Origin of the sequence: Pseudonocardia broussonetiae (assembly GCF_013155125.1) — a bacterium.
GTDB classification, from domain to species: domain Bacteria; phylum Actinomycetota; class Actinomycetes; order Mycobacteriales; family Pseudonocardiaceae; genus Pseudonocardia; species Pseudonocardia broussonetiae.
Genome location: NZ_CP053564.1, coordinates 2,087,222 through 2,142,603, shown reverse-complemented (window position 1 = coordinate 2,142,603; position 55,382 = coordinate 2,087,222). Strand labels below are relative to the sequence as shown.

Below are 55,382 nucleotides of genomic sequence, written 5' to 3'. Positions count from 1 at the left end.
TCGACGCGGTCACGTAGTCGCTGACCCGCACCGGCTCCCCGAACGCGAGCACCCGCCCGCCGATGCCCTGCCCGATCGGCACGGCGAGGTCCTGCAGGGAGTCGGTGCGGTTGCCGGCGATCCAGCGGATCACCGCGCGGCTGGGGCCGTCGAGGTCGGCGACGAAGCCGGCGTCGGCACCGGCGGCGTCACGGATCAGGCGGGCCGTGCCCTGCAGGGCGAGGACGCGGTCGAGCACGGAGAGGAGGCCGTCGCGCTCGGCGAGGAGCGCGTTGAGGGCGTGCTCCTGCTCGCGGGCCCGCTCCGCGTCACGGTCGCTGGAGGGCATGAGCGGACGATCGCACACCGGACGCCCCGGGCGACACACCCGGATGCCGACCTCCCGGCGCGGCCCCGGAGGTGGTCATCCCCGGCCCCGCACCTCGCGGTCGCGGGCCGCGGGGTGCGCGTCCGGCAGCGGGCCGGGCTCCGACTCCGGAGCGCGGCGCGGCGAGGGGACCGTGACGACGGGCCGCTGCGGGGGCCGGGGCACCTGGCGGTCCCGGAAGCGGATGACGCGGCAGATCGTGACGGCCGCGCCCACGGCTGCGGCGCACCACACCCCGAGCACCAGCGCGACCCATGTGATCACCGGAACGTTCACCCCTCGCCACATCCTGTGCACAGAGTGTCGCTCGTGGGACGGTCGCGCGCACGCCAGGGCACCCGGATGTGCGTACTCGATCGTGCAACCGCCGTACCTCACGGCGACCGAACGGCGGTACCGCCGCTGTGGTTCAGCCCACGTCCGGCAGCGCCGGACCGAGCAGGTCGTCGGCGTCGACGATCCGGTAGGCGTAGCCCTGCTCGGCGAGGAAGCGCTGGCGGTGGGCCGCGTAGTCGGTGTCGAGGGTGTCGCGCGAGACCACGGAGTAGAAGTGCGCCTGCCGCCCGTCGGCCTTCGGGCGGAGCAGCCGGCCGAGGCGCTGGGCCTCCTCCTGCCGGGACCCGAACGTGCCCGACACCTGGATCGCGACGCTGGCCTCGGGCAGGTCGATGGAGAAGTTCGCGACCTTGCTGACGACCAGCACCGGGAGCGCGCCCTCGCGGAACTGCTGGAACAGCGACTCGCGCTCCTTGTTGCGGGTGGAGCCCTGGATGACCGGCGCGTCGAGGGCCTCGCCGAGCTCGTCGAGCTGGTCGAGGTAGGCGCCGATGACGAGCGTCGGCTCGCCCGGGTGCTTCGCGATGATCGACTTCACGACCGCGAGCTTGGTGTGCGCCGTGGACGCCATCCGGTAGCGCTCCTCGGCCTCCGCGACGGCGTAGGACATGCGCTCGGCGTCGGTCAGCGTGACGCGGACCTCGACGCAGTCGGCCGGGGCGATCCAGCCCTGCTGCTCGATGTCGCGCCACGGCGCGTCGTAGCGCTTGGGCCCGATGAGGGAGAAGACGTCGCCCTCGCGCCCGTCCTCGCGCACGAGCGTGGCGGTGAGGCCGAGCCGGCGGCGGGACTGCAGGTCGGCCGTCATCCGGAAGACCGGTGCGGGCAGCAGGTGCACCTCGTCGTAGATGACCAGGCCCCAGTCGCGGGAGTCGAACAGCTCGAGGTGGCGGTACTCGCCCTTCGTCTTGCGCGTGACCACCTGGTAGGTCGCGATCGTGACCGGCCGGATCTCCTTGCGCTCCCCGGAGTACTCGCCGATCTCGTCCTCCGTGAGGCTGGTGCGCGCCACGAGCTCGCGCTTCCACTGCCGCCCCGAGACCGTGTTGGTGACCAGGATCAGCGTCGTGGCCTGCGCCTGCGCCATCGCCGCCGCGCCGACGAGCGTCTTGCCCGCCCCGCACGGCAGCACGACGACGCCGGACCCGCCCGCCCAGAAGCCCTCGACGGCCTGGCGCTGGTAGTCGCGCAGCGTCCAGCCGTCCTCGGCCAGGGAGATGGGGTGCGCCTCGCCGTCGACGTAGCCCGCGAGGTCCTCGGCCGGCCAGCCGATCTTGAGCAGTGCCTGCTTGAGGTGGCCGCGCTCGGACGGGTGGACGATCACGGTGTCGTCGTCGACGCGCGCGCCGAGCAGCGGCGCGATCTTCTTCTGCCGCAGGACCTCCTCCAGCACCGCCCGGTCCAGCGCGACGAGCACCAGCCCGTGGGCGGGGTGGTTGGTCAGCTGCAGGCGCCCGTAGCGGCCCATCGTGTCGACGACGTCGACGAGCAGCGGCTGCGGCACGGCGTAGCGGGAGTAGCGGACGAGCGCGTCGACGACCTGCTCCGCGTCGTGCCCGGCCGCGCGGGCGTTCCACAGCGCGAGCGGCGTGACGCGGTAGGTGTGGACGTGCTCGGGCGCACGCTCCAGCTCGGCGAACGGCGCGATGGCGACGCGGGCGGCCGGGGCGTCGGCGTGGTCGATCTCGAGCAGCAGCGTCTTGTCGGACTGGACGATGAGTGGTCCATCGGTCACGGTGGGTGCGCCTCCGGGCGAACGGGGATGTGATCGGCGTCTCGGTGAACGGCGCCCGCTGGTCGTCCGGCGGGCCCCGCGACGAGGGGGGCGGCGCCGGCGTTGGGCTATGCTCCATGCGCACCATCTGCGAGAACGCACGAGTCCCACGACGATCATACCCGGCCCGAGCGGTCGCCGCCCTTCCCCAGCAGGGCGTGTCGCCGCGACATCGGTCGCACGGAACGACGCGGACGCCGACCGAGCCGTCGGCCCCGCCCACGACAGAAGGCGCGCATGCCCGACCCGAAGCCAGGACCGCTGCTCCCCGGACGCGACAGGCGGCCACCCACCGCCGCTGGAGAGCGTTTCGGCTCCCTCGGTCTCGCGGTCGGGCACCCCGCCGTGTCAAGGTTCCCCGGATCGTCGCCGGCAATCCTCAGGGGGACGTTGACGTGACCACCACCGAGCTCGGGGCCTCGTGGTCCGAGCGGCTCAACCCGCGCAACTGGTCGCTGGCGTGGAAGCTCATCGCCATCGGCCTGGTGCCGGCGCTGCTGGCGCTCGCGCTGGGCGTCCTGCGCATCGCCGACCAGGCCGGGGACGCCGCCGCGCTGGGCACGAGCAACCGCCTGCTGGACGTCCGCGGGCAGGTGGCGGAGGCCTCCGACGCGCTGCGCCAGGAGCGCGACGAGGCCACCCTCTTCGTCGCCGCCGGCCGCACCGAGGACCGCGGTGTCCTCGACATCGGCATCGGCCAGACCGACGCCGACGTGCAGGAGGCGGTCGACGCCGTCGCGGGCGCCGAGGGCTTCGACAACACCACCAGCACCGCCTTCGCCGAGACGCAGGCCGCGCTCGGGCAGCTCGCCGCGCTGCGCGGCGACGTCGCCACCGGCACGGCCCCCGCCGCCGCGGTCCAGCAGTCCTACACCGACGTCATCTCCCGCGTCGACGGCCTCGAGCGCGCCCTGCTGCGCCAGCTCCGCACCCCCGACGTCGCCGGCCTCGCCGACGCCCTGACGGCCACCACCAGCGCGAGCGAGCAGCTCGCCGTGCAGCACACCGCCCTCGGCGCGGCCATCCGCGCGGGCCAGCTCCTCCCCGAGGACGCGGCCACCGCCACGGCCGCCGACAACCGGCTGGCCTCGGCCTACACCGCCTACGAGGTGGCGCTCACCCCCGAGCAGCTCGCCCGCTTCGGCACGCTCGACAGCGGCACCGCCGAGCTGCAGGCGGTCAAGAGCGAGATCCTGCTGACGCCGCCGAACCGGCCCGTGGTCGTCGACCCGGCCCGCTGGGACGCCGCCTACGCCACCGCGCTGACCGCGGTGCAGACCCCGGCCACCGTGATCCGCGACGACATGGTCGCGCAGAGCACGGCCGCCGAGGAGCGCGCCAGCAACCTGGCCGGCATCAACTCCGTCATCCTCATGCTCGGCCTGCTCCTGGGCATCACGATCGCGATCCTGGTCGCCCGGGCGCTGGTCCGGTCGCTGCGGGTGCTGCGCACGGCCGCGCTGGACGTCGCCGAGCGGCGCCTGCCGCAGGCCGTCGAGAGCATGCGCGCGGGCGACGCGCCCGACGTCACGGTCGACCCGGTCCCGCTCGACACCCGTGACGAGGTGGGCCAGGTGGCTCGCGCGTTCGACGCGGTGCACGGGCAGGCCATCCGCCTCGCGGCCGACCAGGCCGCGCTGCAGACCAACGTCAGCTCGATGTTCGTCAACCTCTCCCGCCGCAGCCAGGCCCTCGTCGAGCGCCAGCTGCAGCTCATCGAGCAGCTGGAGAGCAACGAGCAGGACCCCGACCAGCTGTCGAACCTGTTCCAGCTCGACCACCTCGCCACCCGCATGCGGCGCAACTCCGAGAACCTGCTGGTCCTCGCGGGCACCGACCTCGCCAAGCGCAACATCGCGCCGGTCCCGATGGTCGACGTCCTCCGCGCCGCGGTGTCGGAGATCGAGCAGTACCAGCGCATCGTCGTGCAGGCCCCGCCGACCACCTCGATCGTCGGCCGCGCCGCGAGCGACCTCGTCCACCTCCTGGCCGAGCTGCTCGACAACGCCACCAACTTCTCCCCGCCCGACTCGCAGGTGGTCATGAGCACCACCCGCACCGCCGAGGGCGACATCCTCGTCGAGATCGCCGACCGCGGCGTCGGCATGATCGACTACGAGCTCGCCGACGCCAACCAGCGCCTCGGCGGCCCGTCGTCGGTCGACGTCTCGGCCTCGCGCCGCATGGGCCTGTTCGTGGTCGGTCGCCTCGGCGCCCGCCACGGCGTCCAGGTGCAGCTGTCCACGTCGTCCGCCGGCGGCGCGGGCACCGGCCTCACGGCCTCGGTCACCGTGCCCGCGCACCTCGTCCCCACCACCGAGCGCGAGCTCGCCCGCCCCGTCCCCGCCATCGCGCAGGGCGGCGGCAGCAGCACCGCGTTCGACGTGCCGCCGCAGCGCGCGGCCAACGGCAGCGGCCGCACCGGCTCGCTGTCGGCGCTCGTCACGGGCTCCGACGGCCCGGCCACCCCCGCCACGGCCTTCGACCCCGGCCCCGGCGGGTACCCCCAGGTCAACGGTTCCTCGAGCGCGCCGCCGGCGCTGCCGACCCGCCGCCCCGGCTCGTCGCTGGGCCCCGACGGCCCGCCCTCCCCCGCCGAGCAGGCCCGCCGCGACCAGGTCGCCGCGGCCGAGCGGAGCGCCGCCGAGCGCGTCTCGCTCGACAAGTCCGGCGGGCAGGGTCCCGAGGACCCGTCCCGCACCGGTCCCGACGAGGGCCGGGAGGGCACCGGCGGCCCGGCCGACGCCGACCGCGCCGACGCGGCCGCCGGCCACGACGGCGACCACGACGACACCGAGACCACGGCCTACGCGATCGTGCCCCCGCGCGGCGAGCAGCCCGCCGGGCCCGAGCGGTCCCGCCACGCCTTCGTCGGCGACACCGACGACGAGCCCGCGGACGCCGCCCCCGCGCACGCCCTGATCGAGCCGGCCGACGCGCCCGCCGAGGACCGCAGCGGGGACGGCGACACCGAGGGCACCGACATCGACCGCTCCGACGCCGACGGCGCGGACGACGGCGACCGCGACGGCTCCGGCCGGGGCCGCGCCCTCGGCCTGGCCGCCGGTGCCGCCGCCCTGGGTGCCGCGGCGCTCGGTGCCGCGGCCGCGGCACGCAGCAAGGACGACGAGCAGGCCCCGGCCCGCGGCGCCATGCCGCGCAACCCGTGGCCGCAGGGCGGCCCGCCGCACCTCCCGGCACCCTCGACCAACGGCAACGGCGTCGCCCACACCGGCAACGGCGCCGCGCCCGCGGCCCCGCCCGCGCTGCCGCAGCGCCGTCCGTCGCCCGGGCGACCCGCCGCCGCGGTGCCGCAGCCGGCAGGGCCGGAGACCGACACCTCCGTGTTCGCCACCTCCGGGCCCTCCGGCGATGACCAGGCCGGGGCCACCACGCCCGAGCACGGCCTGTTCGGGCAGGCCGGCCCCCGGCAGGACGCGGCCCCTCAGGACCCGGCCCCGCAGGACTCGGCCCCGCAGGAGCTGTCGCAGCAGGAGCCGTCCCAGGAGTCGGCCCAGCAGGAGACGTCGCAGCAGGAGACGGTCCAGCAGGACGCGCAGGACGCCGGTCGGGACGAGCACGACGAGCAGGCCTCGCCGAGCACGGCGCCGATCCCGGCGGTCGCGCAGGCGCCCGCCGAGCCGGCCGCGAGCGGCCCGGACGAGCTGTTCGCGCCCAGCGTTCCGGCCGACCGCACCGCGGTGCCGGCTCCCGTCGACCTGCCGCAGGCTCCCGCCGCGGAGACGCCGGCGGCGGTCTTCGCCGCGCCGGGGGCGAACGGGCGGCCCGAGGGCACCGGGTTCGAGCTCGGCGAGACGACCCCGATCTTCGAGGAGATCGCGTCCGCCTGGTTCCGGTCGAACCGGCCGCTGCCGGTCGACTGGGAGGCCGAGGCCCGCTCCGCGGGTCCCGCGGCCGAGAGCCGTCCGCGCCCGGCCTCGGCGCTGCCGCCGGCCGCGCCGCAGCGGCCCCAGCCGCTCGCCCGGCCCGCCGGCGGTCCGCCGGCTCCGCCGTCGCTCCCGCCGGCCGCGCCGCAGCAGTCCCCGGCCCCGCAGCAGCACGCCCCGCAGGCCCCGGCGCAGCAGTCCCCGGCCCCGCAGGTGTCGGCACAGCAGCCGCCGGCCCCGCAGCCGCAGGTCGCCGCGCAGCCGACGGTCCCGCCGGTGACGCCGCCGCGCCCCGCCCCGGTGGCGCCGCCCGCCGCGGCCCCGCTGCCGCCGGCACCGGCCGAGCCCGCGCCGGCCCCGCTGATGGCCACCGCGGCCGAGTCGAGCGGCTTCTCCAGCGCCGCCGACGAGGGCTGGCGGGCGGCGAACAGCGCGGCCCCGGCCACCGACCGGCCCGACGAGATCACCGCGGCGGGGCTGCCCAAGCGCCGGCCGCGGGCGCGGCTCGTGCCGGGCAGTGCAGGATCCGCGGTGCTGGCCCCGCCCGTCTCCCCCGCGCGCAGCGCGGAGAGCGTGCGCGGCCGGCTCGCCAGCTACCAGCAGGGTGTCCGTCAGGGGCGCGAGAGCAGGTTCCGCGCCGACGGCGACAACGGTGCCACCGAGTCCGCCAACGCGGGCGGCCATCACGACGAGGAGAGACCGTGACAGCGTCACAGACCCAGCCCAGCCGGTTCGGATGGCTGGTCACCAACTTCGCGGAGCGGGTTCCCGGGGTCGCGCACGCCATCGTCGTGTCCGCCGACGGTCTCCTGCTCACCAGCTCCGACCGGCTCCCGCGCGACCGCGCCGACCAGCTCGCCGCCGTGGCGTCCGGGCTGATCAGCCTGACGCAGGGCGCCGCCCGCTGCTTCGACGCCGGTGGCGTCGTGCAGACGGTGGTCGAGATGGACCGCGGCATCGTCCTGCTCATGTCGATCAGCGACGGGTCCTGCCTGGCCGTGCTGGCGTCACCGAGCTGTGACATCGGCCTGATCGGATACGAGATGACCCTGCTGGTCGACCGCGTCGGGCAGCTCCTGACCCCCGAGCTGCGCGCCGAGCTGCAGGGCTCCTTCCCGGGCTGAGCCCGGTACGCAACGTCCCCACGATCGGTAGGAGAAGGCAGGTGGTGATCCGATGACCTCCGGTCCCGACGACGAGCGCCGGCAACCCTCGGAGCCGACTTTCGCCGACGTGATGAACGGTTTCAGCTTCGACAGCGCGCGCCCGTCGCGCCGTCGCCGCTGGGGCCGCAAGCGCGACGACGAGGCCGAGCAGGCTCCCCCCGCCGCCGCTCCGGCCCCCGCCCCTCCCGCGCGCCCGGCCGCCCCGCCGGTCGCGCCCGGCCCGCTGACCGGGCCGATCGACATGCGGGTCCCCGAGGTCGAGCAGTTCGGCACCGGGGGCACGGCGTCTGCCGTCCGGCCCTACGCCTGGACCCGCGGACGCACGAAGTCCGGCTTCGACCTGGCCATCGAGACGCTCGTCTCGACCAGCCAGCGCGGCCGCGACCAGATGGGACTGCTGCAGGTCGAACACCGCGCCGTCGCCGAGCTCTGCGAGGCCACGCGCTCGGTCGCCGAGGTGGCCGCGCTCCTCTCCCTGCCCCTGGGCGTCGCCCGGGTGCTGCTGGGGGACATGGCGGGCCTCGGCGTCGTCACCGTGCACCAGACCGCGAGCAGCGCCGGCAACGTGCCGGACCTCGCCCTGATGGAAAGGGTTCTGAGTGGACTCCGTCGGCTCTAGGCCACAGGCGATCGCCACCTCGGCGACGATCTCGGCCAAGATCGTGGTGGCCGGGGGATTCGGCGTGGGCAAGACCACGTTCGTCGGCTCGGTCTCCGAGATCGTCCCGCTGACCACCGAGGCGGTGATGACCGAGGCCAGCGCCGGTCACGACGACCTCACCGCCACCCCGAACAAGACCACCACCACGGTGGCGATGGACTTCGGACGCGTCTCGCTGGACTCGGAGCTGATCCTCTACCTGTTCGGCACGCCCGGGCAGCACCGCTTCTGGTTCATGTGGGACGACCTGGTGCGCGGCGCGATCGGCGCCGTCGTCCTCGTCGACACCCGCCGCCTGGCCGACTCGTTCGCCGCCATCGACTTCTTCGAGGACCGCGGGCTGCCCTACGTCGTCGGCCTGAACTGCTTCGACGGGCTGCAGCAGCACCGCGTCGAGGACGTCCGGGAGGCGATGTCGATCGACCCCTCGATCCCGATCGTCACGTGCGACGCGCGCAACCGCGAGTCCACGAAGGGCGCGCTGATCGCGCTGGTCGAGCACGCCATGGCGGCGAGGATGGCCGCGCGCCGCTGACGCCCGCTCACTCCTCCACGAGCGCGATGGAGGTGATGCGGTGCAGCGGCACGCGGTGCAGGCCGCCGTCGGCGCGGTCGCGGCCCTCGACGACGCCGCCACCGACCGACAGCGGCTCCAGCACGCGCTCCCCCGCCACGCCGTGCCCGTCGACGAAGCCGAGCCAGACCGTCAGCCGCTCGTCGGCCGCGCGGCGCAGCGTGTCGAGCGTGCTGCCGCGGCCGTTCGCGGTACCGCGCCGCACGCCGGTGAGCGCGTCGCCCGCGCGCATCCGCGCCACCAGCTTGGCCAGCTGCTCCGGGTCGGGCTGGGGCGGGACGCGCCGCTCGGCCGAGCGGCGGGCCGGGGCGATGCGCCGGCCGCGGTCGGCCAGGTCGAGCACGACTCCCCCGGTGTCCTCGGCGGCGGGGCTGAAGCCCGCCGAGCGCAGGGCGTCGAGCAGCTCCACCAGGGGCAGCGGGCTCACGGCGACGGTCGGCGCGATCCGCCGCAGCTCCAGCGCCACCGCGTCGGGGTGGGCCATCACCTCGGAGATCAGCACCTCGTCGTCGGAGCGCAGGAACGAGGCCGCCGCGCCGCCCCGCAGCCGGCCGTGGCGGCGCGCGACGTCGTCGACGAGGTAGGTCAGGCCCTGCGGCACCGGGGTGGCCGAGCGGCGCTTCAGGAGCTCGTGCAGGTCGGTCGCGCTGCGGCCGGCGTCGAGCGCCCGGCGCACGGTGGCCTCGGTGAAGTGGTAGACGGTGGCCCCGCCCGCCGACTCGACCTCGGCCATCAGGTCGAGCTCGCGGGCGAGCTCGGGCACGAGCGGGCCGGGCGCGACGGCGGTGAGGTCGGCCTGCAGCAGCACGTGGTCGACCGGCTCGGGCAGCGCCGCGCGCAGGGCGGCGACGATGCCCTCGGGGTCGGTCAGCAGGGCCCGGCCCGGGCGGGACAGGGCGTCCAGGGCGACGACGCCGAGCACGGTGCCCTCGGTGACCGTCCAGCCGACGACCTCGTCGCGCAGCCGACCGCCGCGGCGCGGGGCGCGCCAGGACAGCAGGTCGGCCAGCGCGGCCGGTGAGCCCGGCGCGGTGCCCGGGGGCAGCTCGGCGAGCCCGGCGAGGACGCGGCGGCGGTCGCGGGGGGCGAGCGGGCGGCGCGCGCCGTCGGACAGGGCGTTGATCGGGCGCCCGGCGTCGTCCTTGCGCCCGACGAGCCCGGGCAGGCGCGGGAGCGCGAGCCAGGTGCGGGCCAGCAGCGACCACCGCACCTCCGGGCCACCGGCGAGCCACACGTCGGTGCCGGTGGTCGGCGTCCACTCCGGCGCCACCCCGTCGCTCGCGGCAGCGAGGTCGGCGGCCACCACGACCTCCACGAGCAGGGCGGCCGTCGCCTCGTCGACGTCCATCTCCTTGGCCGCGCGGCGCAGGTCCCGCACACCCAGGCCGCCCGAGCGCAGGACGGGCGGCGGCGTCCGGCCCCAGAGGGCGAGGAGCGCCTCGACCTGGCGCAGCACGCCGAGCGCCGCGCCGGCGGCGGTGCCGTCGACGACGTCGGCGCCGCGGTCGCGCGGGGCGATGTCGGGCGGGTCGACGGCGACGGTGCCGAGCGGGTGGTCGCCGCGCAGGGCGAGCCCGACCTGGCGGGGCAGCTCGACGGTCTCGGGGTCGATGCGCAGCAGGAGCCCGCGGGCGAGCAGGCGCCCGACCGGGGAGTCGCCCGCGCCGCGGCTGCGGCCCACCGGCGGCCCGGCGGCGAGGGTCTCCAGGACGCGCCGCTCCTCCTCGTCGACGCCCGCGAGCAGCTCCGGCAGCGCCGACGACCCGGCCGGGCCCGACGACCGGCGGCCCAGCCCGCCGGGGTGGCGCGGCACGACGTCGCGGACGGCGGCGACGACCGAGATCTCCGCGTCGGGTCCCCAGGCGACCGCGCGGGCGCGCAGGGCGTCCAGGGCGCCGCTCAGGGCGTCGGCGGGGACGTCCGGGCCCAGGAGGCGGGCGATCTCGTCGCGGGACACCGGGGCGGTGTCGGCGTCGGCCACGGCGAGGGCCTCGAGGACGGCGAGGGCGACGGTGTCGAGCTCGTCGCAGGTGCGGTGCACGGAGGCCCGGACGGCGGCCCGGGTGGCCAGGACGGTGGTGTCCGCGGGCGGGGGCACGCCGAGGTCCGGCCGCAGGGCCACGAGCCGCGCGAGCGTGTCGTCGTCCTGGGTGCGCAACCAGTCGACCAGCGGCGTGGGCACCGGTCCACGGTAGTCGGTGCCATGGGCGATACTGGTGGTCGGACACCGACACCGGGAGGAACCGTGGCGAAGGCCGCCCCTGCAGGACGCATCGACCCCTCCTGGCCGGACCTGCCCGAAGGGGAGCACCCGGTCAGCGAGCTCGCCAGCCCCGTGCAGGGCTCGCTCTCGCCCTTCGGCGACGTGGAGTTCCCGCTCGACGAGGTCAACTACGTCCACCCCGTCACCGAGATCAACCGCTGACCGAGCGGGGGGTCACCGGGCTGCTCCTCGCGGGCGGCGCCGGGCGTCGGATGGGCCGCCCGAAGGCGCTCGTGGAGATCGACGGCGAGCCGCTCGTCCGACGTGCGCTGCGCGTGTTGGCCGACGGCGGCTGCGCGCCGCTCGTGGTCGTGCTGGGCGCCGCGGCCGACGACGTGCGTGCCGTGCTGCCCGCCGGCGTGCGCGCCGTGGAGGCGCCCGACTGGGAGTCGGGCATGGGCGCGTCCCTGCGCGCCGGGCTCTCCGCGCTCGGGGGCGCCGGTCCCGACGCCGGTTCCGACGCCGCCCTCGTGCACCTCGTGGACCTGCCGGGCGTCACCGCCGAGGCGGTGGCGCGGCTGGTGGCGGGCGACGTCGGCCCGGCCGCGCTGCGACGGGCGGCCTACGCCGGGCGCCTCGCCCACCCCGTGCTGCTCGGCCGGGACCACTGGCCCGCCGTGGCCGGCTCGGCCACCGGCGACGCCGGGGCCCGCGCCTACCTGCGCGACAACCCCGACGTCGAGCCGGTGGAGTGCGGCGACGTCGCCGTGCCCGACGACGTCGACACCCCCGAGGCCCTCGCCCGCTTCACCGCTCAGTCGAGCAGGTAGTCGAACTCCCCGGCCTTCACGCCGTCGATGAACGCCCGGATCTCGGCCTGCGTGTAGGTCTGCTCAGCGGACGGGGAGCGCGAGTTCCGCACAGCGATCTCGCCCCCCACCCGCCTCACTTCGACGCACGCGCCTATGCCCCCACTGAAGCTCGACTTCGTCCACTGCTCTTCCGACATGATTCCCCCGCCCGGCTGTAAGCGTTCAAGGGTGCCATCCAGCGCAGCGTGATCACCATGTGATGCGCCAAGGGAGCTCAGCGCAGGAAGGAGTCGAAATCGCCGTTCTTGGCTCCGAGGATGAACGCCTCGATCTCCTGGTACGTGTAGTGCAGGTGGACGGTCGGATCCTTCGAGTCGCGTAGGGCGAACGCTTCGCCGTCCGTAGCCAACTCCACGCACGCGCCACCGCCCATGCTGAAGCTCGACTTGATCCAAGTCAGCGACGCCCGCTCGGACTCCACCGGTCGTACTCCTGCCTCATCACCTGCGCCGCAGGGCGACAGATGGAGGGAAGGCCGGGCGGAACGGGCACGAGGCACGCCGGGGTCCGCTCGGCGTGCGCAGGTGCGACAGGATCGTCGCGCGCCCCTCGGTCAGCAGCCACTACGACGCAGGTCTGCGTCGCCAATAGGTCAGAGCAGACTAGTAGCCCCACGATCTCGCGCTTCAGCGGGTGTCGGCAGCACAGCACAGGTCGAGGTAGTGCTGGATCCGAAGCCTGGACGCCTGCGGATCGAGCGCGAGCGCACTCAGGAGTTGCCATATTCGAGTGTGCTCAGCGACGGCAGTGGGATCGTCGGTGTCCGACGGCGCGGGTCCGTCCGCATACAGCACGTCGGATACGTCGTCCCCCATCTTCAAGAGGATGAACTGGGATGAGGTTGTCCCGAGGTACGGCCCCGCCTCGAACCCCACGACCTGGATCGTCGTGCGCGGGAGAGATGCAGCTTCGAGGACACGGGCTAGTTGCCGCGCCATGACTGCTGGACCACCGGCAGTACGTGCGAGCGCCGACTCGTCAATGATCACCCAAACGTACGGCCGTGGAGATCTTCGCTCAAGGTCCCGCTGCCGGTGCACCCGCACCTCGACAGCGCGCGACACCTCCTCTTCGGAGAAGTCCAGCACTCCACTTGCTGCGGCCGCAGCGGCGTACTCGGGGATCTGGAGGAGGCCGCTGATCACGCCGCTGCAGTACTCATTGATGGATTCGGCCGCCGCCTCTAAGCCGATCAGAGTGCGATAGGAATCAGGAAGGTCGATCTGCTGCCACCACGCCCGCTTCCGGCTCTCGATCACCAGCTCGGCGAGCAGGGCGCGTTCGGCCTTCGGCAGCCGGTACCACTGAGCGAGCTCCTCCACCTGCGCCAACTGGAAACCGCGGGCCCCTGTGTCCAATCTGGACGCCTGCGCGAGGGACACGTTGAGGTGCGCCGCGAGGTCGGAGAGTGACCGGTCGTCGCGCTCCCGAAGGGCCCGCAACCGCACCGCCAACCGCCGGCGCGCGAAGGTCGGGTTGGGTTCCGCTGTCACCGCCCACCCCCGTCCACCTGCGTGAGAGCTCTTGATAACTGGTAAGTACCAGGTCATGCTAGTACCGCGGCAGCGTGTCGACGTGCAGTCATCCTGTCGGGTGCCGCGGACAACCGGCAACTGCCGGAAAGCGCGAGGAGGAATTTCCGGCTCCGGGGCTTGGGTTCGAACCCGCCGGAGGACCTAGGAAGCGAGGGAGGGCGCCAGCCCGAAGGCCGACGCCCTCCCGCTCGACGGCGACGCACAGTGGGTCGCCATCCGCATCACCGGTGCGCCAACACCGGTGGTGCGTGCTCGTCATCCATCCCGTGGGCCACACAGGACAAGGCAGGTCAGAGCAATGACGGACATTACCCCTACCGGACCGGCGCGTCGATGGTTACGACGCCTCCTCGACGCCATAGACCATTCGGCGTTCCGTGACCCGGATCTCGACGCCGTCACACGCGGCTGGGAGGTGCGGCGCGAGCGGCGGTTCGTCCGCACCTACCGGGACCCGCGCTGGGACTCCGTCACGGCCTGCGCGGTCTGCGCCTGTCGCCGGACGATCGGCGACGCGTGCGAGTCCTGCGGGGCCGAGCCGGCGGAGCGCACCGCTCCGGCCGGCTCGGTCGGAGCGTCGTGAGCGCCGACGGCGGGCTGCGCCGCCTCCTGCCGCCGCCGCGACGCCGACCGAACCTGCTGACGGTGCTGCTCCGGTGGCGGGCCGAGCTGCTCGTGGCGGGGGTCCTCGCGAGCCTGTGGCACTACGCGGGCGCCGGAGCGGTGGGCGCGCTCTGCGCGGTGGTCGCCGTGCTGGCCCTCCTTGTCCCCCCGGTCCGCAACGTGCTCGGCGGCGCGGCGCAGGCCGTCGTCACGATGCACCGGATCCGCTCGGGCCTCGTGCAGGCCGGGGTCGCCGACCGCGCGGGGCGCATCCCGTGGGTCGTCACCGCGACGGCCCGTAACGACGTCGTCCTCGTCGGCCTGTGGCTGCATGCCGGCACGATCCGGGCCGACGTCGACGCGGCGGCCGAGGTGCTGGCCGCCGCGTGCGGCGCCGCCACTGTGGAGGTGCATCCGCGGACGCTGCGCCGCGACCGGGTCGTCGTCGCGGTGGTTCGCCCCAGGTGGGGCTGGCCGACGCGGTGACGGGGCAGGGGCGTCAGAGGGTGAGGCGCTGCCCCACGCTGATCAGGTCCGGGTTGGCCGACAGGGCCGGGTTCCTGGCCACGAGGGCCTGCCAGCCGCCGGAGACGCCCTGGGCGCGCGCGATGCTGCCGAGGGTGTCGCCGCGCCGCACGACGTAGGAGCCGTCGGTGGCGGCGGGGGCGGCCGGGGCGCTGAGGCGGACCCGCTCCTGCGGGGCCGAGCGCTGGGTCGAGGACTCGCCGCGCACGCCGGTCTGGCGCGAGCAGCTCGGCCACGCGTTCCAGCCCTGCACCGCGAGCACCCGCTCCGCGACGACGATCTGCTCCTCGCGGCTGGCCTGGTACGCGACCGGGGCGAACTCGGCGCCGCCGAAGCCGCGCCAGGTGGTCGGGGAGAACTGCAGTCCGCCGTGGTAGCCGTTGCCGGTGTTGATGTCCCACCGGCCGCCGCTCTCGCACTGGGCCAGCCGGTCCCACGCGGAGTCCGACGCGGCGCTCGCGGCCGGGGCCGCGACGACCAGGGGGACGCCGGCGACGGCGCCGGCGAGCGCGGTGCGGGCGATCGCCCGCCCGGCACCGTCGAACCTGGCGGGGGCACGGTGACGGCCGCGGTATCGAGCCATGGGTCTCTCCGGCGCTGCACCCGGACGCGGCCACCGGGGAGCGGGCCGGTCCGTCCTGTCCCACGCGGGGTCTCGTGAGGCGGTCGGGTCTCCGGGTCGCCGGACAGGGGAGCGCTGCGACACCGGGGGCCGGCCGGATCGGGGGGTCCGGGGCGGCCGTCGAGCACGCTACGTGCGGCTGGGGCGGACTCCAAGACGGCGTGTCCGCGCGGCTCGCCGGAGACGCAGCGGCCGTTCGGCCCAGTGGGGTGACGTCGGCGCAGGTCACCGTGACCGTGAGTCACGACGTGCGTCACCGGAAAGGGTTGTCTCGACGTGACGCACGTCACTCTGGATGGTCCTCCGGCGGCCGCGGCACGGCCCGGTGGGCGGCGCCGTAGGGTCTGTGGCGTGGAACTCACGCACGTGGACGCCGCAGGCGCGGCCCGGATGGTCGACGTCACCGACAAGCAGCCGAGCGCCCGCACCGCGGTGGCCACCGGGGTGCTGCGGACGACCGCCGAGGTGGTGGAGCTGCTCCGCCGCGACGGGCTGCCCAAGGGCGACGCGCTGGCCACCGCGCGCATCGCCGGGATCATGGGCGCCAAGCGCACCCCGGACCTCGTGCCGCTGTGCCACCCGATCGCCCTGAGCGGTGTGGTCGTCGACCTCACCCCGGAGGGCGCCGAGATCGGCATCCGCGCGACGGTGCGCACCACCGACCGCACGGGCGTCGAGATGGAGGCGCTCACCGCCGTGGCGGTGGCCGGGCTCGCCCTGCACGACATGATCAAGGCGGTCGACCCCGCCGCCGTGCTCGACCACGTGCGGGTCGAGCGCAAGGACGGCGGGAAGACCGGCACCTGGGAGCGCCCCGAGGACCGGTCGTGAGCCCCCGCAGCGCCCGGGTCGTCACCGCGTCCAACCGCGCCGCCGCCGGCGTCTACGCCGACCGCGGCGGGCCGCTCATCGTCGAGTGGCTCCGCGGCCGCGGGTACGACACGCCGGACCCGGCCGTGGTGCCCGACGGCGACCCCGTCGGCGACGCGCTGCGCGCCGCCGTGGCCGACGGCGCCGACGTCGTGATCACGACCGGCGGCACCGGCATCTCCCCCACCGACGCGACGCCGGAGGTGACGCGCGCGGTGCTCGACTACGAGGTGCCGGGGCTCGCCGACGCGATCCGCTCGGCGGGGGCCCCCACCGTGCCGACCGCGGTGCTCTCGCGCGGCCTCGCGGGTGTCGCGGGCCGCACGCTCGTCGTCAACCTCCCCGGATCGACAGGGGGAGTCCGCGACGGACTGGGCGTGCTCGAGAACGTGCTCGACCACGCCGTCGACCAGCTGAGAGGAGGCGACCACGCATGACGGTCGTCCTACGTGCCGCCGTGGGCGAGGAGCCCCTCGACGTGGCGGAGCACGCCGCACTCGTGGACCACGCCGCCGCGGGCGCCGTGGTGACCTTCGCCGGGGTCGTGCGCGACCACGACGGCGGCCGTGCGGTGCGCGGGCTGGAGTACAGCGCGCACCCCACGGCCGCGTCCGTGGTCGAGCAGGTGGCCGCCGACGTGGCGGCCCGGTCCACCGGCGTCCGCGCCGTCGCGGTGAGCCACCGGGTGGGCCGCCTGGAGATCGGCGAGGTCGCGCTCGCGTGCGCGGTCGCCGCCGATCACCGGCGGGAGGCCTTCGAGACCTGTGCCGAGCTCGTCGAGGAGGTGAAGCGCCTGCTGCCGGTCTGGAAGCACCAGGCGTTCACCGACGGGACCGACGAGTGGGTCAACTCGACCTGAGCGGCCGAGCGGGCCCTCAGACGTCCAGCGACTGCCCGACGCGCAGCACGTTCGGGTTGCTGATGACGTCGCGGTTGGCGCTGAAGAGCGCCTGCCACGAGGTGCCGTGCGCCGCAGCGATCTTCGACAGCGTGTCGCCCGAGCGGACGGTGTAGTTCCCGCCACCGCCCGAGGACGAGGGAGCGGCCGCCGGGGCGGGCGCGGAGGCGCGCACGCGCTGAGGCTCGGCCGAGCCGTTGAGTCCGAGCTTGCGCGAGCAGGCGGGCCACGCGCCCCAGCCCTGCGCGGCGAGCGTGCGCTCCGCGACGGCGATCTGCTGGGAGCGGCTCGCCTGGTGCGGCATGCCCGAGCCGCCGAAGGCGCGCCAGGTGGTGGGGTTGAACTGCAGGCCACCGTAGTAGCCGTTGCCCGTGTTGATGCTCCAGTTGCCACCGCTCTCGCACTGCGCGAGGCGGTCCCAGTCGGAGTCGGGGGCGGCGTTGGCGGTTCCGGCGAGGGCGACGGGGGTGCCCACGACAACTGCGCCGGCAACTGCCAGCCGCAGGAGACTTCGGCCCTTGCTGAATGCAGGTCGAGAAGTCATTTTCAATGCTCTCCAATTCGCGCCGTATCGGAGGGCGTTCTCGCAGGCGGGAGGGAGTGACCCGCCGGCGCGCCCTTTGCCGGCCCCCGACCACCGTCGTGCAGTGGCCGGAACCGGCGTCCTCATCCCTGTCCCGTGTTCATCTCGACGGACCGGAGCCGCGGGACAGGGTGTGGCGCGACGGTTCCGGATGCATTTCCGGACGACCCTCTCGGATCGACCGAGCGACGACGCTACGAGCCGGACCAGCGAAAAGGGCAATCCCGGCACCCGTGACGCTCGTCACGGTAACGCCGGCATTAAGGTTGCGATACGTGGATTTCGCCAGGTCACGCGCATGACATCACGACTCGATCACGGTCGAACAATCGTCTCCAAACCGGAAGTATTACCGAACTGGTCACATCGCCGGGTGGACCCAGCGTGAGGGCCCGTGCACGGGCTGCGAACGGCTGCCCCCGCCCGCAGTGGCCTGCGCTTCCTCGTTCCGTCATGCTGGTGGCGTGACCGACCGCCCCGCCGACCCCGCGGCCTCCCCCGCCGCGCTGGCCGCTGCTCTGCGTTCCACCGGCTACCTCGCCGACGACGGACTGGCGACCGCCACGTTCCTCGCGATGCGGATGAATCGTCCGCTGTTCTGCGAGGGCGAGCCCGGTACGGGAAAGACCGCACTCGCCCAGGCGCTCGCCCAGGTGCTGGGCGCGAAACTGATCCGGCTGCAGTGCCACGACGGGATCGACGCCTCCCAGGCGCTCTACGACTGGGACTTCCCCCGCCAGCTCCTGCACCTGCGCGCGCTCGAGGCCACCGCGGGCAGCGGCACCCTCGACACCGACGCCGTCGAGGCCTCCCTCTACGACCCGCGCTTCCTGCTCGCCCGCCCGATCCTCGAGGCGCTGCAGACCGCGCCGAGCGTCCTGCTCATCGACGAGATCGACCGCGCCGACGACGAGTTCGAGGCGTTCCTGCTGGAGGTGCTCACCGAGCACGCGGTGACCATCCCGGAGATCGGCGAGGTCCGGGCCACCACGCCGCCGCTGGTCGTGCTGACCTCCAACCGCACCCGCGAGGTGCACGACGCGCTCAAGCGCCGCTGCCTCTACCTGTGGCTCGACCACCCGGACCTGCAGCGCGAGATCGAGATCCTGCACTCGCGGCTGCCCGGGATCCCCGAGCGGCTGGCCGCGCAGGTCGCCGGGGCCGTCCGCGCGCTGCGCCAGGCCGACCTGCTCAAGCCGCCCGGCGTCGCGGAGACCATCGACTGGGCGCGCGCGCTGCAGCTCGTCGGCGCCAGCCACCTCGACGTCGACAGCGCGGCGGCCACCCTCGGCGCCGTCCTCAAGTACCGCGAGGACGCCGACCGCGTCCGCAAGCAGCTCGACAGCCTGCTCGCGTCCTAGTGACGAACTCGCTCATCGGTCCCTCCGGGCCGGACCCCGCCGACGCCGACCCGATCGAGGGCCTGGTCGGGTTCACCGTCGTGCTGCGCAGCGCGGGGCTGGCCGTCACCACCGACCGGGTGGTGGCGTTCCTCAGCGCGCTCGACGCGCTCGACGTCACCAGCCGCACCCAGACCTACTGGGCCGGCCGCCTGACGCTGTGCTCGGACCCCGACGACCTCCCGCGCTACGACCGCGCCTTCGAGGACTGGTTCACCCCGCCCCGGGGCGGCGGCCGCACCCGGATCGTCGACGAGCGCCAGCCGCCCCCGCCCAAGCTCGCCGCGCTCACCCCGTCGACGCAGGAGGGTGACGGCGACGAGGAGGGCGACCAGCCCACCCAGGTGTTCGCGCGGGCGAGCGGCAACGAGGTGCTGCGCAACCGCGACCTCGCCGAGCTGACGCCGGCCGAGCGCGAGCACCTGCGCCGCCTGCTCGCCCTGCTGCGCCCCGACATGCCGACGCGCCGCTCGCGCCGGATGCGGCCCTCGCGCCACGGCCCGACCGACCCGGGCCGCACGCTGCGCGCGGCGCTGCGCGACCAGGGCGAGATGCGTGAGCTGCGCCGCCGCGACCACTCCCGCCGCCCGCGCCGGGTCGTGCTCCTCGTCGACGTCTCCGGCTCGATGGAGCCCTACGCCGACGCGCTGCTGCGCTTCGCCCACGTCGTCGTGCGGCGCTCGCCGGGCACCGTCGAGGCCTTCACGCTCGGCACGCGCCTGACCCGGATCACGCGCGAGCTCCGCATGCGCGACGCCGACCGCGCGCTGGCCGCGGCCGGCCGCGCCATCCCCGACTGGTCGGGCGGCACCCGCCTGGGTGAGGTGATGCGCGCGTTCGTCGACCGCTGGGGGCAGCGCGGCGCGGCCCGCCGGTCCGTCGTCGTCGTGTTCTCCGACGGCTGGGAGCGCGGCGAGACCGACGTGCTCGGCGTCCAGATGTCGCGGCTGCACCGGCTCGCCCACAAGCTCGTGTGGGTCAACCCGCACGCCGGCAAGGACGGCTACGCCCCCGTGCAGGGTGGAATAGTCGCGGCCCTGCCCTACTTGGACGATCTGCTGGCCGGGCACAGCCTGGCCACCCTGGAAGAGCTTCTCGAGGTGGTGCGCGATGCGTGACGTGCTGGCCAAGCTGGACGAGTGGTGGGCGAAGGGCGAGACGGCCGCGCTCGCGACCGTCGTCGGTACCTACAGCTCCGCCCCCCGGCAACCGGGGGCGTCGATGCTCATCGGGCCGGGCGGCGAGGCCGTGGGCAGCGTGTCCGGCGGCTGCGTCGAGGGCGCGGTGTACGAGCTGGGCCAGGAGGTCCTCGCCGAGGGCCGTCCCCTGTTCCAGCGCTACGGCGTGTCCGACGAGGACGCCTTCACCGTCGGCCTCACCTGCGGCGGCATCATCGACATCTTCGTCGAGAAGGTGAACCCGGAGACCTACGCGGAGCTCGGCCGGATCGCCGAGGCCATCCGCGAGGAGTCCCCCGTCGCCGTCGCCACCGTCATCTCCGGCCCCGCCGAGCGCCTGGGCAAGCGGCTGATCGTGTGGCCCGACCACACCGAGGGCGGCACCGGCTCCGACCGGCTCGACGACGCCATCCGCGACGACGCCCGCGGGCTGCTCGACGCCGGGCGCAACGGCCAGGTCACCTACGGCGTCGACGGGCAGCGCCGCGGCGAGGGCCTCACGGTGTTCGTCGAGTCCTTCGCCCCGCCGCCCCGCATGATCGTGTTCGGCGCCATCGACTTCGCCGCGGCCGTGGCCCGGATCGGCAGCTTCCTCGGGTTCCGCGTCACCGTCTGCGACGCGCGGCCGGTGTTCGCCACGGCGTCGCGGTTCCCCGGGGCCAACGAGGTCGTCGTCGAGTGGCCGCACCGCTACCTCAAGGCCGAGGCCGAGGCCGGGCGCATCGACAAGCGCACCGTGCTGTGCGTGCTCACCCACGACCCGAAGTTCGACGTGCCGCTGCTCGAGGTCGCGCTGCGGCTGCCCGAGGTGGCCTACATCGGCGCGATGGGCTCGCGGCGCACGCACGAGGACCGGCTGGAGCGGCTGCGCGAGCGCGGCATCACCGAGGCCGAGATCGCGCGCATGTCGTCGCCGATCGGTCTCGACCTGGGCGCGCGCACGCCCGAGGAGACGGCCGTGTCGATCGCCGCCGAGATGATCGCCCAGCACTGGGGTGGCGCCGGGGTGCGCCTGGCCGAGCGCGACGGCCCGATCCACGTCGGCTGACCCGGTGCCGCCGACCCTCCCCGGAGGGTCGGGGGCCGTTCCGGTACGGCGGCGCCCCCACCTCGGGGTCGGCCGTCACGGCCGGTCACCCACCGTTCTGCACCGCCCACGGGGGGCGCACCTCTTGTAGCCTCGACGTCGCTGCGACGCCCGTCACCTGCGGGGCGCGCACTGATGATCGGCAAGGGGGCAGAGTGGTCCTCGTCGGAGAAGCGCGCCGGGTCGGCGACTCGGTGCTGCTCGCTCGACGCAGTCCGGAGCAGCGCTCGGCCCAGGGGCCGCTGCGGCTGTCGAAGTTCCACGCACCGGAGATCGTGTTCGGCGAGGGCTCGCTGCCCGAGGCCGCGCACGCCGCGGCCCGATTGGGCGCGCTCCGCCCGTTCGTCGTCACCGACCCGGGCGTCCTGGAGGCGGGCTGGCCCGCCGAGCTGCTCGCGCAGCTGCGCGACGCGGGGCTGAGCCCGCAGGTGTGGCACGACCTCACGCCCAACCCCAAGGACCACGAGATCGAGGACGGCTACCGCCGCTACGTCGAGGGCGGCTGCGACGTCGTGCTCGGCATCGGCGGAGGCTCGGTCATCGACGCCGCGAAGGGCGTGGCCCTGCTCGCCGCGAACGGCGGCCGGATCCTCGACTACGAGGGCATCGACCGCATCGCCCACCCCATCCCCCCGCTGATCATGATGCCGACGACGTCGGGCACCGGCGCCGACGTCTCGCAGTTCTGCATCGTCACCGACACCGAGCGGCACACCAAGATCACGATCATGGGCCGGGCGCTCGTGCCGGACGTGTCGGTCGTCGACCCGCGGATGCTCGTCACGATGCCCGAGTGGCTCAACGCCGCCACCGGCCTCGACGCGCTCACCCACGGCATCGAGGCGTTCGTGTCGCTGGCCCACGGGCCGCTCACCGACCACCACGCGCTGCAGGCGATCGCGCTGGTCAACGGCAACCTGCCCGAGACCATGCTGCGTCCGGACAACCCCGAGGCGCGCTGCCTCATGGCGCAGGCCGCGCTGGAGGCCGGGCTGGCGTTCACCAACGCGATCCTCGGCGCCACGCACGCGATGAGCCACCAGGTCGGTGGGATGCTCGACCTGCCGCACGGCGTCGTCAACGGGGTGCTGCTGCCGCACGTCATCCGGTTCAACGGCGCCGACGAGCCCGAGCGCTTCGTGCCGATCGCGCAGGCCATGGGCCTGGAGCTGCGCGGGGCGCCCGCGGCCGAGGCCGTGCAGATGGTCGCGGAGGCGGTGCGCGCGCTCGGTGACGAGGTCGGCGTGCCGAAGGGCCTGGCCGCGATCGGCGTGCTCGACACCGACATCCCCCGCCTGGCCCAGCTCACCCTCGGCGACGCCTGCCTCACCACGAACCCGCGCGGGGCGTCGGTCGAGGACATCGAGGCGCTGTTCCGGGTGGCGATGTAGCCCGTGACCAACGCGCAGTGGCCGCCCCGGCGGACGACCACCCGGCCGGCCCGCCCGGACCTCGAGGCGCTCACCGGCCTGCGCTCGGGCAAGCCGCACTACTACCCCGAGTACCGGGTGGCGGCGGAGCGCATGCGCCGCGTCATCCACGCCCTGGAGCGGATCTCGGCCGCGCTGGTGCGCACGATGGAGGGCTCCGAGGCGCTCGTGCGGGCCGTCGTCGAGGCGGCGGCCAACCACCTGTCCGCGGAGTGGGTGGCGTTCGCCCTCGTCGACGGGGAGCTGCCCGACGTCCGGCCGCGCCACCTCGTCCGCGGGCCGGACGGGGCCGAGTGGCCCGACCTCGACACCGTCCCCGACCGGGTCCGCGAGCACGTCCGCCACGTCCACGGCGCCCACGCCGACTCCGGCGAGCACTCCCTGGAGGTCACGCGCCGGCACCTGCACGTGCCGGTGCGCCTGGACGGGAGGGTCGTCGGCGGGTTCGTCGCGTGGACTCCGGTGGAGCGCGAGATCGACGGCACCGACCAGTCGGTGCTGCGCATCCTGGCCGGTCAGACGGCCGCGGCGCTGCAGAACTGCGCGCTGCTCGACCACTCCGCGCGGCTCTACGCCCACGCCACCCGCCAGGCCGACGACCTCAAGGTCCGCAACGACCAGCTCGTCGCGACGCAGGCGGAGCTGGGCGCGGCCCGCCAGCGCGAGGTGCTCGACGTCGAGCGCCACCGCATCGCCCGCGAGCTGCACGACAGCGTCACGCAGTACGCGCTGTCGGCCGGCATGCACATCGAGCTCGTGCGCTCGGAGATCGAGGACGACCGGCTGCGCGCCCAGCTCGACACGGCGAAGGACCTCACCCGCCGGGCCGTCGAGCAGCTGCGGTCGGCGATCTACGCGCTCAACGAGCGCGACGGCTGCGCCGACGAGGACCTGCCCTCGATGCTGCGGCGGCTGTCCGGGGTGCACATGCCCGACGAGCTGCGCGTGGAGGTGCGGATCGGCGGCAAGCCGCTGGCGCTGCCCGCCGACTGCGAGCAGTCGCTGTTCCGGATCGCCGGCGAGGCCCTCTTCAACACCGCCGTGCACGCCGACGCGAGCCGCGCGGTCGTCCGCCTGGCCTACACCTGCTCGCACGTCCGCCTCACCGTCTCCGACGACGGCACGGGCAGCCCCGACTGCGTGCGGCGCAGCCTGCGGGCCAGCGTCGCCACGCCCTCGGGCGAGCACCGCGGCCTGGTCAACATGCAGACCCGCGCCCGGGAGCTCGGCGGCACGCTGACGTTCCGGCGGGCCCGGCTCGGCGGCCTGCAGGTGCAGGTCGAGGTCCCGGTGCCCTGCGCACCCGAGAGGAACGACCCGTGAACGCCGCCACCCGCACCCAGCACCCCACGCAGGCGCGCCCGATGCCGACGCGGATCGTGCTCGTCGACGACCACTCGATCATGCGCCAGGGCCTGCGGGCCGTGCTGGAGCGCGAGGCCGACCTGCGCGTCGTCGGCGAGGCCGGCACCCCGAACGACGCCATCGCCGCCGTCGCCGCGTCGCGCCCGCACGTCGTGCTGCTCGACCTGAAGCTCACCGCGGGCCCGCAGACCGACGGGCTCGACGTCTGCCGTCGGCTCTGCGCCGCGCACCCCGGCCTGGGCGTGCTGGTGCTCACGACGTTCTCCGAGGACCGGCTCGTCGTGGAGTCGGTGCAGGCGGGGGCGCGCGGCTACGTCGTCAAGGACGTCGACACCACCGAGCTCGTGCGCGCGATCCGCGCCGTCTCGCGCGGGGAGAGCGCCTTCGACGCCCGCAGCGCGTCGGCGATGGTCCGCTCGCTGTCGGGCGGCGTCCCCGACCGGGAGCGGCTCACCGAGCGCGAGCTGGACGTCCTGCGCCTGCTCGCGCGCGGGCTGTCCAACCGCGCGATCGGCGCGGAGCTGTTCATCTCCGAGACCACGGTGAAGTTCCACGTCGGCAACCTCATGCGCAAGCTGATGGTGTCGCGGCGCGCCGAGGCGGTCTACGCGGCCACCAAGCTCGGGCTGCTGTAGCTCGATAGCCTGCGCGGTCATGCGCCCCTACGCCGAACGACCCGCCCGCGCGCTGGGCCAGGTGCTCGCCGACCTGCTGGTGATCGGCTGGGTGGTGCTGGTGGTGGTCGTGGCCAGGACGGCGAAGGGGCTGGTCGACGGGCTGCAGGGCCCCGCGCAGACGCTCGCCGACGCCGGCGACTCCATCCGGGGCGCGTTCGCGGCGGCCGCCGACACCGCGGGGCGGGTGCCGTTCGTGGGCGAGGACCTCGCCCGCGCGCTGGGCACGGGCACCGGCGCCGGGCAGACCCTCGGCGACGCCGGTCGCGAGCAGGTGGAGGCGGTGGCCACCGCGTCCACGGGCATCGCCGTCGGGATCGTCGTCCTCGCCGCCGTGCCGGTCGTGCTGCTCTGGCTGGTGCTGCGGGTGCGCTGGATGCTCGCCGCGCGCTCGGCGCTCGCGGTCCGCGACGTCGACACCGACCTGCTCGCCCTGCGCGCGCTCACCCGGCTGCCCGTGCGGCGGCTGCTGGCCGTGTCGCCGGACCCGGCCGCGGCGTGGCGGCGCGAGGACCCGGCGGTCGTGCGCGACCTCGCCGCGCTGGAGCTCGCCGCGCTCGGCCTGCACCCCGCGGGCCGGGCGCCGCTCAGGTGACCGTGACCGCCTTGTCGTCGGTCAGCGCCGGGCGGCCCTCGCCGCCGGACGGGTCGTCCTCGGTGATCCGCACGACGTAGTCACCGGGCGGCAGCTCGACCGGGAACGAGAACGCGGCGAACACCTGGCCCTCCGCGGTGCCCGTGACGCCCGACGCGACCACCGCACCGTCGCGCAGCACCTCCCACGGCAGCGTCGCCTCGAACACCGCGGCCTCGCCGGTGACCACGAGCGGGCCCGCGACCGTCGCGCCGTGGGCGGGAGCGTCGATCTGCACCAGCGAGCGGGTCGCGTAGAGGTCGCCGCGAGGTACCGGACCGGCCGTGGACACCGCGCCGAACAGCTCCTCGACCGGCTCGCCGTCGAGGAGGATCCGCACGGGGTCGGTCGACTGCAGCGCGGCCTGGACGGTGTACACGAGCTGCTGCACGGTCAGCTCCGCGCCCGCCGTGCCCACCTGCGCGCCGGGCGTCACGCCGGTGAGGTCGACGGTGATCACGCCGCCCGCGACCTCGACGGGGGCGCGCAGCGCGGTGCCCCCGGGCCAGGGCGTGCGGTAGTCGGGGTCGAGGGCGCCGGCGAGCATCTCGCGCACCGCGTCGCTCGCCGGGTCGTCGGTCGCGACGCGGTGGAACTCGCGGTAGAGGCGCGGGCCGGAGTCGGTCTCGGCCACGAAGTAGACCGGCAGGGCCCGCTCGGGCGGGGCCGCGGCCGTCGTCGTCGGGGCCGTGGTCGGGGCGTCCGGCGCGGCCGGCGCCACCACCGCCGGACCGGCGCACCCCGCCACCACGAGCACTCCCAGCACCTGCAGCACCAGCATGATCCGGCGCATCGCGCCACCTCCCCGTCGAGGTCCGATGGAGGAGGACGCACCGGACGGGCCCCAGGTTGCCCGCCGCGGCCGGGATCCCCCATCCGGACCACCCGACCGGGTACGGCACGCTGCGGGCATGCCGCTGTTCTCGTTCGAGGGCCTCGCCCCCACCGTGCACCCCGAGGCGTTCGTCGCGCCGACCGCCACGCTCGTCGGTGACGTCCGCGTCGAGGCCGGGGCGTCGATCTGGTATGGCGCGGTGCTGCGCGCCGACTTCGGACCGATCATCATCCGCGCGGGCGCGAACGTGCAGGACGGCTGCGTGCTGCACGGCGGCGACGACCCGGTCACCGAGGTCGGCGCGGGCGCGACGATCGGGCACCTGTGCGTCGTCCACGGCTGCGTGATCGGCGAGGAGGCCCTGATCGGCAACGGCGCCACCATCCAGGACGGCGCCCGGATCGGGGCGCGCTGCCTGGTCGGCGCGGGCGCGACGGTGCCGCCGAACACCGTCGTCCCGGACGGGCAGCTCGTGCTCGGCCAGATCGCGCGGGAGAAGGGGCCGCTGACGCAGTCGGCCCGGTGGTGGGTCGAGGGCAACCCGCAGATCTACCGCGACCTGGCGCAGCGCCACCGCGCCGGCGTCCGGCCGGTGGACGAGGGGGCGTAGTGGGCGGGCCCGAGCCCGACCACGACCCCGCCCACGACGCCGCCGTCGAGCGGCTGGAGCGCGAGATCAGCCTGCTGCTGCGCCGCTCCCGCAGCGTCCTGCGCACGCTGGCCACGCGGCTGCACCCCGACGTCGACGCCGCGAGCTACGCGGTGCTGCTGGCGATCGCGCGGTCGGCGCCGCTGCGCCTGGTCGACCTCGCCGAGGAGTTCGGCCTCGACAAGTCGACGATGAGCCGCCAGGTCTCCTCGCTCCTCGCGCTCGGTCTCGTGGTGCGCCGGCCCGACCCCGAGGACGGGCGCGCGTTCCTCCTGGAGCTCGGCGAGGAGGGGCGCGCGCGGCTCGAGGAGGTCTCGCGGGCGCGGCACGAGGAGTTCCGCTCGCGGCTGGCGTCCTGGTCGGCGGACGAGGTCGCGACGCTCGCCGACGGGCTCACGCGCCTCGCGACGACCCTCACTCCCCCGGAGTCCGAGCTTTAGGTTGCATGCCGCAACCATCTTCCGTATAGTTGTCGTATGCACACGATCTCGTCCGCCCCCGTCACCGGCGACGACGCCGTGGACGAGCTGGCCGACGCCGTCACGCACCTGGTGCGGTCGTGGCGGAGCGCGGGTCGCCGCGTCCCGAACGCGGCGCACAGCACGCTCGCCCTGCTCCAGCTCGCCGGGCTCCTCGACGAGGGCGAGCACCGGATCGGCGAGATCGCCGAGCTCCGGGGCGTCGACCAGTCGGTGGTGAGCCGCCAGGTCGGCGAGCTCCAGGCGCGCGGGCTGGCCTGCCGCCGCCCCGACCCGTCCGACCGCCGCGCCGGGCTCGTCTCGCTCACCCCCGACGGGCACGCGCTCGTCGTGCGCACGCGCACGCGGGGGCGCGACCTGGTCCGCAGCGCCCTCGAGCGCAGCGACGCGGGCGACGTGCACACCGTGGCCCGGCTCGTCGCCGCGCTCGCCGAGGAGATCGAGGCGCGCGCGGACGAGCTCACCGGCATCAGCTGACCCGAACGAAGAAGGAACCGTCATGACCACGACCGCCCCCGCGCGGGCTGTCCCGGCCGCGCCGCCCGAACCCGTGCGCAGCCGGCGCGAGGTGCTCACCGCACTGAGCGGGCTGCTGCTCGCGATGTTCATCGCGATCCTGTCCAGCACGATCGTGTCCAACGCGCTGCCGACGATCGTCGCCGACCTGCACGGCGACCAGACCGGCTACACGTGGATCGTCACCGCGACCCTGCTCACGACCACGGCCTCCACGCCGATCTGGGGCAAGCTCGCCGACCTGTTCAGCAAGAAGCTGCTGGTCCAGGTCGCGATCGTCGTGTTCGTCCTCGCCTCGATCGGCGCCGGGTTCGCCGGCTCGATGGGCGAGCTGATCGCCTGGCGCGCCGCGCAGGGCATCGGCGCGGGCGGGCTGCAGGCGCTGGCGCAGGTCGTCATCGCCGCGCTGATCCCGCCGCGCGAGCGCGGCCGCTACTCCGGCTACCTCGGCGCCGTGCTGGCCGCCGCGACCGTCTCCGGCCCGCTGGTCGGCGGCCTGCTGGTGAGCACCCCGGCGCTCGGCTGGCGCTGGACCTTCTTCATCGGCGTGCCGATCGGCCTCGTCGCGCTCGTCGTGCTGCAGCGCACGCTGCGCGTGCCGACGATCAAGCGCGAGGTGCGCCTGGACTACCTCGGCGCCGCGCTGATCTCCGGTGGCGTCTCGGTGCTGCTGGTCTGGATCTCGCTGGCCGGCTCGCAGTTCGCGTGGAGCTCGCCGACGTCCCTGGGGCTCGCCGCGCTGGGCGCCGCCGCGCTCGTCGCCGCGGTCTTCGTGGAGCTCCGGGCGCCGGAGCCGGTCGTCCCGATGTCGCTGTTCCGCGAGCGGACCGTCGTGCTCTCGGTGGTCGCGAGCCTCGTCGTCGGCGTGGTGATGTTCGGCAGCACGGTCTACCTCGGCCAGTACTTCCAGGTCGCCCGCTCCTACGACCCGACCACGGCCGGCCTGCTCACGCTGCCCCTGGTCGGCGGGCTGCTGGTGGCCTCGACCGGGTCGGGCCAGCTGATCAGCCGGTTCGGCCGCTGGAAGGGCTACCTCGTGGCGGGCGCCGTGCTGATGACCACTGGCCTGGGCCTGCTCGCGACGATCGACCACACCACGCCCGTCGTCCGGATCGGTGTGTTCCTCGCCGTCCTGGGCCTGGGGATCGGCATGAGCATGCAGAACCTGGTGCTGGCCGTGCAGAACACCGTCGACGTCCGCGACGTCGGCGCGGCGAGCGCGCTCGTCGCGTTCCTGCGCTCGCTCGGCGGCACGATCGGCGTCACGATCCTCGGCGTCGTCCTCGACGCCCGGGTCACCGCGCTCAGCGGCTCGTCGTCGGGGCTCGGGGGGCTGGGCACCGACAGCGCCGCCGAGGCCGAGGCGGTGCGCGCCGCCTACGGCGACGGGCTGGCGCTGGTGTTCGGGATCGCCGCCGTCGCCTCGCTGGTGACGCTGGTGGCCGTCCTGCTGATCCGCGAGGTGCCGCTGCGGACGACGGTGGGCGCGGCGCCCTCGCCCGCGTCGACGCCCTCGGTGGGGGCCGCCCCGGTGCCCGCCCCGGAGCCCGCCACGGTGGGCCGGCACGCCGCCGCCGGCCCGGCCGACGCCGCCCGCGACCGGCTCCTCGCGGTGCTGGTGCCCGAGCCGCAGGAGGCCCTGCGGGCCCTGCACGACGTGGAGCGGGCGAGCCACGACCTGACGGTCACGCGAGAGCGCCTGGACGCCTCCCTGGCGACGTTGCGGGAGATCGGCCTGGACGAGCGCCAGCTGGCGAGGGTGCGGCGGTAGCCCGCCCACTTCGGAATTGCAGGAAAGCCACGTTCCCGCCATCTGGTTGCGGGAAAGTGGCTTTCCTGCAACCAGGGCCCCGCACCCCCGCCGCGCGCCCCCGCCGCGTCGCGCGCCCCGCGCCCCCCGCCGCACAGCGCGCCCCCGCGCCTCCCGCACCCCCGCACAGCGCGCCCCCGCCCCGCGCCCCTCGCCCTCGAGCTCGCCCGCGCCCCTCGCCCTCGTAACAGTGGAGTGGCTTTACTGCCACCGAGTGACAGTGGAGTGGCTTTACTGCCACTCGGGCGAGGCGGTGGCGGGGCGGGGCCGCGGGGGGCGGGGCGCGGAGGCGCTGGCGGCGGCCCTCCCTCCTCCTCGCCCTCGCCCTCGTGCTCGCCCGCGCCCCCGCCCTCGTGACAGTGGAGTGGCTTTACTGCCACCCAGTGACAGTGGAGTGGCTTTACTGCCACTGGGGCGGGGCGGGGGCGGGGCGGCGCGCGGTGGCGGGGCGGGGCCGGGGGGCGGGGCGGGGGTGGCGCGGGTGGGCGGGCCTCAGGCGTCGGGGTCGGGGCTCGAGGCCTGCGCCCAGTACCGCCGCGGGATCCGGCCCGCCCCGTGCGCCGCCCGGCCCGCCTCCACGCCCAGCCGCATGGCCAGGGCCATGCGCTCCGGGTCGGCGGCCCGGGTGACGGCGGTGGCCAGCAGGACGGCGTCGCAGCCCAGCTCCATCGCCTGCGCCGCCTCCGACGCCGTGCCGATCCCGGCGTCCAGGACGACCGGCACCCCCGCGGCCTCGACGATCATCGCGATGTTGTGCGGGTTGCGGATCCCGAGTCCGGTGCCGATCGGGGAGCCCAGCGGCATCACCGCGGCGCACCCGGCCTGCTCCAGCTTGCGGGCGAGCACCGGGTCGTCGTTGGTGTAGGGCAGCACGGTGAACCCGTCGTCGACGAGCTGCTCGGCGGCGTCGAGCAGCTCGATCGGGTCGGGCAGCAGGGTCCGCTCGTCGGCCACGACCTCGAGCTTCACCAGGTCGGTCTCCAGCGCCTCCCGCGCGAGCTGCGCGGTGAGCACGGCCTCGGCGGCGGTGCGGCAGCCCGCGGTGTTGGGCAGGACCTCGATGCCCAGGCGGCGCAGGAGGTCGAGCACGCCGGTGCCGGTGGCGGCGTCGACGCGGCGCATCGCGACGGTCGTCAGCGCGGTGCCGGACGCGACCAGCGCCCGCTCGAGGACCTCCAGGTTGGCCGCGCCCCCGGTGCCCATGATCAGGCGCGAGGAGATCTTGCGACCCCCGATGACCAGCGTGTCGTCCATCGTCATCCTCCCTGCACGGCGGTGAGCACCTCGACGCGGGCGCCGTCGGTGAGCGGGGTCGCGGCCCAGTCGGCGCGGCGCACGACGGACCCGTCGACGGCTACGGCCACACCGGTGCGCGGCAGCCCGAGCGCCTCCAGCGCGTCGAGCACGGTCGCCCCGGACGCCAGCTCGGCGTCCTCCCCGTTGAGCACGACCGTCATCGGGACACCTCCTGGAAGCGGCGGGGGTCCGCGTCGGCCGGGCCCGGCTCCCCGCGGAGCAGGCCGAGCACGGCGTCGGCGGTGAGCGGGGCGAGCAGCATGCCGTTGCGGCCGTGGCCGGTGGCGGCGAGCAGCCCCTCGGGCCCGAGGGCACCGATCAGCGGGCGGTTGTCCGGGGTGCCGGGACGCAGCCCGGCCGCGGTCTCCACGAGCGCGTACTCGGCGACGCCGGGCAGCACGCGCTCGGCGTCGCGCAGCAGGTCGCGGACGCCGCCCGCGGTGACGGTGGTGTCGAAGCCGGTCTCGGTCTGCGTCGCCCCGATGACGAGGCCGCCGCCGTCGCGCGGCACGGCGTAGACGGGACGCCCGTCGACCAGCGCGCGCACGGTCCGCCGCGGCGGCGGGAACGCGCCCGGCCGGTGCGCGAGCCGCAGGATCTCGCCCTTCACCGGGCGCACGAGGCCGTCCAGCGCCGGGTGCAGGGTGCCGGAGTGCGCCCCCGCCGCCACGACGACGACGGGCGCGGCGAGCACCGTGCCGTCGGCCAGGCGCACCCCGGTGACGCGCTCCCCGTCGTCGACGACGGCCGCCGCGGCCGCCTCCACGGACCTCACCCCCGCCCGGGCCGCGGCCGAGCGCAGCGCGGCGAGCAGAGCGCGGTTGTCGACGGCGAGGTCCTCCGGCACGCACAGCCCGCCCCGCACGTCGGGCCCGATCGCCGGTTCGAGCCGGCGCAGCTCGCGCCCGGAGAGGCGCTCGACGTCGCGGCCCAGGCCCGCCAGGTGGGCGGCGAGGGCGTCGAGCTCGGCGCGGTCGCCCGAGCCCGTGGCGGCGACGACGGTGCCCTCGGTGCGCAGCCCGCACGGCCCCAGGTCGGCGGCGAAGCCCGGCCACCGCTCCAGCGACGCGACGCCGAGGTCGAGCAGCCGCTCCTCGCCCGGCCACGCCTCGGTGACGGGCGCGAGCATCCCGCCCGCCACCCACGACGCCCCGGACCCGGGTGCCGGGTCCACGAGGGTCACCGGCCACCCCGCGGCGGCCGCCCGCCAGGCGCAGGACAGGCCGATCACGCCCGCGCCGATCACGATCACCTGCTGCATGCTCCCCGCTCCCTGCGCCGGCATGACCCGGATCAGGTTCGACGGTCGGGACTCCGTGGTCCCCTCTCAGCCCCACCGGGGCTCCCGTGCGTCACCTGGGGGCCAGCCTACGCTCACGTCCGTGCCCGGACTCGATGGTGACGCCCTGCGCGCGCGGCTCGACGACGCCCGCCTCTACCTCTGCACGCCCGCCCGCCCGGACCTCGCGGAGTTCGTCGACGCCGCACTGGCCGGCGGCGTCGACGTCGTGCAGCTGCGCGACAAGGGCATCGAGGCCCGCGACGAGCTGGCCGCGCTGGAGGTGCTCGCGGAGGTGTGCGCGCGGCACGGCGCGCTGCTCGCGGTGAACGACCGCGCCGACGTCGCGCTGGCCGCGGGCGCCGACGTCCTGCACCTCGGGCAGGACGACCTGCCGGTGGACTGGGCGCGCCGGGTCGTCGGCGACGAGGTGGTGGTCGGGCGCTCGTCGCACAGCGCCGACGAGACGCTGGCGGCCGCCGACGAGCCGGGCGTCGACTACTTCTGCGTCGGCCCCTGCTGGCCGACGCCGACCAAGCCCGGCCGGCCCGCCCCCGGCCTCGGCCTGGTGCGCACGGTGGCCGACCGGGCGCCGGCGCGCCCCTGGTTCGCCATCGGCGGCATCGACCAGGAGCGGCTCACCGAGGTGCTCGACGCGGGCGCGCGGCGGATCGTCGTGGTGCGCGCGATCACCGAGGCGGAGGACCCGCGCGCCGCGGCGGCGGCGCTGGCCGCCCGCCTGCGCTGACCAGGTCGGGTGGCTACCGGCCGCCCGACGGCCGCACGGAGCCCGTCGGCGTCGGCGTGGGCGTCGGGGCGGCGGTCGTCGGCTCGGCCTCACCGGAGTCCTCGACGACCGGCGGGCCGTCGCCGGTCCCCTCGTCGTCGCCCTCCTCCTCGGTCGCGTCGCCGGTCGGCGTCGGCTCGTCGGTGGGGTCCTCGGTCGGCTCGTCGGTCGTCGTCGTGTCGCCCGTGGTGTCCGTGTCCGTCGACGGCGGCGGGGCGATCACGCGGCCGACCGAGGTGCCCGACTCGTCCCTCGTCAGCGACGAGCCGTTGGCCCACTCCAGACCGGTGACGGCGGCCAGGCCCAGGACGAACACCACGATCGCGGCCACGACGGCGCGGCGCCACGGGCGGCGCCCCACCGGCGGCGGCGGCACCGGCGCGATGATCACCGTCTCGGCGTCCGGGGCGCCGCGCTGCGCGGGGATCCGCCCGGGCCGGATGCGGGCGACGACCGTGTCGCGGGTGCGGTCGAGCGAGCGCTGGTAGAGCACCGAGGCGATCGTGCTCGCGACCGATCCGAGCGCCGCGCCCAGCACGGTCCCCGCCGCCCCGAGGTAGGAGCCGAGCACCGCGGCCGTGGCCGCGGCCCCCGCTCCGGCGAGGACCTTGTTGACCGTCAGATCGGGGGCCTTCTTCTCGGCCGTGATCTCGACGGTGGAGGTGTCGGACGGGGTGGCGGGACGGGGCATGGCTCGGCAGGCGCTCCAGATCGGGAAGGGGTGTCACCCTTTTCAGCGAACGACGCCGCTGGATCGTTTCCGACGATCACGGCCGAGTGGCGACGTTCACTCCGGCCCGGCGGGGTGCCGGATCCCGCCGTGGCCCTCCGGCAGCGCCGAGCGCACCAGTGGCCACGACAGCGCGATGCAGACGGCCACGAGCGGCCAGGTCAGCACGGTCTGGGCGATGCCCAGCGCCACGACGGCGTCGGCGTGGTAGAGCGGCAGGAACACCGCCAGCCGCACGACGTACTGCGCCACCCACACCCAGCTCGCGCGCTGGTAGCCGCGCAGCAGGTCGGGGTCGCGGCGCCAGCGGGTGCGCTGCCCCAGCGCCGTGCCGACGACGAGCCCGAGCAGGGGCCACCGCACGACGATCGACACCGCCCACGCCAGCGCGCTCACCGCGTTGCTGACGATCCGGACCAGGAAGAAGTCGGCCGCGCGGCCGGTGGACAGCGCCACCACCGCCGCCAGCGCGACGCCGAGCAGCCCGAACAGCACCGCCCGCGGCGGCGTCCCCGCCCGCAGCCGGACGGCCCCGATCACCGCGGCCGCGAGCACCGCCGCGCCCCCGCCCCACGCGACCGGCCCGGCCCAGCCCAGTGCGCCGGCGAGACCCCAGCCGGCCACGAACGCGGCGACGGGCACGGTCGCGTCGACGGCGCCACCGCGCCCGCCGAGGACGTCGGCGAGCGACGGTTCGGGTGTGGTCACGTACTGAGGGTGCCCTACCGACACGAAGTGATCACCGGGACTGGCGCGACGGTGCGCCGATGGGTGATCCTGGGATGACCTCCACCCGTCGCGGGGATGGAGCGGACGTGAACGGAGGCGGTCGTCGTGCGCACCTGGAACAGCTTCGTGGCGATCGGCGACAGCTTCACCGAGGGCCTCGACGACTGGCGCCCCGACGGCTCCCCTCGCGGCTGGGCCGACCGCGTCGCCGAGGAGATCGCCGCCGGGCGCCCCGGCTTCCGCTACGCCAACCTCGCCGTGCGCGGGAAGCTGCTCGACCAGATCGTCGAGGACCAGATCCCGGTGGCCGAGCGGCTGCGCCCCGAGCTCGTGTCGTTCTGCGCGGGCGGCAACGACCTCATCCGCTTCGGCTGCGACGTCGACGACCTCGCCCGCCGCTTCGACGACGCGCTCGGCCGCATCGCCGCCACCGGCGCCGAGGTCTTCATCTTCACCGGCTTCGACCTGGGCCGGATGCACCCGCTCATCCGCCGGCTGCGCGGCCGCGTGGCCACCTTCAACGAGTCGATGCGGGCCGCGGCCGAGCGCCACGGCAGCCACGTCGTCGACCTCTGGGGCATGGCCCCGCTCGCCGACCCCCGCGCGTGGGGCCCCGACCGGCTGCACCTGCGCCCCGACGCCCACCGCCGCGTGGCGCTGCGGGTGCTGGAGACGCTCGGCGAGCCGGTCACCGAGGACTGGCGCGCCCCGGTGCCCGACGGCGACCCGATGCCGTGGCGCGCCCGCCAGGCCGACGACCTGCGCTGGATGCGCGAGTTCGTCATGCCGTTCGTGCGCAAGCGGGTGCAGGGCCGGCGCACCGGCGACGGGTTCCTGCCCAAGCGGCCGGACCTGCTCCCGTTCGACCGGGTCTAGCCGGCCCGGCGGGGTCTCAGCCCACCGGCACGATCTGCCGCGCCGCCACGTGCGACGGCCGCGGCCCCGGCGCCGAGAACGGCTCCTCGAGCCCGTTCTCCACGCTGTTGAACACGACGAAGATGTTCGAGCGCGGGTAGGGCGTGATGTTGCTGCCCGAGCCGTGCATGCAGTTGGAGTCGAACAGCATGGCCGAGCCGGCGGCGCCGGTGAGCATCGCGATGCCGTGGCGGTCGGCCAGCGCGGTGAGGCTCTCCGGGTCGGGCGTGCCGATCTCCTGCTCGCGCAGCGACTCCTTGTAGTGGTCGGCCGGGGTCTCCCCGACACACGCCACGAACTCCTTGTGCGAGCCCGGCATGATCATGAGGCAGCCGTTGTGCGGGTAGTTCTCGGTGAGCGCGATCGAGATGCTCACCGCCCGCGGCGACGGCATCCCGTCCTCGGCGTGCCAGGTCTCGAAGTCGGAGTGCCAGTAGAAGCCGGCACCGCCGAACCCGGGCTTGTAGTTGATCCGGCTCTGGTGCACGTAGACCTCGGAGCCGAGGATCTGGCGGGCCCGCCCGGCCACGCGCTCGTCGGCGACCAGCGCCGCGATCCGCTCGCTCAGCACGTGCACCTCGAAGACCGACCGCACCTGCTGCGAGGTCTTCTCGACGATCGTGCGCTCGTCGGCCCGCACCGCGGGGTCGGTGGCGAGCCGGTCCAGCTCGGCCGCGTACTCGCCCACCTCGTCGGGGGTCAGGAGCTGCGGCACCGTGACGAAGCCGTCGCGCTCGTGGGCCGCGAGCTCGTCCGGGGTGAGCATCCCCGGGTCCGTGCTCCAGACCGCGGGCTCCGCGCGGTCGATGATGACCGGGCGGTCCGCCACGCGGGTGGGGTAGCGGTCGCCGATGCGCGCCGTCCGTCGTCGGGTCGTCACTGCCATGCCTACGAAGCCTCCTTCTCCTCCTCCGCCGTGATCAGCGGGTACACGCCGTTCTCGTCGTGGACCTCGCGGCCCGTGACCGGCGGGTTGAACACGCACACCGTGCGCATCTGCGTGCGCGGGCGCAGCTGGTGGCGCTCGTTGCCGTTCAGCACGTAGATCGACCCGGGCGCGAGCGCGTAGGTCGTGTCGTTGTCCTTGTCGTACAGCTCGCCCTCACCCTCGGTGATGAAGACGGCCTCGATGTGGTTCGCGTACCAGAAGTCGTTGACGGTGCCGGCCTGCAGCACCGTCTCGTGCACCGAGAACCCGACGCCGTCGCCGCCCAGGACGATGCGCTTGCTCCGCCAGTTCTCGGTCTTGACGTCGCGCTCGGTGTCGGTGATCTCGTCGAGCGTGCGGACGATCATCGTGCGGACACCCCTTCGGTGACGGCGGCGACGGACTCGCCGACGATGGCGAGGCCCTCCTCGAGCTCGTCGTCGGTGATGGTCAGGGCCGGCAGGATCTTCATGACCTCGTCGGACGGGCCGGAGGTCTCCATCAGCAGGCCGCGCTCGAACGCCGCGGCGCACGCCTTCGCGGCGAGCTCGGGCTGGGAGAACTGCAGGCCGCGGGCCAGGCCGCGCCCCTTCGGCGTCAGCTCGACGGTCTGCGAGCGGGACGCGATCTCGGTGAACGCCTGGTCGACGCGCTCGCCCTTGGCCAGCGTCGAGCGCTCCAGGGCGTCGTCGCTCCAGAACTCGTTCAGCGCGGCGGTGGCGGTGACGAATGCGGGGTTGTTGCCGCGGAACGTGCCGTTGTGCTCGCCGGGGCCCCACACGTCGTGCTCGGGCTTGATGAGCGTGAGGGCCATGGGCAGGCCGTACCCGCTGATCGACTTGGAGATGCAGACGATGTCGGGCTGGATCCCGGCGATCTCGAAGGAGAAGAACGGCCCGGTGCGCCCGACGCCCATCTGCACGTCGTCGACGATGAGCAGGATGCCGTTGCGCTTGCACAGCGCGTCGAGGCCCTGCAGCCACTCGACGCGCGCGGGGTTGATGCCGCCCTCGCCCTGCACCGTCTCGACGATCACCGCGGCGGGCTCGTTGAGGCCCGACCCGGCGTCCTGGAGGAGCTTCTCCATCCACAGGAAGTCGGGGACGGTGCCGTCGAAGTAGTTGTCGTAGGGCATCGGGGTGGCGTGCACCAGCGGGATGCCCGCGCCGCCGCGCTTCATCGAGTTGCCGGTGACCGACAGCGCGCCCAGCGTCATGCCGTGGAACGCGTTCGTGAAGTTGATCATCGCCTCGCGGCCGCTGATCTTGCGCGCCAGCTTGAGCGCCGACTCCACGGTGTTCGCGCCGGTCGGGCCGGGGAACTGCACCTTGTAGTCCAGCCCGCGCGGCCGCAGGATCCGGTCCTCGAACGTGCGCAGGAACTCGCCCTTGGCCGTGGTGTACATGTCGAGGCCGTGCGTGATGCCGTCGCGGGACAGGTACTCCAGCAGCGGCTTCTTCAGCGCGGGCGGGTTGTGGCCGTAGTTCAGGGCCCCGGCGCCGGCGAAGAAGTCGAGGTAGGTCCGGCCGTCCACGTCGGTCAGGCGCGACCCGCGCGCGGTGTCGAACACCACGGGCCAGTTGCGGCAGTAGCTCCGGACCTCGGACTCCAGATCCTCGAACACGGTCATCGTCGTCATCATCCTCGCGTGGGTGTCGGCGTCAGCTGCATCGGCCCGATCCGGTACAGGAACTCGGGGTCGTGCTCCGCACCGAGCTCGGCCGGGCCGAACAGCTCCGTGCGTTCCATGTCTGCGCCCGTGCGCTCGGCGAGCCCGGCGAACATCGCCAGCGACGCGGCGTTGTCGTCGGTCACCGTCGTCTCCAGGAAGGGCGTGCCGACCCGCGCGACGAGGTCGTCGAGCATCGTCGCCGCGACCCGCCTGCCCCGGGCGACCTCGTGCACCGCGACCTGCCAGACGAACAGCGTGTCGGGGCGCTCGGGCCGGACGTAGCCGGTGACGAACCCGACGACCCGCTCCCCGATGCGCGCGACGATCGAGGTGGCGGCGAAGTCGCGGCACCACAGCACGTAGGCGTAGCGGGAGTTCACGTCGAGCACCCGCGAGGCCGCGGCGATCTCCCACAGGGCGACGCCGTCGGCGGTGGTGGGCGGCGAAGTCGTCGTCGGTGCGTCGCTCCCGGTCTCCGGTGCGGTCGTGCCGAGTGCGGACATGGCCATGAAAGTTACAGGTGAAGGGACCCTGATGCGACGTTCCCGAATCGATCAGGAACCCATTCCGCGCATTTCCTGTGAGCGCGATCACTATCGCGTTTATCGATTACCGGAAACGGCTAGCACGGCGTTCCCGCTGCTCCGCAGTGCCGTACCGGCTCCGCCGACGGGGCGTACGCGGGTCGGCGTCCGGGCCTCGATCGTGGTCCGCGAGGTCCATCACAACCGTCATACCCGCCGGAGCAGGCTGGTGAACGCCCCGAGCGCCAGCAGCGCGACCAGCCCGGCGAACACGACGGCGGTGGGCACGAGCCCGAACACCTGCGCGCCCGCGCCGACCCCGATGACGGGGATCGAGATGGCGACGTAGAGCAGCAGGAAGAAGCTCGACGAGACCTCGCTGCGCCGCTCGGCGGGCGCCGTCCCGGTGACCGACTGCAGCCCGGCGCGGAAGCTCGCGCCCTGCCCGAGCCCGGCCACCACCGCCCCCGCGACGAGGACGGCGAGCGAGGAGGTGGCCAGCCCGGCGCCGACGACGGCGATCCCGGCGGCCAGCGCCAGGCAGCCTCCCAGCAGCGACGTGCGCAGCGGCAGCCGCGCCGAGAGCAGCTGGCCCGCGGTGGAGCTGCCGAGCAAGGAGAACACGACGAGACCGGACAGCAGGTGGCTCGGCTCGCGCAGCACCCCCGAGACGAACAGCGGCGAGACGGCGGTGAAGAAGCCGAGCACGGAGAACCCGGCGAACCCCGCGATGCCGGCGCGCACGAACACCGGGCGGACGTCGGCGGGCACCGACAGCCGCTGCACCTCCAGCCGCACCGGCCCGGGCTGCCGCACGACCGGCTCCGGCACGAACAGCACCGCCACCGCACCGACGGCCACCAGGCCCAGGTGCACGAGGTAGGGCAGCACCAGCGGGAGCGGCGCCAGGTCGGCGAGCGCGCCCGCGAGCACCGGGCCGAGCCCGAGCCCGAGCATGTTCACGGCCGCGGCCAGCAGCCCGGCGCGCGCCCGGCCCTCGGGCGGTGCCAGGTCGACGATCGCCGCCGTCGCGACGCCGGTGAACACCCCGGCCGACAGCCCGGAGAGCAGCCGGCCGACGAACAGCGCGGGCAGGCTGTCGGGCACGAGGAACACCAGCGAGCTGGCCGCGGCGAGCGCGAGGCCGGGCAGCAGCACGGGGCGGCGGCCGATCCGGTCGGACAGCCGCCCGAACAGCAGCAGCGCCGCCAGCACCCCGACGGCGTAGGTCGCGAACACGACCGTGACCATCAGGCCGCCGAAGCCCAGTTCCTGCTGGTAGATCGGGTAGAGCGGCGTCGGCAGGGTGGTGCCGAGCATCGTGGCGAGGAAGGCGAGGGCGACGAGCAGGCCCGGCGCGGTCCTCGTGCGCACCTGATCCACTGGCGGAGCGTATGCCGCTACCGCAGCGTGCGCCCCGCGACCGCCGCGAACGGGCGCTGGTAGGCCGAGCCGAGCAGGCGCACCACGGCGTCGAGGACCTTGGCGTCGTTGCCCACGAGCACGCGGGCCCGGTTGCGCCGCACCCCCGCGAGGATGATCGACGCCGCCTTCTCCGGGCTCATCCGCAGCATCTGGCGGTCGAAGCGCTCCATCGCGGCGCCGTCCTCGAAGCCCTTGCCGCGGGCGGCGTTGCGGGCGATCCCGGTCCTGATGCCGCCGGGGTGCACGCAGGTGACCTGCACCGGGTGGCGCGCGACGAGCATCTCCTGGCGCAGCGACTCGGTGAACCCGCGCACCGCGAACTTCGCCGCGTTGTAGGCGCTCTGGCTCGGCACCGACAGCAGGCCGAACAGGCTGGAGACGTTGACGACGTGCCCGTCGCCGGACGCGATCAGGTGCGGCAGGAACGCCTTGGTGCCGTTGACCACGCCCCAGAAGTCGATGTCGACGACGCGCTCGATCTCCTCGAACTCCGAGGTGAGGACGTTGCCGGCGAAGGCGATGCCGGCGTTGTTGTAGACCTGGTTGACGCGCCCGAACTGCCCCACCACCTCGTCGGCGTAGGCCAGCACGGCGGCGCGGTCGGTCACGTCGAGGGCGTCGCTGCGGACCTCCGCGCCGGTGATCGACGCGACCGTCTCCGCCAGCCCGTCCTTGTCGACGTCGGACAGCGCGAGCCGCGCACCGCGGCCCGCGAGGTCCCGGGCCAGCGCCCGTCCGATACCCGATCCGGCTCCCGTCACCACGGCGACGCGTCCCGCGAACTCGCTCATGGACGCAGATGGTGCCCTACCGACGGGTAACAAGCCAGCCCCGGTCGCGCCGCCGACCCGGACAGCCGTCGACCCGTGCGGCAGACTGGGCCCGTGTCGGACTTCCGCTCCGCGTACCGCCACGGCTTCGCGCGCGTGGCCGCCTGCACCCTGCGCACCACCCTCGCCGACCCGGCCGCCAACGCGCGGGCCGTGCTGGAGACGGCGCGGGAGTGCCACGACCAGGGCGTCGCCGTCGCCGTGTTCCCCGAGCTCACGCTCTCGGGCTACTCGCTCGAGGACGTCGTCATGCAGGACGTCCTGCTCGACGACGTGCGCCGCGCGCTGCTCGACATCGCCGCGGCGTCGGCGGGGCTGCGGCCGGTGCTCGTCGTCGGCGCGCCGCTGCGGGTGCTGCACCGCATCCTCAACTGCGCCGTGGTGATCCACCGGGGCGCGGTCCTCGGCATCGCGCCCAAGTCGTACCTGCCGACCTACCGCGAGTTCTACGAGCGCCGCCAGTACGCCCCCGGCGACGACGTGCGCGGCACCGTCCGCCTGGGCGACGCCGACGTGCCGATCGGCCCCGACCTGCTGTTCGCCGCCGACGACGTGCCCGGGCTCGTGCTGCACGCCGAGGTGTGCGAGGACATGTGGGTCCCGGTGCCGCCGAGCGCGGAGGCGACGCTCGCGGGGGCGACCGTCGTCGTCAACCTCTCCGGCAGCCCGATCACCGTGGGGCGGGCCGACGACCGCAAGCTGCTGGCGCAGTCGGCGTCGTCGCGCTGCCTCGCGGCCTACGCCTACGCGGCGGCGGGCGAGGGCGAGTCGACCACCGACCTGGCCTGGGACGGCCAGACGATGGTCTACGAGAACGGCGTGCTGCTCGCCGAGACCGAGCGCTTCCCGAAGGGGCCGCGCCGCTCGGTGGCCGACGTCGACCTCGACCTGCTGCGCGCCGAGCGCCTGCGCATGGGCACCTTCGACGACAACCGGCGCCACCACGCGGCGCGCACGGGGGCGTTCCGCACGGTCGCCTTCCACCTCGACCCGCCGCCCGGCGACATCGGGCTGCTGCGCGAGGTCGAGCGCTTCCCGTTCGTGCCCTCGGACCCGGCGCGCCTGGAGCAGGACTGCTTCGAGTCCTACAACATCCAGGTCTCCGGGCTGGAGCAGCGGCTGCGGGCGATCGGGCAGCCGAAGGTCGTCATCGGGGTCTCCGGTGGGCTGGACTCCACCCACGCCCTCATCGTCGCCGCCCGTGCGATGGACCGCGAGCAGCGCCCGCGCAGCGACATCCTCGCGTTCACCCTGCCCGGCTTCGCCACCGGCGACCGCACGAAGAACAACGCGACCCGGCTGTGCGACGCGCTCGGCGTCACGTTCGAGGAGATCGACATCCGGCCGACCGCGGAGCTGATGCTGCGCAACCTCGGCCACCCCTTCGGCGGCGGCGAGCCCGTCTACGACGTCACCTTCGAGAACGTGCAGGCCGGTCTGCGCACCGACTACCTGTTCCGCGCGGCCAACCAGCGCGGCGGCATCGTGCTGGGCACCGGCGACCTCTCGGAGCTGGCGCTGGGGTGGTCGACCTACGGCGTCGGCGACCAGATGTCGCACTACAACGTCAACGGCGGCGTCCCCAAGACGCAGATCCAGCACCTGATCCGCTGGGTGGCGGCCACCGACCTGTTCGACGACGAGGTGTCGGCGATCCTGCTCGACGTCCTGGACACCGAGATCACGCCCGAGCTCGTCCCCGGCGACGACGTGCAGAGCAGCGAGGCCAAGGTCGGCCCGTACGCGCTGCAGGACTTCTCGCTGTGGCACGTGCTGCGCTTCGGGTTCCGCCCGTCGAAGATCGCGTTCCTGGCCTGGCACGCCTGGCACGACGCGTCGGTCGGCGACTGGCCGCCCGGCCTGCCCGAGGACCGCCGGGTCGAGTACGGCCTGGGCGACATCCGGCACTGGCTGGAGGTCTTCGCCCAGCGCTACTTCTCCTTCAGCCAGTTCAAGCGCTCCGCGCTGCCGAACGGGCCGAAGGTCTCGGCGGGCGGGTCGCTGTCGCCGCGCGGCGACTGGCGCGCCCCGTCGGACATGTCGGCCCGCATCTGGCTCGACGAGATCCGCCGCGAGATCCCGGAGTCCTGACGGTGGCCGCCGACCAGGACCGCACCGACGCCTTCCGCGGGGCGCGGTTCACCCGTTCCGACCTCGGCGGCGCGGCCTTCCGCGACTCCGACCTGCGCGGCGTCCGCATCAGCGGGTGCTGGGTCGACGGCCTGTCGGTGTCGGGCGTGTACGGGCGCCTGCTCGTCGACGACGTCGACGTCACCGCGTTCGTGACGGCCGAGCTCGACCGCCGCCACCCGGAGCGGGTGCGGGTGCGGGAGGTGCGGACGGTCGAGGAGCACCGCGCCGCGTGGGACGAGCTGACCGGGCTGTGGGCGGGCACCGTCGCCCGGGCCCGTCGGCTCGACGAGGCCGCCCGCCACGAGCGCGTCGACGACGAGTGGTCGGTGACCGAGACGCTGCGCCACCTCGTGTTCGCCACCGACTGCTGGGCCGGCCGGATGGTCCTGGAGCGGCCCGAGCCCTACCACCCGCTCGGACTGCCCCCCACCGACTTCGAGCTCGCGGACGCCGCGACCGCCGGCCTCGATCCGGCGGCGCGGCCCTCGTTCGAGGAGGTGCTGGCGGTGCGGGCCGGGCGGACGGCGCTGGTCACCGACCTGCTCGACCGCCTCACCGACGCCGGGCTCGACCGGGTCTGCGAGGGGTCCCCCTGGCCGGGCGATCCCGACCACCCCCGCCCGGTCCGGGAGTGCCTGCGCGTGATCCTCAACGAGGAGTGCGAGCACCGCCGCTTCGCCGAGCGCGACCTGGCGGCGCTGGAGGCCCGCTGACCGATGAGTCCCGGCCCCGGCGGCCGTCCTACCTCCTATCCAACCGAGGAGGTCGCATGAGCGGGGTACGGGTTCTCGTCGGCACGCGCAAGGGCGCGTTCGTCCTCACCGCGGACGGGGCGCGCCGGGACTGGACGGTGGACGGGCCGTTCTTCCCGGGCTGGGAGATCTACCACGTGGCGGGGTCGCCGGCGGACCCCGACCGCATCTGGGCGTCGCAGTCGGGCGGGTGGTTCGGCCAGCAGATCCAGCGCTCCGACGACGGCGGGCGCACCTGGGACGCCGTCGGCAACGACTTCACCTACGCCGGCGTGCCCGGTACCCACCAGTGGTACGACGGCACGGCGCACCCGTGGGAGTTCGCGCGGGTCTGGCACCTCTCGCCCTCGGCCACCGACCCCGACGTCGTGCTCGCCGGCGTCGAGGACGCGGCGCTGTTCCGCTCGGTCGACGGCGGCCGCACCTGGGACGAGCTGCCCGGCCTGCGCGAGCACGGCTCGGGGCCGCACTGGCAGCCGGGCGCGGGCGGTATGTGCCTGCACACGATCCTGCCCGACCCGCGCGACGCGGAGCGGATGCTGGTCGCCATCTCCGCGGCCGGCGTCTTTCGCACCGAGGACGGCGCGAAGACCTGGCAGGCGGCCAACCGCGGCCTGGTGAGCGAGGGCATCCCCGATCCCGACGCCGAGGTGGGGCACTGCGTGCACAAGCTCGCGCTGCACCCCGACCGGCCCGACACGGTGTACATGCAGAAGCACTGGGACGTCATGCGCAGCGACGACTTCGGTCGCAGCTGGCACGACATCGGCGGCAACCTGCCCACCGACTTCGGGTTCGTCGTCGACGTGCACGCCCACGAGCCCGACACCGTCTTCGTCGTGCCGATCACCAGCGACGCCGAGCACTTCCCGTACGAGGGGAAGCTGCGGGTCTACCGCAGCCGCACCGGCGGGCACGAGTGGGAGCCGCTGACGCGCGGCCTGCCGCAGGAGCACTGCTACGTCGACGTGCTGCGCGACGCCATGGCCGTCGACTCCCTCGACACGTGCGGCGTCTACTTCGGGACGACCGGCGGGCAGGTCTACGCCTCGCCCGACGCCGGGGAGAACTGGGCGCCGATCGTGCGGGACCTGCCGGCGGTGCTGTCGGTGACGGTCCAGACGCTGCCGTGACCGGCGCCGACATGACCGCGATCCGCGTGAAGCTGCCGACCCACCTGCGCCGCCTGGCCCAGGTCGACGGCGAGGTGCGGGTCGAGGTGGCCGAGCCGGCCACCCTCGGCGGCGTGCTCGACGCCCTGGAGTCCGACTACCCGGTGCTGTGCGGGGCGGTGCGCGACCGGACCACCGGGCGTCGCCGGGCGTTCGTGCGGTTCTTCGCCTGCGAGGAGGACCTGTCGCACGCCCCGCCCGGCGACCCGCTGCCCGACGCCGTCCTGCGCGGCACCGAGCCGCTGCTCGTGGTGGGGGCGATGGCGGGGGGCTGAGGCCCGTGCGTGAGCGCCCGGGGGGCCGCGCGAACGGCCCGCTCACCCGACGTGGTCGGGTGAGCGGGCCGTTCGGCCAAGCACCAGGAGGCAGGGACTCCGCGATGCGGGCCTACGAGGTGTGGTGCACCTCCTGCAGCCGGTAGACCGGCGTCGGGATGCCCTCGACGCGGGCCTTGAGCTGCAGCGCGAGGTAGAGCGAGTAGTAGCGGCTCTGGTGCAGGTTGCCGCCGTGCACCCACAGGTTCTCCACGTTGGTGGGCTTCCACATGTTGCGCTGCTCGCCCTCCCACGGGCCCGGGTCCTTCGTCGTGTCCGACCCCAGGCCCCACACCTTGCCGAGCCGGTCGGCCGTCTCCTGCCCGAAGATCCCGGCCGCCGTGCCGTTCATGGAGCCGTACCCGGTGGCCCAGACGACGAGGTCGGCCTCCAGGCGGGTGCCGTCGGCGAGCACGACCTCCTTCTCCGTCAGCTCCGTGACCTGCCCGTGCGCCAGCTTGATGTCGCCGTTGGCGACGAGCTCGGACGCGCCGACGTCGATGTAGTAGCCCGAGCCGCGGCGCAGGTACTTCATGAACAGGCCGGAGTCGTCGTCGCCGAAGTCGAGGCGGAACCCGGCCCTCTCCAGCGCCGCGTAGTACTCGGCGTCGCGCTCGCGGATCGCGTCGTAGGTCGGCTTCTGGAACTGGTGCAGGATCCGGTAGGGCAGCGACGCGAAGATCGTGTCGGCCTTGAACGTGGTGACGCCCGCCGCCAGTGCGCGCTCGGAGTACAGGTCGCCCAGGCCCAGGTCCATCAGCGAGTCCGACCGCACGATGTGGGTCGAGGAGCGCTGCACCATCGTGACGTCGGCACCGGCCTCCCACAGCGCCGCGCAGATGTCGTGCGCGGAGTTGTTGGACCCGACGACGACGGCCTTCTTGCCCTTGTAGGCGTCCGGGCCGGGGTGCTGCGAGCTGTGGTGCTGGTCGCCCTGGAAGACGTCCTGCCCCGGCACCTCGGGGACGTTCGGCTTGCCCGACACCCCCAGCGCGATGACGACGTGCTCCGGCCGCAGCGTCACCTCCTCGCCCGCGCGGTCGACGACGACCTCCCAGGTGTCGCCGCTGCGGGTCGCCGACTTCGCCGTGGTGGAGCCCCAGTAGTTGAGCTCCATGACCTTGGCGTACATCTCCAGCCAGTCTCCGACCTTGTCCTTCGGCGAGAACACCGGCCAGTTCGGCGGGAAGTCGATGTAGGGCAGGTGGTCGTACCAGACCGGGTCGTGCAGGGCGAGGGACTTGTAGCGCTTGCGCCAGGAGTCGCCGGGCCGCTCGTTGCGCTCGACGATGATCGTGGCGACGCCGAGCTGGCGCAGCCGCGCACCGAGCGCGATGCCGCCCTGGCCACCGCCGATGATCACGACGTCGGGCTGGGTCGTGTAGCCCAGCTCGGCCGCCTCCTTCTCCCGGCTCTCCAGCCAGGTGACGCGGTCGGGGTTGGCGCCGTGCTCCGCGCCCATCGGGCGGCGGTCGCGCGCGGGCTCCTCGTGGCCCTTGAGCTCGTCGAGCGTGGTCAGGAACGTGAACGCCTTCCCGTCCGCGGTCAGGCGCAGCAGCCCGCTGCCCCGCCCGACGGCGGTCTCGAACGCGATCCACGCGGTGGTGACGCCGTCGGCCTCCGCGGGCTCCTCCGTCGTGCGGAAGTCGGTGGCGCCGGCGTCGGTGTTCCGGAGCATGTCGGCGACGCCGTCGGGGCCCTCGACGGTCGTGATGTTCCAGCTGAACGCGACGAGGTCGCGCCAGTAGCTCTCGGCGCCGAACAGGGCGGCCGCCGCGTCGGCGTCCCCTGCGGCGAGGGCGGACGAGAACGCGCCGAGCCACTCGTCGACGCGGACGGCGGCGTCGGTGCGGTCGATCGTGGACGTCATGCTGCTCCTTCTCCTGCGGTCATGTCCTTCGGGGAGACGAGGATCTTCACGTTCTCCTCCTTGTTGTCGATCAGCTCCCGGAAGCCCCCGTCGACGAGGGACTCCAGGCCGATGCGGCCGGTGATGAACTGCCCGGCGTCGACCTTCCCGTCGCGCAGCAGCGCGATCGTGTCGGCGTGGTCGCCGCAGTAGGCCAGCGAGCCGACGACGGTGATCTCCGACAGCACCAGGTCGTTCATCGCCACCCGCGGCACGTGGCCCCAGATCGCCACGTTGACGACGGTGCCGCCGGGGCGGACCGAACCGATGGCGGCCGCCAGCACCGGGTCGATGCCGGCGCACTCGAAGGCGACGTCGGCCCCCGCGCCGCCGGTGAGGTCGCGGATCGCGTCGGGGACGTCGGTCTCCGTCGGGTCGAGCACGACGTCGACGCCCGCGCCGCGGGCCTTCGCCTTCCGCGCCGCGGCCGGCTCGACCACGATCACCTCCGCGCCCGCGGCCTTCAGCACCGCGGCCGTGACCAGCCCGATCGGGCCCGATCCGAACACCGCGGCGGTGCCGCCCTCGCGGATCCCGGAGAGCCGGACGGCGTGGTAGCCGACGGCGAGGGGCTCGACGAGCGCGCCGACGTCGGTGGGCAGGTCGCCCAGGGGGTGGACCCAGCGCTGGTCGACGACGCACCGCTCGGCGAACCCGCCGTCGTTCCCGGCCAGCCCCACGAACCCGAGCTTGCGGCAGATGTTGTAGCGCCCGGACGCGCACGCCGAGCACTCGCCGCACACGTAGTACGGCTCGACGGCGACCCGGTCGCCCTCCCGCACCCCGGTGACGCCGGAGCCGACCGCGGAGACCACGCCCGCGAACTCGTGCCCCATCACGACCGGCACCTCGGCACCGGTGATCGGGTGCGGCGAGCCCTTCGCCGGGATGAAGATCGGCCCTTCCAGGAACTCGTGCAGGTCGGTGCCGCAGATCCCGCACCAGTCGACGCTCACCTCGACCTGCCCCGGGCCGACCTGCGGGTCCGGCACCTCGTCGATCCGGATGTCCCCCGGACCGTGGAACCGTGCTGCTCTCATGCGTGGGCCTCTGCCTCCGTCGGCGGTGTGACCCACCTCATCCCGTCGGACGCACGGGGGCAACCGTTGCAGCCGGGTTGCACGCCGCGAGCCGCCGGATCCCCGGCGCCGTCGACGCGGCCAGGACGCCGAGGCCGGGCTCCACCACGACATCGACCTCGGGCGCGATCCGGTAGGGCCGGCCCAGCAGCAGGCCGCCGAGCGTGCGGCGCAGCCGCGACATCTCCGCCCGGACGGTGACGAGGTGCTCGCGGTCGCCGTAGAGCGCGGCCGACAGCGCGCCCGCGTCCATCCCCGCCGCGCCCGCGTCCGCGAGCAGCACGAGGACCTCGGCGTGCCGCGTGGACAGCGGGTGCACCCAGCGGTTGGCGCCGTCGACGGTCGCGCGCGGCGGGCGCCGGGACAGGTCGAGCTCCAGTCGGATCGGGGCCCGCCCCGACCCGTCCGCCCGGTCGACGCGCAGCAGCCAGCCGCCCGGCACGGGCTCCGGGACGCAGACGCCCACGCCGTGGATCGCGATCGGGTGGCCGGAGCGGGGCACGGCGATCCGGTCGACGGCGGGCATCCCGGCGACGGCGGCGACCCAGCCGTGCTCGTCGGCCACCAGCCCGGGCCCGCGCAGGTCGACCAGCAGCGGCGCCGCGACGGTGCGCAGCATCTCCAGCCGGCTCTCGTGCGCCCGCCACAGGCTCGCCTCGGCCAGCTTCACCGCGGTGCCGACGAGCGCGACGGTCGTCGGGTGCACGGTCTCCGCCGGCCCGCTGACGTCGACGACGCCCAGCAGCTCGCCGGTGCGGGGGTCGTGCACCGGGCAGGCGGTGCAGGTCCAGGCGTGGTGGCTGCGGACGAAGTGCTCGGCGGCGAACATCTGCACCGGCGTGGCCTCCGCGATCGCGGTGCCGATCCCGTTGCTGCCGACCACGCCCTCCGACCAGTTCGCGCCCTCGGTGAAGCCCAGCCGGTCGGCGCGGTGGCGCACGGCGGTGGAGCCCTCGCGCCAGAGCAGCACGCCGTCGGCGTCGGTGATGACCATGATGTGCCGGGCGTCCTCGGCCACCGAGGTGAGCGCGGCGCGCAGCTCGGGCAGGACCCGCTGCAGGGGGCTCGCGGCGCGGCGCGCCTCCACCTGGTCGGCGCCCATGAGGTCGGGCGGGTCGCCCAGGTCGGGGTTGACGCCGTGGGCGCGGACGCGCCGCCAGGAGCGCGCCACCATGCCCCGCGGGTCGGCGGGCAGCCGGTCGCCGGAGAGCAGCGCGTCGTGCACGCGCGCGAGCATGCGGGCGTGCCGGGCCACGTCGACGCCCGATCCGACCGCGCAGACGCCTTCGTCCACGGCCACCTCCCGGCTCCCGCTCCTGGCGAGGACCCTAGCCGCCGGAAGGCGCTCGCGGTGGCGTCCGCGGGGCCGGGAACGGGTCAGGCGGGGCGGCTGAGGAAGGCCTCCGCGTGGAACCAGCCGTCGCCCTCGCGGCCGGCCGGGTCCAGCCCCAGCAGCCGCAGGTCGTGCAGCGCGGCCGTGGCCTCCGCGTCGTCGGCGAAGCGGCGCTGGCGGTGGGTCCCGGGCAGCTTCTCGGTGACGAGCCCGTGCCCCGCGAGCGCGCGGGCCACGTCGTCGTAGGGGAAGACGCGCAGGACGAACGCGAGCACCCAGGCGTCGGGGGCGTGGGTGAGGATCCGGTCGAACGTCGCCGGGCCGACGTAGCCCACGCCGCCCGTGCACAGGACGAGCGAGACCTCCCCCAGCGCCGCGGCCAGCGACGGCGACGGGTCGGCCGCCTCCAGGTCCTCCGCCCACCCGGCGGCCAGCACGCCGGTGGCGAGGGCGTAGTCGATCGCGGGCCGCGAGGCGTCGAGCCCGAGGACCCGCCGCTCCGGCGCGCGCCGCCGGGCGGCGAAGAACTCGCGGTCCTGCGCGACCACCTCCTCGGGCGTGAGCCCGGCCCGCGCGGGGTCGGCGGCGTGCGCGCCGAGCGCGTCGTGGTCGACGTCGTGGCGCAGGAGGGTGGCGTTGATGCCGTAGGAGCAGCAGACGTCGAGCACCGTGCCCGGGTGCCGCTCCAGCAGCGACTCGACGACCGGCAGCGCGTGCCCGGGCACCTGGTACTCCAGCGGGATCAGCGCCGTGAAGTACGCGCGCGGGTCGGGCCGGTCGTAGATCGAGGAGAAGTCGGCCTTGCGCTCGCCGGTGAGCGCGCCGTCATCGGCCATCGGTCAGCAGCTCCTCCAGCTCCCGGACCACCGCGGGCAGCTCGCGCGCGAACACCTCCATCTGCTCGGCGACGCTGGCCGGCGTGCTGAGGTAGAGGTCGAAGCGGTCGGGCATCATCGCGTAGCCGACGCCGATGCACTTCTCGCTGGTCGACCCGAAGCCGAAGTACCGGATCAGCGGCGACGGGACGGCGCTGGTGCTGAGGTGGTCGTCGCGGACGATCCGCCAGGCCGGGGAGTCGAACAGCGCCATCGGCTGGCCGCCGCCCTGGCGCTTCTGGCGCAGCTGCAGCTCCCAGAGGTGCTGCTCGGGGGCGAGGCCCGCCTGGCACTCCTTCGCCCGGGCCACGTGCGCCTCCGCGGCGGCGCGGAAGGCGGCGCGGCGGGCGTCGAGGTCGGGCTGGTCCATCGCCTCGACGAACGCCACCACCTCCGGGGTGACGACCCGCATCGCCTCGGTGCGCCCGTGCCGGAACGCGCGGGTGGCGATCGACTCGTAGGTGGCGCCGACGTGCCCCTTCGCGCGCCGGTGCGCGAGCTGGAACGCCATCTGCGCGAACGCGTCGGGCGAGCACTTGAGGGCCTTGGCGCGCTCGGCGTCGAAGTCGAGCGAGAGCGTCCGGGTGGCCGTGGCGGCGGCGTACTCGGCGAACGCGGTGCGGGCGTCGACGACGTCGGCGCGCAGGGCGTCGTCGAGCGCGAAGTCGAGCCGGCGCACGGCGGGCACGGCGTCGCCGCCGGTGGTGGGCGCGGCGGTGAGGATCTCGTCGAGGAAGGCGACGATCGTGGTGCCGTCGAGGTTGCAGTGCTCGCCGTTGATGCCGGCGCGCCCGTCGGCGAACACGACGAGCGAGACGGCCTTGTCGAACCAGCGGTTCGCGGCGTCGCCGTGCAGGAGCCGGTCGGACGCGGCGAGCGCGTCGTCGGGGGCGTCGTCCTCGAGCACGACGCAGAACAGCGCCCGCTCGATCTCGTCGAGGACGTCGGCGTTGCCGGCGTCGAGCAGCGCGGCCCGGCTCGCGGCCCACTCCGCGCGGGCCTTCGACGTCAGCGCGCCGACGCCGTCACCGGGCGCCTCCTGCGCCACCAGGCGCAGCCCGGCCGCGATCTCCTCGGCGGTGTACGGGCGGCCGTCGGGGTCGATGACGTCCAGGCGCACCGCCGCGCCGCGGTGCAGGACCACGACGTGCCGCTCGCGCGACGGGCCGGGCCACTCGTCGCTGTAGGGGTTGCGGGAGGTGTCGCGGGGGTCGCCGGGGATGCGGGTGGCGGAGAACAGGAAGCGGAACTGGTGCATCGACAGCGGGCGCCCGCGCTGCTGCGCGACCGGCAGCGACTCGTCGTCGATCCGCGCCTTGAACGCCACCGCCGCGGCGGTGAGCTGCGCGGCGCGCTCGATCTGCCCGAGCCGTTCGCCCCACGGGCCCGCGTCCTGGAACAGGAAGAAGAAGTTGGCGTTGAGCGCGATGCGGTCGCGGCGGCCGAGGTAGCGGTCGCGCCAGAAGTCGTCGAGCCAGCTGGCGACGTCGGGACGCGCGTCGTGGGCGACGAGGTCGGCGTGCAGGGCGTGCGCGGGCGAGTCCGGGGCCAGCAGCGCGGCGACGGCGGCCGCGGTGGCGGCGCGCTCCTGCTCGCTCAGCAGCGGGGCGCTCCACGCGAGGAACCGCTCGGCGGTCTCCTCCAGCGGCGGCAGGGGGACCCGGGGCAGCTGGTCCTCGTGGGCGAAGGTCGGCACGTCGTCGTCCTCGGTCTTTCCTCAGTCCATGAGCCGGTCGACCCGCACCCGGGCCTCCGCCGCGCGGTGCGCGGGCGTGACCCGGCCGAACAGCTGGCGGGTCCGGGCGACCGTACCGACCACGCCCGGCCGCTCGCTGTAGGCGAAGATCGCGGAGTGGCGCGCCGTGGCGCCCGTCACGGGCGTGACGCGGTGCAGCGAGTACCGGCCGGCGAACAGCTGGAGGTCGCCCGGGCGCAGGGCGAGGCGCCGCGACGGGAAGCGGCCCTCCAGCGCCGCGCGGACGTCGTCGACGTTCTCCGCGCCGGCCGTGCGGATGTTCGGGCAGTACTCGAACACGCCGCCGTCGTCGGGCTCCTGCGTCAGCAGGCTGACGGTGAACTCGTTGGTGTCGAAGTGCCACGGGTGGCCGCGCCCGGGCGTCACGACGTTGAGGACCAGGCCCGAGAGCGGGTCGGCGAGCGGGTGCACCCGCTCCAGGCCGAAGCAGTCGGCGACGAACCGGAGGAACGCCGGATCGGTGTAGAGCCGCTCCAGGACCGACCCGGCGGGCAGGGCGTCGCGGGCCACGAAGGCGTTGCCGCGCTCGGTCGTGCGGTGCGCGGGGTGGCCGGGCGGGAGCGACGGGTCGGGCGCGGTGTTGTAGACGTTGACGGTCTCGACGTCGTAGTACGCGTGCGGTGCGGCGGCCACCCCCTCGGCGCGCAGCGCGTCGCGGAGCTCCGGGCCCGCGAAGTCGGGCACCACCGAGCACCCGTCGGTCGCGAGGTCGCGGCGCACCCGCGCGACCAGGGTGGCGGTGTCGACCGCGTCGTCGATCAGCAGCATGCACGCATCCAAACCCGGCGACGGCGGCCCGGTCGAGGGGGTAGGAAGCGCGGGTGCGCGAGATCGCCTGCGACGAGTCGGGGTACGAGGGGGTCCGGCTCGTCGGCGGCGTGACCGACGTCTTCGCGCACGCCGGGGTGGGCCTCGCGCCCGCCGCGGCGGCCGGGTGCGTCGCCGAGCTGCGGCGGCGCATCCGCTCGCCCGCCGAGGAGTACAAGGCCAACCACCTGCTGCGCGGCAAGCACCGGGACACCCTGCTGTGGCTGTTCGGCCCGGCGGGGCCGGTGCTCGGGCACGCCCACGTGCACCTGGTCGACAAGACAGCCCTGGCGCGGTCGGGGGCCGATCCGGACCTGCTCGTGCCGGCGCTGCGGGCCGTCGTCGCGGTGTGGGGCGCCGACGTCGTGATCGTCCACGACCGGCAGGTCGCGCTGACGCCCGGGAGGCTCGCCCGCGTGCCGTGCCCGGTCCGCTTCGTCGCGGCCTCGGCCGACGCCCGGGTGCAGGTGGCCGACTTCCTCGCCGGGGTGGCGCGGCGGGCGGCGTCCGAGGCGCTGGCGGGGCGGCCCGACCCGGAGCTCGCCGCCGTGCTGCTCCCCTACGTCAGCGCGACGTCGGACGCGCTTCTTTGAGCTCGACGAACAGCGCGTGCGACGGGCCGTCGCCGATGTTCTCCCCGGAGTGGGTGTGGGCGTCGACCCAGCCGGCCTCGTGCGCCGTCTTCTCCACCTCGAACGTCCGGCCGCCGACGCTCAGCCGTCGCCGGAAGGTGGCCAGCGGGATGATCACCATGTCGGGGTGGGAGTGCTCGCACGTGCGGTCCCCGGGGCCGTCGCGGTACTCCAGCACGCGCACGCGCTCGTTCTCGAAGACCACGGAGTAGAGCTCCGGGTCGGTGACCACCGGGTCGGTGCTGACGGCAGTGCTCATGGGGGTGCTCCTCTGCCTCGCGCCTTCGTGGTACTTGAGTACCACGAAGGACAGTAGGGTACCGTGAACGGTGATGGCAATCCCCTACGAGCAGTCCGGACGCCGCAGCCAGAAGGCCCGCACCCGCTCCGCGCTGGTCGACGCCGCCCGGGCGCTGCTCGCCGACGGCACGACGCCGACCGTCGAGGAGGCCGCGCAGGCGGCGGACGTCTCGCGCACCACGGCCTACCGCTACTTCCCCAACCAGCGCGCGCTCGTCGCCGCCGCGCACCCGGAGATCGACCGCGCGTCCCTGCTGCCCGACGACGCCCCGGACGACCCGGAGAAGCGCCTCGACCTCGTCCTCGAGGCCACCGGCCGGATCGTCCTGGACTGGGAGCCGCAGCTGCGTGCCGGCCTGCGCCTGTCGCTCGAGCCGGGAGCCGACCCCACGGGCCCGGTCCTGCGGCGCGGCCGGGTGATCGGCTGGATCCTCGACGCGCTGGCCCCGCTCGCGGAGTCCCGTCCCGACGTCGACCTCACGCGCACCGCCGTCGCCGTCCGGTCCGCCACCGGGATCGAGGCGTTCGTGTGGCTGGTCGACGTCGCGGGACTGGAGCGCGAGGACGCGGTGGGGCTGATGCACGACAACGGCCGGGCCATCGTGCGGGCGGCGCTGGCCTGAGGGACGGTCCGTGCGCCGCCGGTCAGCTCCCCGCCGCCACCGCGGCGATCCGCGCGAGCCGCCGCTCCAGGTCGGCGACGCGGAGCTGCGCCGCCACCAGGGAGGCGACGATCCGGCCGAACGCCTCGACGATCCGCAGCTCGGCCGGCGGCAGGCCGCGCTCGGACCGGGTGACGACGAACAGGGCGCCGACGGACCGCTCGTCGTCGGCGCACAGCGGCACCGCCACGGCGTGCCCGGTGGAGCGGGGCTCGGGGAACGCGGCGTCCGCCGGGTCGAACAGGCGGTACCGGCGGTTGGCGTGCGCCCGGACCAGCTCCTCGGGCGCGGGCGCGTCGGCGAGCCGCTCGGCCAGCCACCGCGGCACGCCGAACGCACCGCCGAACCGCAGCAGGCCCTCGTCGCCGGCCAGGTAGACCCCGGCGGCGTCGGCCTCCAGCGCCTGCACGAGCGGCCGCATCGCGGCCCGGACGGCGGGCCCGAGGTGCACGGCGTCCGGCGCCGCCGCAGCGAGCGGGGGCGGGGCGGGGGTGTGGGTGCGCCCCAGGAAGCGGTCGAGGTCGGCGGGGTCGTAGCGGCGGTGCCCGCCCGGCGTGCGGACCGGCACGAGCAGCCCGGACTCCTCCGCGGCGAGCAGCGTCGTGCGGCACATCCTGAGCGCGCGGGCGGCCTCCCCCACCGTCAGCAGGCGGGGCCGGGGCACCGTCATCGACCGCCTCGATTCGCACGGATCCGTTCGGCAACGACTTGGGGCCGTCCCCCCATCGTGTTACACCTCACCCGGGGATCGGACAAGGGCGGCGAAGAACCGCACGCGGAGAAACGATTCCGGACGGATCGGGGTGGTGATCGTGGCGGGGACGGGGCTCGTCGACCTCTCCGGGCAGGTCGCGCTGGTCACCGGCGCGGGCCGCGGCCAGGGCCGCTCGCACGCGCTCGCCCTCGCCGGGGCCGGGGCCGACGTCGCCGTCCTCGACGTCTGCCGCGACCTCGACGTGCCCGCCTACCCGCTGGCCACCCGCGCCGACCTCGACGCGGTGGCCGCCGAG

At 74.8% G+C, this 55,382-nt stretch carries 57 protein-coding genes, 1 pseudogene and 1 riboswitch (2 of these 59 running past the window's edge); of the genes and pseudogenes, 29 read left to right on the top strand and 29 right to left on the bottom strand.

Translation table 11 applies throughout. The features are described from left to right. The 3 genes from HOP40_RS10585 to HOP40_RS10575 all read right to left on the bottom strand — a co-directional run. Positions 1-328: the 5' portion of a GAF domain-containing sensor histidine kinase gene (locus HOP40_RS10585; RefSeq protein ID WP_172157183.1), read on the bottom strand. It extends 845 nt beyond the left edge of the window; 328 of the gene's 1,173 nt are visible here — the first part of the coding sequence; its start codon is at positions 326-328; the stop codon falls past the left edge of the window. A gap of 75 nt (positions 329-403) precedes the next feature. Continuing rightward, positions 404-631 carry a hypothetical protein gene (locus tag HOP40_RS10580; RefSeq protein WP_172157170.1) on the bottom strand — a complete coding sequence of 76 codons (228 nt, stop codon included), beginning with the start codon at positions 629-631 and terminating at the stop codon, positions 404-406. A gap of 145 nt (positions 632-776) precedes the next feature. After that, positions 777-2,438, bottom strand: a complete 1,662-nt coding sequence (locus tag HOP40_RS10575) for a DNA repair helicase XPB (protein WP_172157168.1) — start codon at positions 2,436-2,438, stop codon at positions 777-779. Between the two features lie 434 nt (positions 2,439-2,872). On the opposite strand from HOP40_RS10575, the gene HOP40_RS10570 reads away from it, so the two are divergent. From HOP40_RS10570 to HOP40_RS10555, 4 genes are read left to right on the top strand one after another with little or no spacing between them, the layout of a single operon-like run. Next, positions 2,873-7,069: a nitrate- and nitrite sensing domain-containing protein gene (locus HOP40_RS10570; protein ID WP_172157166.1), complete on the top strand. Its 4,197-nt coding sequence runs from the start codon at positions 2,873-2,875 to the stop codon at positions 7,067-7,069. Next, positions 7,066-7,488 (top strand): roadblock/LC7 domain-containing protein, encoded by a 423-nt coding sequence (locus HOP40_RS10565; RefSeq protein WP_172157164.1) that lies wholly within the window; start codon positions 7,066-7,068, stop codon positions 7,486-7,488. The genes HOP40_RS10570 and HOP40_RS10565 overlap by 4 nt, the downstream gene beginning before the upstream one ends. A 52-nt stretch (positions 7,489-7,540) precedes the next feature. Beyond that, positions 7,541-8,149 (top strand): DUF742 domain-containing protein, encoded by a 609-nt coding sequence (locus HOP40_RS10560; protein WP_172157162.1) that lies wholly within the window; start codon positions 7,541-7,543, stop codon positions 8,147-8,149. Further along, complete coding sequence (locus tag HOP40_RS10555) at positions 8,130-8,726, top strand: GTP-binding protein (protein WP_172157160.1); 597 nt, start codon at positions 8,130-8,132, stop codon at positions 8,724-8,726. Before HOP40_RS10560 ends, HOP40_RS10555 begins: the two co-directional genes overlap by 20 nt. Before the next feature lie 7 nt (positions 8,727-8,733). Here the strand turns inward: HOP40_RS10555 and HOP40_RS10550 are convergent, their stop codons facing one another. Then, positions 8,734-10,947 carry a helicase-associated domain-containing protein gene (locus HOP40_RS10550; protein WP_172157158.1) on the bottom strand — a complete coding sequence of 738 codons (2,214 nt, stop codon included), beginning with the start codon at positions 10,945-10,947 and terminating at the stop codon, positions 8,734-8,736. Positions 10,948-11,010: 63 nt separating this feature from the next. Here HOP40_RS10550 and HOP40_RS10545 point away from each other — a divergent pair, with 63 nt between their 5' ends. Beyond that, a complete protein-coding gene (locus HOP40_RS10545; protein ID WP_172157156.1) occupies positions 11,011-11,190 on the top strand; it encodes a hypothetical protein in 180 nt (59 codons plus the stop codon). After that, complete coding sequence (locus HOP40_RS10540) at positions 11,187-11,798, top strand: nucleotidyltransferase family protein (RefSeq protein WP_275691367.1); 612 nt, start codon at positions 11,187-11,189, stop codon at positions 11,796-11,798. The genes HOP40_RS10545 and HOP40_RS10540 overlap by 4 nt, the downstream gene beginning before the upstream one ends. On the opposite strand, the gene HOP40_RS10535 is transcribed toward HOP40_RS10540, so the two are convergent. From HOP40_RS10535 to HOP40_RS10525, 3 genes are all read right to left on the bottom strand, one after another. Beyond that, the gene (locus tag HOP40_RS10535; protein WP_172157152.1) at positions 11,783-11,977 is read right to left on the bottom strand and encodes a DUF397 domain-containing protein; all 195 of its coding nucleotides are present in this window, start codon (positions 11,975-11,977) and stop codon (positions 11,783-11,785) included. The genes HOP40_RS10540 and HOP40_RS10535 overlap by 16 nt on opposite strands. Positions 11,978-12,054: 77 nt before the next feature. After that, positions 12,055-12,261: a DUF397 domain-containing protein gene (locus tag HOP40_RS10530; RefSeq protein WP_240157617.1), complete on the bottom strand. Its 207-nt coding sequence runs from the start codon at positions 12,259-12,261 to the stop codon at positions 12,055-12,057. 205 nt (positions 12,262-12,466) lie between these two features. Continuing rightward, positions 12,467-13,333: a DUF5753 domain-containing protein gene (locus HOP40_RS10525; protein ID WP_172157150.1), complete on the bottom strand. Its 867-nt coding sequence runs from the start codon at positions 13,331-13,333 to the stop codon at positions 12,467-12,469. Between the two features lie 621 nt (positions 13,334-13,954). Here HOP40_RS10525 and HOP40_RS10520 point away from each other — a divergent pair. Continuing rightward, a complete protein-coding gene (locus HOP40_RS10520) occupies positions 13,955-14,464 on the top strand; it encodes a hypothetical protein (protein ID WP_172157148.1) in 510 nt (169 codons plus the stop codon). A 13-nt stretch (positions 14,465-14,477) separates the two neighbouring features. Here HOP40_RS10520 and HOP40_RS10515 read toward each other — a convergent pair whose 3' ends face one another. Beyond that, complete coding sequence (locus HOP40_RS10515; RefSeq protein WP_172157146.1) at positions 14,478-15,086, bottom strand: LysM peptidoglycan-binding domain-containing protein; 609 nt, start codon at positions 15,084-15,086, stop codon at positions 14,478-14,480. A gap of 390 nt (positions 15,087-15,476) precedes the next feature. On the opposite strand from HOP40_RS10515, the gene moaC reads away from it, so the two are divergent. Both moaC and HOP40_RS36375 read left to right on the top strand, forming a co-directional pair. After that, a complete protein-coding gene (gene moaC / locus HOP40_RS10510) occupies positions 15,477-15,956 on the top strand; it encodes a cyclic pyranopterin monophosphate synthase MoaC (protein ID WP_172157144.1) in 480 nt (159 codons plus the stop codon). Continuing rightward, positions 15,953-16,854 (top strand): annotated as a pseudogene (locus HOP40_RS36375) (molybdenum cofactor biosynthesis protein MoaE). The gene moaC and the pseudogene HOP40_RS36375 overlap by 4 nt, the downstream one beginning before the upstream one ends. A gap of 16 nt (positions 16,855-16,870) precedes the next feature. On the opposite strand, the gene HOP40_RS10495 reads toward HOP40_RS36375, so the two are convergent. Continuing rightward, complete coding sequence (locus tag HOP40_RS10495) at positions 16,871-17,368, bottom strand: LysM peptidoglycan-binding domain-containing protein (protein ID WP_338053056.1); 498 nt, start codon at positions 17,366-17,368, stop codon at positions 16,871-16,873. Positions 17,369-17,940: 572 nt separating this feature from the next. On the opposite strand from HOP40_RS10495, the gene HOP40_RS10490 reads away from it, so the two are divergent. From HOP40_RS10490 to HOP40_RS10460, 7 genes are all read left to right on the top strand, one after another. Then, positions 17,941-18,837: an AAA family ATPase gene (locus HOP40_RS10490; RefSeq protein ID WP_172157138.1), complete on the top strand. Its 897-nt coding sequence runs from the start codon at positions 17,941-17,943 to the stop codon at positions 18,835-18,837. Continuing rightward, positions 18,837-19,994: a vWA domain-containing protein gene (locus HOP40_RS10485; RefSeq protein WP_240157615.1), complete on the top strand. Its 1,158-nt coding sequence runs from the start codon at positions 18,837-18,839 to the stop codon at positions 19,992-19,994. Before HOP40_RS10490 ends, HOP40_RS10485 begins: the two co-directional genes overlap by 1 nt. After that, on the top strand, positions 19,987-21,102 hold the full coding sequence (locus tag HOP40_RS10480) for an XdhC family protein (RefSeq protein WP_172157136.1): 1,116 nt from the start codon (positions 19,987-19,989) through the stop codon (positions 21,100-21,102). The genes HOP40_RS10485 and HOP40_RS10480 overlap by 8 nt, the downstream gene beginning before the upstream one ends. A gap of 194 nt (positions 21,103-21,296) precedes the next feature. Then, positions 21,297-22,532: an iron-containing alcohol dehydrogenase gene (locus HOP40_RS10475; protein WP_172157134.1), complete on the top strand. Its 1,236-nt coding sequence runs from the start codon at positions 21,297-21,299 to the stop codon at positions 22,530-22,532. A gap of 3 nt (positions 22,533-22,535) precedes the next feature. Continuing rightward, the gene (locus HOP40_RS10470) at positions 22,536-23,894 is read left to right on the top strand and encodes a MadS family sensor histidine kinase (protein WP_240157614.1); all 1,359 of its coding nucleotides are present in this window, start codon (positions 22,536-22,538) and stop codon (positions 23,892-23,894) included. Next, positions 23,891-24,571, top strand: coding sequence for a MadR family response regulator transcription factor (locus HOP40_RS10465; RefSeq protein ID WP_420821798.1), 681 nt, complete (start codon positions 23,891-23,893; stop codon positions 24,569-24,571). Before HOP40_RS10470 ends, HOP40_RS10465 begins: the two co-directional genes overlap by 4 nt. Positions 24,572-24,590: 19 nt before the next feature. Then, complete coding sequence (locus HOP40_RS10460) at positions 24,591-25,205, top strand: hypothetical protein (RefSeq protein ID WP_172157132.1); 615 nt, start codon at positions 24,591-24,593, stop codon at positions 25,203-25,205. Here the strand turns inward: HOP40_RS10460 and HOP40_RS10455 are convergent. After that, entirely contained in the window at positions 25,198-26,037 is an 840-nt protein-coding gene (locus HOP40_RS10455) for a GerMN domain-containing protein (RefSeq protein WP_172157130.1), read from the bottom strand. The genes HOP40_RS10460 and HOP40_RS10455 overlap by 8 nt on opposite strands. Before the next feature lie 118 nt (positions 26,038-26,155). On the opposite strand from HOP40_RS10455, the gene HOP40_RS10450 reads away from it, so the two are divergent. The 4 genes from HOP40_RS10450 to HOP40_RS10435 are packed head-to-tail and all read left to right on the top strand — an operon-like array spanning position 26,156 to position 29,494. Next, positions 26,156-26,689 carry a gamma carbonic anhydrase family protein gene (locus tag HOP40_RS10450; protein WP_172157128.1) on the top strand — a complete coding sequence of 178 codons (534 nt, stop codon included), beginning with the start codon at positions 26,156-26,158 and terminating at the stop codon, positions 26,687-26,689. Further along, positions 26,689-27,168: a MarR family winged helix-turn-helix transcriptional regulator gene (locus HOP40_RS10445; protein WP_172157126.1), complete on the top strand. Its 480-nt coding sequence runs from the start codon at positions 26,689-26,691 to the stop codon at positions 27,166-27,168. The genes HOP40_RS10450 and HOP40_RS10445 overlap by 1 nt, the downstream gene beginning before the upstream one ends. Before the next feature lie 36 nt (positions 27,169-27,204). Continuing rightward, positions 27,205-27,684 carry a MarR family winged helix-turn-helix transcriptional regulator gene (locus tag HOP40_RS10440; RefSeq protein WP_172157124.1) on the top strand — a complete coding sequence of 160 codons (480 nt, stop codon included), beginning with the start codon at positions 27,205-27,207 and terminating at the stop codon, positions 27,682-27,684. A 22-nt stretch (positions 27,685-27,706) separates the two neighbouring features. Continuing rightward, positions 27,707-29,494, top strand: coding sequence for an MDR family MFS transporter (locus HOP40_RS10435; RefSeq protein ID WP_172157122.1), 1,788 nt, complete (start codon positions 27,707-27,709; stop codon positions 29,492-29,494). Between the two features lie 531 nt (positions 29,495-30,025). Here the strand turns inward: HOP40_RS10435 and thiG are convergent. The 3 genes from thiG to thiO all read right to left on the bottom strand — a co-directional run bounded on the left by thiG (position 30,026) and on the right by thiO (position 32,090). Then, positions 30,026-30,787 carry a thiazole synthase gene (thiG, locus tag HOP40_RS10430; RefSeq protein ID WP_275691346.1) on the bottom strand — a complete coding sequence of 254 codons (762 nt, stop codon included), beginning with the start codon at positions 30,785-30,787 and terminating at the stop codon, positions 30,026-30,028. 2 nt (positions 30,788-30,789) lie between these two features. Further along, entirely contained in the window at positions 30,790-30,990 is a 201-nt protein-coding gene (gene thiS, locus HOP40_RS10425; RefSeq protein WP_172157118.1) for a sulfur carrier protein ThiS, read from the bottom strand. Further along, on the bottom strand, positions 30,987-32,090 hold the full coding sequence (gene thiO / locus HOP40_RS10420) for a glycine oxidase ThiO (protein ID WP_172157116.1): 1,104 nt from the start codon (positions 32,088-32,090) through the stop codon (positions 30,987-30,989). The genes thiS and thiO overlap by 4 nt, the downstream gene beginning before the upstream one ends. Further along, a riboswitch (TPP riboswitch) is annotated at positions 32,083-32,188 on the bottom strand. (Overlaps the previous gene by 8 nt.) Before the next feature lie 23 nt (positions 32,189-32,211). Here thiO and thiE point away from each other — a divergent pair. Further along, a complete protein-coding gene (thiE, locus tag HOP40_RS10415; RefSeq protein ID WP_172157114.1) occupies positions 32,212-32,856 on the top strand; it encodes a thiamine phosphate synthase in 645 nt (214 codons plus the stop codon). 13 nt (positions 32,857-32,869) lie between these two features. On the opposite strand, the gene HOP40_RS10410 is transcribed toward thiE, so the two are convergent. Next, positions 32,870-33,586 carry a hypothetical protein gene (locus HOP40_RS10410; protein WP_172157112.1) on the bottom strand — a complete coding sequence of 239 codons (717 nt, stop codon included), beginning with the start codon at positions 33,584-33,586 and terminating at the stop codon, positions 32,870-32,872. A 96-nt stretch (positions 33,587-33,682) separates the two neighbouring features. Further along, positions 33,683-34,333: a DUF3159 domain-containing protein gene (locus HOP40_RS10405; protein ID WP_172157110.1), complete on the bottom strand. Its 651-nt coding sequence runs from the start codon at positions 34,331-34,333 to the stop codon at positions 33,683-33,685. Between the two features lie 126 nt (positions 34,334-34,459). Between HOP40_RS10405 and HOP40_RS10400 the strand changes: the two genes are divergently transcribed. Continuing rightward, positions 34,460-35,230: an SGNH/GDSL hydrolase family protein gene (locus HOP40_RS10400; RefSeq protein ID WP_172157108.1), complete on the top strand. Its 771-nt coding sequence runs from the start codon at positions 34,460-34,462 to the stop codon at positions 35,228-35,230. A 16-nt stretch (positions 35,231-35,246) separates the two neighbouring features. Here the strand turns inward: HOP40_RS10400 and thpD are convergent, their stop codons facing one another. The 6 genes from thpD to HOP40_RS10370 all read right to left on the bottom strand — a co-directional run bounded on the left by thpD (position 35,247) and on the right by HOP40_RS10370 (position 40,609). Beyond that, positions 35,247-36,155, bottom strand: coding sequence for an ectoine hydroxylase (thpD, locus tag HOP40_RS10395; protein ID WP_172157106.1), 909 nt, complete (start codon positions 36,153-36,155; stop codon positions 35,247-35,249). A gap of 2 nt (positions 36,156-36,157) precedes the next feature. After that, positions 36,158-36,565 (bottom strand): ectoine synthase, encoded by a 408-nt coding sequence (locus tag HOP40_RS10390; protein WP_172157104.1) that lies wholly within the window; start codon positions 36,563-36,565, stop codon positions 36,158-36,160. Continuing rightward, positions 36,562-37,827: a diaminobutyrate--2-oxoglutarate transaminase gene (gene ectB / locus HOP40_RS10385; RefSeq protein ID WP_172157102.1), complete on the bottom strand. Its 1,266-nt coding sequence runs from the start codon at positions 37,825-37,827 to the stop codon at positions 36,562-36,564. The genes HOP40_RS10390 and ectB overlap by 4 nt, the downstream gene beginning before the upstream one ends. A gap of 8 nt (positions 37,828-37,835) precedes the next feature. After that, entirely contained in the window at positions 37,836-38,372 is a 537-nt protein-coding gene (gene ectA / locus HOP40_RS10380) for a diaminobutyrate acetyltransferase (protein WP_172157100.1), read from the bottom strand. 228 nt (positions 38,373-38,600) lie between these two features. Beyond that, positions 38,601-39,776, bottom strand: a complete 1,176-nt coding sequence (locus HOP40_RS10375) for an MFS transporter (RefSeq protein WP_240157613.1) — start codon at positions 39,774-39,776, stop codon at positions 38,601-38,603. 17 nt (positions 39,777-39,793) lie between these two features. Beyond that, positions 39,794-40,609 carry an SDR family NAD(P)-dependent oxidoreductase gene (locus HOP40_RS10370; RefSeq protein WP_172157098.1) on the bottom strand — a complete coding sequence of 272 codons (816 nt, stop codon included), beginning with the start codon at positions 40,607-40,609 and terminating at the stop codon, positions 39,794-39,796. A gap of 93 nt (positions 40,610-40,702) precedes the next feature. On the opposite strand from HOP40_RS10370, the gene HOP40_RS10365 reads away from it, so the two are divergent. The 4 genes from HOP40_RS10365 to HOP40_RS10350 are packed head-to-tail and all read left to right on the top strand — an operon-like array spanning position 40,703 to position 44,980. After that, entirely contained in the window at positions 40,703-42,739 is a 2,037-nt protein-coding gene (locus HOP40_RS10365) for an NAD(+) synthase (RefSeq protein ID WP_172157096.1), read from the top strand. Positions 42,740-42,741: 2 nt separating this feature from the next. Beyond that, on the top strand, positions 42,742-43,494 hold the full coding sequence (locus HOP40_RS10360; protein ID WP_172157094.1) for a DinB family protein: 753 nt from the start codon (positions 42,742-42,744) through the stop codon (positions 43,492-43,494). Between the two features lie 56 nt (positions 43,495-43,550). Further along, a complete protein-coding gene (locus tag HOP40_RS10355) occupies positions 43,551-44,666 on the top strand; it encodes a WD40/YVTN/BNR-like repeat-containing protein (RefSeq protein ID WP_172157092.1) in 1,116 nt (371 codons plus the stop codon). 11 nt (positions 44,667-44,677) lie between these two features. Next, on the top strand, positions 44,678-44,980 hold the full coding sequence (locus HOP40_RS10350) for a MoaD/ThiS family protein (RefSeq protein WP_172157091.1): 303 nt from the start codon (positions 44,678-44,680) through the stop codon (positions 44,978-44,980). Between the two features lie 112 nt (positions 44,981-45,092). Here HOP40_RS10350 and HOP40_RS10345 read toward each other — a convergent pair whose 3' ends face one another. The 6 genes from HOP40_RS10345 to HOP40_RS10320 all read right to left on the bottom strand — a co-directional run bounded on the left by HOP40_RS10345 (position 45,093) and on the right by HOP40_RS10320 (position 52,739). Beyond that, on the bottom strand, positions 45,093-46,889 hold the full coding sequence (locus HOP40_RS10345; RefSeq protein ID WP_172157090.1) for a flavin-containing monooxygenase: 1,797 nt from the start codon (positions 46,887-46,889) through the stop codon (positions 45,093-45,095). Next, positions 46,886-47,968: a 2,3-butanediol dehydrogenase gene (locus tag HOP40_RS10340; RefSeq protein WP_172157089.1), complete on the bottom strand. Its 1,083-nt coding sequence runs from the start codon at positions 47,966-47,968 to the stop codon at positions 46,886-46,888. Before HOP40_RS10340 ends, HOP40_RS10345 begins: the two co-directional genes overlap by 4 nt. A 37-nt stretch (positions 47,969-48,005) precedes the next feature. Continuing rightward, positions 48,006-49,307, bottom strand: a complete 1,302-nt coding sequence (locus HOP40_RS10335; RefSeq protein ID WP_338053055.1) for a GAF domain-containing protein — start codon at positions 49,305-49,307, stop codon at positions 48,006-48,008. 77 nt (positions 49,308-49,384) lie between these two features. Then, positions 49,385-50,176, bottom strand: coding sequence for a hypothetical protein (locus HOP40_RS10330; protein ID WP_172157088.1), 792 nt, complete (start codon positions 50,174-50,176; stop codon positions 49,385-49,387). Next, positions 50,166-51,911: a choline/carnitine O-acyltransferase gene (locus HOP40_RS10325; RefSeq protein WP_172157087.1), complete on the bottom strand. Its 1,746-nt coding sequence runs from the start codon at positions 51,909-51,911 to the stop codon at positions 50,166-50,168. Before HOP40_RS10325 ends, HOP40_RS10330 begins: the two co-directional genes overlap by 11 nt. Before the next feature lie 21 nt (positions 51,912-51,932). Next, positions 51,933-52,739, bottom strand: coding sequence for a HalD/BesD family halogenase (locus tag HOP40_RS10320; protein ID WP_172157086.1), 807 nt, complete (start codon positions 52,737-52,739; stop codon positions 51,933-51,935). Positions 52,740-52,792: 53 nt separating this feature from the next. Between HOP40_RS10320 and HOP40_RS10315 the strand changes: the two genes are divergently transcribed. Beyond that, entirely contained in the window at positions 52,793-53,371 is a 579-nt protein-coding gene (locus tag HOP40_RS10315; protein ID WP_172157085.1) for an NAD-dependent protein deacetylase of SIR2 family, read from the top strand. Here HOP40_RS10315 and HOP40_RS10310 read toward each other — a convergent pair. After that, positions 53,343-53,669 carry a cupin domain-containing protein gene (locus HOP40_RS10310; protein ID WP_172157084.1) on the bottom strand — a complete coding sequence of 109 codons (327 nt, stop codon included), beginning with the start codon at positions 53,667-53,669 and terminating at the stop codon, positions 53,343-53,345. The genes HOP40_RS10315 and HOP40_RS10310 overlap by 29 nt on opposite strands. Before the next feature lie 73 nt (positions 53,670-53,742). Between HOP40_RS10310 and HOP40_RS10305 the strand changes: the two genes are divergently transcribed. Then, positions 53,743-54,333: a TetR/AcrR family transcriptional regulator gene (locus HOP40_RS10305; protein WP_172157083.1), complete on the top strand. Its 591-nt coding sequence runs from the start codon at positions 53,743-53,745 to the stop codon at positions 54,331-54,333. 22 nt (positions 54,334-54,355) lie between these two features. Here HOP40_RS10305 and HOP40_RS10300 read toward each other — a convergent pair whose 3' ends face one another. Further along, entirely contained in the window at positions 54,356-55,042 is a 687-nt protein-coding gene (locus HOP40_RS10300) for a MerR family transcriptional regulator (protein ID WP_172157082.1), read from the bottom strand. A 142-nt stretch (positions 55,043-55,184) separates the two neighbouring features. Between HOP40_RS10300 and HOP40_RS10295 the strand changes: the two genes are divergently transcribed. Continuing rightward, positions 55,185-55,382, top strand: the 5' portion of a protein-coding gene (locus HOP40_RS10295) for an SDR family oxidoreductase (protein ID WP_172157081.1). 621 nt of this gene lie beyond the right edge of the window; 198 of the gene's 819 nt are visible here — the first part of the coding sequence; the start codon lies at positions 55,185-55,187; its stop codon lies beyond the right edge, outside the window.

Bases quoted from the DNA above. Each gene is read 5' to 3' on its own strand.
- HOP40_RS10560 (WP_172157162.1), top strand. From the start codon at position 7,541: ATGACCTCCGGTCCCGACGACGAGCGCCGGCAACCCTCGGAGCCGACT.
- HOP40_RS10535 (WP_172157152.1), bottom strand. From the start codon at position 11,977: ATGTCGGAAGAGCAGTGGACGAAGTCGAGCTTCAGTGGGGGCATAGGC.
- HOP40_RS10515 (WP_172157146.1), bottom strand. From the start codon at position 15,086: ATGGCTCGATACCGCGGCCGTCACCGTGCCCCCGCCAGGTTCGACGGT.
- HOP40_RS10480 (WP_172157136.1), top strand. From the start codon at position 19,987: ATGCGTGACGTGCTGGCCAAGCTGGACGAGTGGTGGGCGAAGGGCGAG.
- HOP40_RS10460 (WP_172157132.1), top strand. From the start codon at position 24,591: ATGCGCCCCTACGCCGAACGACCCGCCCGCGCGCTGGGCCAGGTGCTC.
- HOP40_RS10455 (WP_172157130.1), bottom strand. From the start codon at position 26,037: ATGCGCCGGATCATGCTGGTGCTGCAGGTGCTGGGAGTGCTCGTGGTG.
- HOP40_RS10450 (WP_172157128.1), top strand. From the start codon at position 26,156: ATGCCGCTGTTCTCGTTCGAGGGCCTCGCCCCCACCGTGCACCCCGAG.
- HOP40_RS10440 (WP_172157124.1), top strand. From the start codon at position 27,205: ATGCACACGATCTCGTCCGCCCCCGTCACCGGCGACGACGCCGTGGAC.
- HOP40_RS10435 (WP_172157122.1), top strand. From the start codon at position 27,707: ATGACCACGACCGCCCCCGCGCGGGCTGTCCCGGCCGCGCCGCCCGAA.
- thiG (WP_275691346.1), bottom strand. From the start codon at position 30,787: ATGGACGACACGCTGGTCATCGGGGGTCGCAAGATCTCCTCGCGCCTG.
- thiS (WP_172157118.1), bottom strand. From the start codon at position 30,990: ATGACGGTCGTGCTCAACGGGGAGGACGCCGAGCTGGCGTCCGGGGCG.
- thiO (WP_172157116.1), bottom strand. From the start codon at position 32,090: ATGCAGCAGGTGATCGTGATCGGCGCGGGCGTGATCGGCCTGTCCTGC.
- HOP40_RS10410 (WP_172157112.1), bottom strand. From the start codon at position 33,586: ATGCCCCGTCCCGCCACCCCGTCCGACACCTCCACCGTCGAGATCACG.
- thpD (WP_172157106.1), bottom strand. From the start codon at position 36,155: ATGGCAGTGACGACCCGACGACGGACGGCGCGCATCGGCGACCGCTAC.
- HOP40_RS10390 (WP_172157104.1), bottom strand. From the start codon at position 36,565: ATGATCGTCCGCACGCTCGACGAGATCACCGACACCGAGCGCGACGTC.
- ectB (WP_172157102.1), bottom strand. From the start codon at position 37,827: ATGACCGTGTTCGAGGATCTGGAGTCCGAGGTCCGGAGCTACTGCCGC.
- ectA (WP_172157100.1), bottom strand. From the start codon at position 38,372: ATGTCCGCACTCGGCACGACCGCACCGGAGACCGGGAGCGACGCACCG.
- HOP40_RS10370 (WP_172157098.1), bottom strand. From the start codon at position 40,609: ATGAGCGAGTTCGCGGGACGCGTCGCCGTGGTGACGGGAGCCGGATCG.
- HOP40_RS10355 (WP_172157092.1), top strand. From the start codon at position 43,551: ATGAGCGGGGTACGGGTTCTCGTCGGCACGCGCAAGGGCGCGTTCGTC.
- HOP40_RS10350 (WP_172157091.1), top strand. From the start codon at position 44,678: ATGACCGCGATCCGCGTGAAGCTGCCGACCCACCTGCGCCGCCTGGCC.
- HOP40_RS10345 (WP_172157090.1), bottom strand. From the start codon at position 46,889: ATGACGTCCACGATCGACCGCACCGACGCCGCCGTCCGCGTCGACGAG.
- HOP40_RS10340 (WP_172157089.1), bottom strand. From the start codon at position 47,968: ATGAGAGCAGCACGGTTCCACGGTCCGGGGGACATCCGGATCGACGAG.
- HOP40_RS10330 (WP_172157088.1), bottom strand. From the start codon at position 50,176: ATGGCCGATGACGGCGCGCTCACCGGCGAGCGCAAGGCCGACTTCTCC.
- HOP40_RS10320 (WP_172157086.1), bottom strand. From the start codon at position 52,739: ATGCTGCTGATCGACGACGCGGTCGACACCGCCACCCTGGTCGCGCGG.
- HOP40_RS10310 (WP_172157084.1), bottom strand. From the start codon at position 53,669: ATGAGCACTGCCGTCAGCACCGACCCGGTGGTCACCGACCCGGAGCTC.
- HOP40_RS10305 (WP_172157083.1), top strand. From the start codon at position 53,743: ATGGCAATCCCCTACGAGCAGTCCGGACGCCGCAGCCAGAAGGCCCGC.
- HOP40_RS10300 (WP_172157082.1), bottom strand. From the start codon at position 55,042: ATGACGGTGCCCCGGCCCCGCCTGCTGACGGTGGGGGAGGCCGCCCGC.